A 57,671-nucleotide genomic window follows, 5' to 3' on the forward strand; every position below is an offset into this window, starting at 1 on the left:
GCCCGGCGGCGGGGTAGGGGGGCGGGGTAGGGGGGGGCGGGCTCGCGCCCGGAGTGTACGTTCGTACGCCCGGCTTGTACGCTCGCCGCATGAGTGTGGACGTCGACGTCGTGCGCGACCGGCCCGCCCCGGCCCTGCGGCGGGCCCGGGTGGCCGTGGCCGTGCTGTTCTTCACCAACGGGGCGCTGTTCGCCAACCTGCTGCCGAGATATCCGCAGATCAAGGCCGACCTGGGCCTCGGCAACACGGGGTACGGGCTCGCGGTCGCGGCCTTCCCGGTCGGCGCGATCGTGGCTGGCCTCGCGGCCGGGGCGGTCGTGAGGCGGCTCGGCTCGGCGCGGGTGGCCGTCGGCGGCACGCTCCTCACCGGCGCGGGCATCCTCGCGGCAGGCGCCGCGCCCACGGCGGCGCTGTTCGCGGCGGGACTGTTCCTCGCGGGGGCGATGGACGCGATCGTCGACGTCGCGCAGAACGCGCACGGCCTGGAGGTGCAGCGCCGCTACGGGCGCTCCATCATCAACTCCCTGCACGCCATCTGGTCCGTCGGCGCCGTCACCGGCGGCGCCATGGCCGCGGCCGCCCTCGCCCTCGGCCTCTCCCGCACCGTCCATCTCACCGTGTCCGGCGCGGTGTTCGCCGCCGCGGCCTGCGTGGCACTGCGGTACTGCCTGCCCGCGGCGGGGGACCGCACCGCCGCCGACGCCCCCAGCCCCGGCGGCGCGCGGTCGACGGAACGCCCGCCGTCGCGGCTGCGCACCTCGTACGTACTGGCCGCGCTCGTCCTCATCGCGACCGCGGGCACGCTCGTCGAGGACGCGGGCAACTCCTGGGCGGCGGTGTACCTTTCCGGCTCCCTCGGCGCCTCGGCCGCGCTCGCCGCCTCCGGGTTCATCGCGCTGGTGGGCGCGCAGTTCGTGGGACGGATCCTCGGGGACCGGCTCGTCGACCGGTACGGGCAGCGGGCCGTCGTCCGCGCGGGCGGGCTGCTCGCCGCCGGCGGCATGGGGCTCGCCCTCGCCGTGCCCACGGTGCCCGGCACCGTCCTCGGCTTCGCCGCGGCCGGATTCGGGGTCGCGACGACCGTGCCGGCGGCGATGCACGAGGCCGACGAACTGCCCGGACTCAAGCCGGGCACGGGGCTCACGGTCGTCTCGTGGCTGATGCGGCTCGGCTTCCTGGTGTCCCCTCCCGTCGTCGGCGCGGTCGCCGACGCGACGTCCCTCCGAGCCGGACTCCTCGTCGTACCGCTCGCGGGGCTCCTGGCGTTCGCGCTCGCGGGGGTGCTGCGGGGCCGGGCGTAGTCCTGCGCGGACGGCGTCTTCGTCCCCGCCCGTTCCCGTAAGCCTGCGGCGCCGTCCGATCGCGCTGCGCGCTGGTCCTCAAGCGCCGGACGGGCTCCGCTTCCCCTCCCCGCCCCTTCGCGTAAGTCTGCGGCGCCGTCCGATCGCGCTGCGCGCTGGTCCTCAAGCGCCGGACGGGCTTCCGCTTCCCCTCCCCGCCCGTTCCCGTAAGTCTGCGGCGCCGCTGAATCGCGCTGTGCGCTCGTCCTCAAGCGCCGGACGGGCTGGATTCGGCGGCGCGGGCGGGGCCGGGGGCCGGGGCACGCCTTGCGGGCCTGGGCGGGGCTCCGGTTCAGGCGGGTGCGGCGCGGGTTGCTCGCGCTGCGTGCTCGTCGTCCTCAGGTGCCGGACGGGCGAGGTGGGGCGGAGCGGGAGTGGGGCCCGGTGCTGGCGAGCCTTGCGGGCGGCCTGGGTGGGGCGGCCCCCGGTCGAGGGGTGGAGCGTGCCTTGACGGCTCACGGCCGGACCCCCGGACAAGGCCGAACTGCCCATCGCCGCTGCCGCGTTCATCGGACCGGCAACGGACTCATGCGCGACTGGGCCGTGGGCGCCGGGGGGAGGGGCGCGTGGCCCAAGCAGTCGTGGCTGGTCGGGGCACGCCGGGGAGTCGCTGATGACTCGGCCCCCGCGCCCTCCCCGCCACGTCCTCGGCGGTTCCCTGGTCGAGGGCGAACGGTCCGTGGCCGCTGTCGTGTTCGCTGGTGCCGTCTACGGGCTCGCATTGGCCCGGGGCCCTGGCGGTGGTGGTTGGTCCCGGTACGCGGGGGAGTCGCTGATGGCTCGGAACCCGCGCTCCCCGAGGCCGTCGGTCTCGCCGGGCCACGTCCCGGGCGGCTGCCTGGTCGAGGGCGAACTGTCCGTTGCCGCTGTCGTGTTCGCCGGTGCCGTCTACGGGCTCGCGTGGGCCCGGGGTGCGCCCCCGGCGGGGTGGTTGGTCGCGGTACGCGGGGGAGTCGCTGGTGGCGCCGCCCCCGCGCCCCCCGAGGCCGTCGGTCTCGCCGGGTCTTCCCGCGGCTCACCTTCGCCCGCGTGCTGCCTTCGCCTCTCTCGGTGTTGCCACGAACTGGAGCTCCAGGGTTGCCGGAGGCGGGGCGAGTCCCGGGCCGCCTGCTGTGACCCAGGCGATGAGTTCCTCCGTGCAGTCGTCGCCCATCGCGAAGCCGATCCACGTGGGCTTGCCGCCCGCCTGCCGGCCCGCCGTGGAGGGCTGTACGACGATCACGTTCGCCTGGTCGCACGGGCCGAGGCAGTCCGAGACCCGCACGGCGACCCGGCCGTCCGACTCGGCGGCGGCCGCGCGAAGGAGGTCGAGCTGCCAGTCGTGGTCGATGCCCGGGTACTTGCGCGGGTTGCCGCAGCAGCAGCCCCGGCACACCACCACCGTGCACGGCCGGGCCGCGGCCGCGCCCACCCGGAACCTGCGCGCGGACCCGGCGGCGGGGCCCGGACGGCCCGTCACGGCGCGCTCCTCACGGGCGTGCGCGGCGTGCGCGGCGCGGCGGCGGTGCGTGCGTCGGTCATCGGGGTCGTGCTCCTTCGGCGGCGGACTGCGTACCCCTGATCTCATCAGAGCCCGGCACGCGGACCGGCGGCGGGGCCGGGCCCGAGGGGCGGTCGGCGAGACACCCGTACGGCACGGGGGACAAGTCGACCGCGTGAGCGGAGAGTTGCCGTCCGCAGAACCGTTCCGCTCCGTGGGTAGGCTGCGCGCGAACGGCCACCGGGCGAGAGGGAGACGGAACTCATGGCACGTCAGAAGTGGTGGGGGCGGGGCCCAGGAGCCAGACACCTCCTGGCGGTCCTGGCGGTGCTCGCCGTGGCGGGGTGTTCGCCGACCGCCGAGGGCGGCACCGGACCGGGCGCGACCGACCCGAAGCCGTCCGCCGGCGAGAGCACCGGAAGCGACACGGGCGACACGGGCGGCACGGGCGGCACCGGCGGCGCGGGCGGTGGCGGGGGCGAGGACGCCGGCACGCTGCCGGGCGTGCCGAGCGCCGCCGAGGCGCGGAAGCTGCTCGACGGCCTGAAGGTCGCCCCGCAGGGCTCGATGAGCGGGTACAGCCGCGAGAAGTTCCCGCACTGGTCGGAGCAGGGCGACAACTGCGACACCCGCGAGGTCGTCCTGGAACGCGACGGCCAGGACGTGAAGCGGAACGACGAGTGCCGGGCCGTGTCCGGCACCTGGAACAGCGTGTACGACGACGAGACGTTCACCGACTCGTCCGACCTGGACATCGACCACATGGTGCCGCTCGCCAACGCCTGGCGCTCCGGCGCCGACGACTGGACGCAGGACCGGCGCGAGGAGTTCGCCAACGACCTCACGCACCCGCAGCTGATCGCCGTCTCCGCCTCGTCCAACCGTTCCAAGGGCGACCAGGGCCCGGACGAGTGGCAGCCCCCGGCCAAGACGTACTGGTGCGTGTACGGGCGGGCCTGGACCTCGGTGAAGTCCACGTACGAGCTGACCGTCACCGAGGCGGAGAAGAGCGAGCTCGACGAGATGCTGGGCACCTGCGCGTCATGAGCGGGCGGCAGCGGGTGACGCAGGTGAAGGCCGGGCCCGGCGGCGCCATGACCGACGAAGTCGGCGTCGTCACCGGGGAGTTGACGGTCGCGACGGAGGCGCTCGACGACGGCGGGGTCGCCGTCGCCGTGCAGTACACCGGCGCCGAGGAGTGGTACACGCTCACCGGCAGCCCCGTGCCCGCTCGGGCCGCCGCCGCGCTCGCGGACGTGCACGACGACGTGGTCGAGCGGGTGCGGCGCGGTGGGGGAGCGGTGGCGCCCGCATAGGTCAGGGGACCGGCCGCCCTGGTGAGACGTGTCTCATCGGGGCGGCCCGACTTGTCTATGCAACAAGTTGCATAGCAGGATCCGGGGCATGGCGATCGAGCACGCGATCCTCGTGTCCCTCCTGGAGAAGCCCGGCTCCGGCTACGAGCTGGCCCGGCGCTTCGAGCGGTCCATCGGCTACTTCTGGACCGCCACCCACCAGCAGATCTACCGCGTGCTCAAGCGGATGGAGACCGACGGCTGGGTCGAGGCCCGGGTCGTCCCGCAGCAGGGCCGGCCGGACAAGAAGACGTACTCCGTCGCCGACCTCGGCCGGGCCGCGCTCACCAGCTGGCTGCACGACCCGATCGAGCCCGAGACGGTACGCCACGACCTGGCCGTGAAGATCAGGGGCGCCGCCTTCGACGACCCGAGCGGACTGATCCGCGAGGTCGAACGGCACCGGCAGGCGCACGCCGACCGCCTCGCCCACTATCGCGCCGGTGAGGAACGGGACTTCGGGGGCGGGACCGACGGCGGCCCCTACGGACCCGAGGGCGCCGAGCGGGAACTCCAGCACGCCGTGCTGCGGGGCGGCATCGCGTACGAACGCATGATGATCGCCTGGCTCGACGACGTCCTCGCCACCCTCCACCGCTTCCGCGCCGAGCGCTGAACCCCGACTTCGAGTCCCACCCGCGAACCCCGCGAACCCCGCGAACCCCGCGAACCCCGCGATCCCTGCGAGCCCCGCGAAAGGCGGCAACCCCCCATGGCCGACCGGCTGTTGTTCAACCCGCACACCTACGACCCGGCGCACTTCGACCCCGAGACGCGGCGGCTCCTGCGCGCCACCGTCGACTGGTTCGAGGCGCGCGGCAAGCGCAAGCTCATCGAGGACTACCGCGACCGCGCCTGGCTCGCCGAGTTCCTCGCGTTCTCCGCGAAGGAGAAGCTGTTCGAGACGTTCCTGACGCCCGCCGCCGACGCCCGCGAGGGCGAGGGCGACAAGCGCTGGGACACCGCCCGTATCGCCGCGCTCAACGAGATCCTCGGCTTCTACGGCCTCGACTACTGGTACGCCTGGCAGGTCACCATCCTCGGCCTCGGCCCGGTGTGGCAGAGCGAGAACGCGGAGGCTCGTGCGCGTGCCGCCCAACTCCTCGCGGACGGCGAGGTGTTCGCGTTCGGCCTGTCCGAGAAGTCGCACGGCGCCGACATCTACAACACCGACATGCTGCTCACCCCCGACGGCGACGGCGGCTTCCGCGCCACCGGCTCCAAGTACTACATCGGCAACGGCAACGCCGCCGGGCTCGTCTCCGTCTTCGGCCGCCGCACCGACGTCGAGGGCCCCGACGGGTACGTGTTCTTCGCCGCCGACAGCCGCCACGAGGCGTACCACCTGGTCAAGAACGTCGTCGACTCGTCGAAGTTCGTCAGCGAGTTCCGCCTGGAGGACTACCCGGTGGCCGCCGCCGACGTCCTGCACACCGGCCGCGCCGCGTTCGACGCCGCACTGAACACCGTGAACGTCGGCAAGTTCAACCTGTGCACCGCGTCCATCGGCATCTGCGAGCACGCCATGTACGAGGCCGTGACGCACGCCCACAACCGCATCCTGTACGGCCGCCCGGTCACCGTGTTCCCGCACGTGCGCCGGGAGTTGACCGACGCGTACGTGCGGCTCGTCGGCATGAAGCTGTTCAGCGACCGGGCCGTCGACTACTTCCGCACCGCCGGGCCCGACGACCGCCGCTACCTCCTCTTCAACCCGATGACGAAGATGAAGGTCACCACCGAGGGCGAGAAGGTCATCGACCTCATGTGGGACGTCATCGCCGCCAAGGGCTTCGAGAAGGACAACTACTTCGCGCAGGCCGCCGTCGAGATCCGCAGCCTGCCGAAGCTCGAAGGCACCGTGCACGTCAACCTCGCGCTGATCCTCAAGTTCATGCGCAACCACCTGCTCGCCCCGGCCGACTACGAGCCCGTGCCGACCCGACTCGACGCCGCCGACGACGACTTCCTGTTCCGCCAGGGCCCCGCCCGCGGCCTCGGCTCGGTCCGCTTCCACGACTGGCGGCCCGCCTTCGACACGTACACGCACCTGCCGAACGTCGCCCGCTTCCGCGAACAGGCCGACGCGCTCTGCGAGTTCGTGACCACCGCCGCGCCCGACGAGGAGCAGAGCCGCGACCTCGACCTGCTGCTCGCCGTCGGCCAGCTCTTCGCGCTCGTCGTGCACGCCCAACTCGTCCTGGAACAGGCCGCCTTGACCGAGGTCGACGCCGACGTCCTGGACGAGCTGTTCGCCGTCCTCGTCCGGGACTTCTCCGCGCACGCCGTCGAGCTGCACGGCAAGGACTCCGCCACCGAGGCGCAGCAGACCTGGGCGCTCGGCGCGGTCCGCCGCCCGGCCGTCGACGCGTCCCGCTCGGCCCGCGTGTGGGACCGGGTGGAGGCACTGTCCGGGGCGTACGAGATGAACGCCTGACCCTTCGACGCGGGTGCTGGGCAGGGGAGGCGGCCCTCGCCCAGCACCCGTCGTGCGGTCAGCGGCGCGGCTTCGGGACCTTCAGGAGGTCCCAGCTCACCTTCCCCGGTATGCCGTCCGCGTCCTTGCCCTTGAACCGCAGCCGCTGCTGCCAGGCCTGGTACGACCTGCGGTCCGCGTCCGTCCACTCCGGGCTCGGCCCCACCTCGTACCGGCTGCAGCCCTCCGCCACCAGGCGCTCGCCCATCGCCTCGATCACCGGGTGCACCTGGCCGACGTGGAAGAAGCCGCTGCCGGGGAACTCGGCGTAACCGGCGGGCTGTTGGGGTTTGGGGCGCGGCTTCGGCTCGGGCTTCGGCATCGGGTCCTTGCCGCCCTCGCCGCGCAGCCGCTCCGCGATCCGCTTGCGCATGCCGTCCATGGTGAAACCACGCGGATCGATCTTGCCCGGCTGCCACTCCTTGTGCCCGATCACCGAGCGCTCCGTCCAGCCGTGCGCCCGGCAGATCGCCGCCGACACCCGCTCGATCGCCTCCTTCTGCGCGGCCGGCCACTCGTCCTTGCCGTTGCCGAGGTTGACGCACTCGAAGCCGTAGAAGTGCCGGTTGCCGTCGATGTTCGCCTCGTTGTCCGCGGGCAGCCGGGACTCGTTCACCACCGCCCGCAGCACGTCGTTGTCGCCGAGGCCCGCGTGGTTGGCGCGGCCGTTGCCGACCAGGTGCACCTCGCCCTTCTTGTCGATCACACCGTGGCACAGCGGACCCGGCAGGCCCGCCCGGCCCTCGTAGCAGAGGTTCACCGAGCCCTCCGTGCCCGACGATGCCGTGTGGTGGATCATCACCCCGTTCACCGGACCCCACGGGCCCTTCGCATTCCGGTTGTGGCGGCGCCAGTTGCGCACCTCGTGGACCGTGAGGCCCTCGGCTCGCAGGACCTCCACCAGCTTCCCCGCCGACAGCGGCTTCGCCATCACAGCCCCCCTTCGTCGACCGCCGCCTCCGCGGCCGCCGTCGTCTCCGACCTGCTCATGCCGGACGGCGCGGCGTTCTCCGCCGCGTACTCCTCGTCCCGCGCCTGCGCCTCCGCCGCGAGCTCCGCGTCGCTCGCGTGCGGAATGCTGCGGGTCGCGAGCGCGCTGAACGCGAGCCGCAGATCCACCGGCTCCTGCTCGCCCTTGACCAGCGCCAGCGGCGCGTAGTGCCGCGCGATGCCCGCCGGCCGCACGAACAGCGGCTTGCGGGCGGCGTTCACCGGCCACTCCACATCGCCGGTCGCGGTGCGCGCGGCGACCGTCCAGTAGTCGCCCGTGGCGTAGCGGCCGCCCTTCTCGAAGTACACCTCCACCCCGTCCTCCAACGGCAGCCACGTGCCTTCCTCCACCCGCACGGCCCCGCCCCGCAGCCCCGCCGTACGGCCCTTGCGGCGCACGCCCTCGCGGTGGTCCCAGCGGCGCAGGAACGGGTGCAGCTCCGGGCGCCGCCCCACGCGCGCGTCCGGCTCGCCGGAGAGCCGCACCCGGCGGCCCGGCAGGTCGAGCTCCTCCACCCGCAGCAGCGGCAGCGGCTCCAGCCGCGACACGTACGCGGTGTCCCCGAACTCGACCAGGTCGCCGACGTCCAGGTCCAGCTTGTCGTCGAGCCCGAGCGACGCCAACTCGACCCAGGTGCCGTCGAGTTCCTCCACCGGGAAGACCACCGAGCCGTTCTCCCGCGACCACTTGAACGTGGCCTCGTCCGCCGTGCCGCCCTCGTGCACCTCCACCCGGTACAGCTGGTTCTCCGGCCCCCGGTACCGGGCCTCCGGCCGGACCAGGCACGGGTCCTCGTCGGCGTGCTCCGGTCGCCGCGCCCGCGCCGCGAACCGGGCCGTCGACGCCTGCTCCCGCGCCCACTTCTCGAACGCCGAGCGCACCTCGGCCGGGTCCGCGCCGTCCGGGTCGTCGAGGTCGAGCTGCGTCGCGGGCAGTGGCAGGGCCTGCCAGACGACCTTGGCGCGGGCCGCCGTGTCCGTCAGCGTCGCCCCGAGCGCGACCTCCCGCAGCGCCGGGTCCTCGACGGCCGTCACGGCCCGCTCCCACACCTTCAGGTACATCACGTACGGGTACGTGGTCGGCAGCCGGTCGCCGGGCCGCTCCGGGTCGCGGTACGCGTCGGGCTGGTCCCAGTAGTGCCAGACCTTCGGTCCTGCGGGCGGCGCCTCGGCGTCCTCCTCGCCCTCGTCCGGGACCGCGTCGCCCGCCGTGGGCCGGTCGGCGTCGCAGAGGATGCCGTCGACGTAGTAGCGGCCGCCGTGGATCTCCAGGTCGTCGATCTCCCGGTTGTCGCCCGGGAAGTGGATGTGGAAGCCCGCGTTCTCGCGCGGCCCGCCGTGCCGCCCGATCAGGTCGGCGGCGAGCGTACGGGCCTGGTGGAGCTGGATCGCGGCCTGCTCGTTGGCGTCGGCGTCCAACTGCACACGGCCCTGCTGGGCGAGGACCGCGGAGTAGTGCCGGTCGGGCCGGAACGTCGAGCGGGAGAGGTCAGCGTGCATGAAGGGGGTCCCCCTGGTTCGGAAAGTGCGGGTCGTGAAGTCGGTGGGCGGGTGTGCGCGGGCGGGTGGGGCTTGAGCGGTGCTGCTCTTGGGCGTGAGCGGTGCTCTTGGGTGCGAGCCGTGCTCTTCGGCGTGAACGGTGCTCCCGGGCGTGAGCGGTGCTCTTGGGCCTGAGCTGTGCTCCCCGGCGTGAGCGGTGCTCCCGGCGGTGAGCCGTGCTCGCCTCCGAGAGCGGCGTCCGCACCCGAGAGCGCTGCTCGCCTCCGAGAGCAGTGCTCGCGCCCGAGAGCAATGCCCGCCCCCGAGAGCCGCGCTCGCGCCCGAGAGCAACGCCCCCAAGCGAGAGCAGCGCTCGCGCCCCAGAGCTGTGCTCACGTCACGAAGAAGATCCCGGCGTCCGTGCCCGCGGGCACGTACTCGGCGAGCCGGGCGCGCAGGCTGTCCTCCCGCTGCGGGCGGTACAGCTCGTGGAACGCGCCCAGTTCCGCCCCGTCGTCCGCGCCGCGCCGGATCTCCTCGGCGCACCGGTCGGCCAACTGCCCGTACCACGGCGTCCCGTAGCGCTCGGAGACGAACAGCGGGCGCACCCGCGCCACCTCCTCCGGAGACGGGCCCACCAGGTCGGGCCGGCAGCGGTACCGGCGCGGGGTGCGGGAGCCGGGCGGCACGTACGAGTGGCGGATGCAGCCGATGCCGCGCCGGGCCACGTGCAGGCGCCCGGTGAACACGGAGTTCTCGGCGATCTCCACGGCGTGCGTGTGCACCTCCCCGACGACCGTGGAGCGGTGCAGGTGCAGGACCGCGTGCGCGTGCCGGCAGTCCGGGGCGGACAGGGCCTCGCGGTCGCTGCCCGTGGCGTCGAGGATGCTGTCGCGGATGTGGATGTCGAGGGGGTCCTCGGACACCTCGTCGCCGATCACCTCGATCGTGCCGAGGATGCTGTCCTCGACCTGCAGGCAGGCCGTGGTGCGCTCCAGGACGATGCTGGGCTCCTCCGGCGAGTGCGGCTCGCACTCCGGCTCGAGTGACCAGCCGGGTACGAGAGTCGAGTGCCGTACGACGACCGCGCCGACCGGGCCGGTCACGTTGATGCCGCGGCCCGCGACGAGCAGCCCGTCGAGGGTGACCCGAGGCCGCTCCCCGGGTGCGCAGTCCTCCGCGAGGCCGCGGATGTTCAGCGCGTCGGGCCGGTTGCTGTACCAGTCGAGCAGCCGGATCACCGGCCGCGCACCCTCGGCCGCCCGAAGCTCGAACCGGTCGCCCGGGTCCAGGTCGAAGTCCAGCTGCTCCTGGTAGGCGCCGCTGTGCGTGATCTCCACGATGCCCTCGGGCCCGCACCGCCCGGCCCTGCGGTCGTGCTGCCAGGCCCGGTAGGCGTCCATGATCCGCTGGTACGGCTGGTCGGGGCCGACCCGGTAGAACTCCGCGTCGGGGCGCTCGGGCCGGTCCCGCTCGTACTCGCCGCCGCCCATGTCCGCGCCGAACGCGTAGTGGCAGTCGACCCACACGCCCTGGCGGGGCGCGGAGCGCGAGCCGAAGGCGATCCGGCCGAGCTCCGGGTCGACGGCGACCTGCCCGCGCTTCGGCCGGTACCGCCAGTCCGACAGGTCCGCGACGACGATGTCCGACATCGGCACCGGCCGGTCCTCGCCGTCGCGCCGGATCACGAAGCTCTTGCCGGGGCCGTAGTAGTCGGCGAGCCGGTCGTGCAGCTGGCGGCGGCGGATGAACGCCGGGACGTTGTCGAGCGTCGCGATGTGCGTCGCCGACGGCTCCGGCACCGGCTTCGTCACCAGCGGGCTGTCGTTGCCGAGGATCGAGAACGTGTACAGGTTCCGGGCCCGGTCGATGCAGTACGCGGGCGACTGCGTCAGCGCGTACGCCTTCAGCCGCCACACGAACAGCGCCACCCCGGCCGGGCTCGAACTCCCCTGACTGCGCGCGGAGTTGGCGCGGCGCACGTCCACCGTCCGGGCCGTCGACCCGAACGGGCCGCCCGCCAGGTCGAGTTCGGCGCCGTCCCGTACGTCGACCAGGCGGCCGCGCGCCGACCGGTGCGGGGCGCCGTCGGCGAGGAGCTTCACCGGCTGCTGGTGCGCGACGAGCCGGGACAGCTCGACGGCCCGCGCGGGCCAGGCCGCGACCTGCGCGGAGATCTCCTCCAACAGGTGCAGCGTGCCCTTGCGGCGCCGGTGCGCGACCGTCGCCGCCACGTCCGCGCGCGGTGCGAGCGCCTGCGCGAGCGCGGCCGGGCCCGAGCCCTTCAGGCCGGTCGTGAGCACCCGCTCGTACCCGGGCAGCGAGCGGTGGCCCACCAGGTCCCCGAGGTACGGCAGCACCCACGGCGCGGCCGTCTCCACGAACAGGTCCTCGTAGCCCTGCTCCACGCCGTCCCGGACCCGGTCCAGCTGTTCCGCCATCACCGCGAGCAGTGCCCGCAGCGGCTCTCCCTGCGCTGTGTTCTCGGCGTCCCGCAGCCGGTGCCACTGCGGAAGCAGCTCCGCGAGCCCGTCCGGTTCCCTGGACATCACACGACCTCCGGTACGAACTGGCTGTCCAGGTACATCACTTGACCTCCGTAAGAATCAGCGAGTCCGCGGCCTGCGGTGAGAGCAGCGCCAGTTGGGCGGGGCGGATCCCGCGGAACACGTACACCGTGCGGCCCTTCCGCAGGGGACGCGTGTCGGTGATGTCGGGGTTGAGGCGCAGCAGCTCGGCGAGCGGCAGGCCGTACCGTTCGCAGACCGACGACAGGGTCTCGCCGCCCTCCTCGCGCACCGTGTGCACCCGCTCGTCGTACGCCGCCGTGCGCGCCGGGACCGCGGCGCGGGGCTCGCCCGGGTCGCGGACGATGTCCAGGAGCTCCGCGGGCGTCGCGGACGCGGGGACGCCCGTGAACACATCGACGTCCACGTAGTCCACGCCCGGCACCGAGTGGGCCGTCGCCAGGACCTCCGACAGGGCGGCCGGCTGCCCCAACTCCCGCCCCTCGAAGCCGAGTCGGCGCAACAGGGCGCGGCGCAGGCGGGGCTCCACCACCGACCAGGTGTGGTCGGGTGCGACCTTCACGCGCGCGGCGAGCAACAGCAGCACCAGCTCCCGCACGTCCACCCGCACCGCGAGCCGCGGGTCCCCGTACTCCGCGAGGGAGGACCGGAGCGCCCGCAGCACGTCCGCGTCGTCGGCGATCGGCACGTCGTCCGTGCCCGCCACCGTGACGTGCAGGAGGCGCCGCCGGCCGTCGTACAGCTCGCGCGCCGAGGCCCGGCCGATCCCGGCGCGGGAGCGGGCGAAGTCCTCGTAGTCGACGGGGGAGACGAGCCGGTCGAGCGCCGCCACCGCGAGCGGCACCGTGCGGCGGGTGAGGGCGGGCCCGTCCGCGTCCGAACCGCCGCTCGCGGCAAGGGGGTTGGTGACCGCGGTGACGCCGAGCGGGCGGGTCACGGCCTGCGTGATCCGGTCCGACGCCACGTTCGCGGCCCGGCCGGTGCCGAACCGGTAGCGGGCCCGCACGTTCTCGTGCCCGCCGGGCAGCCGCGCGCCGTGCACGCCGTCCCCGAACGTCACCGTCGTACGGCCGTCCGACGTGGACCCGGTGATGTACACGCGCTCGCGCGGGCCGCGTCCGGCGAGGCTGTCCACCTCGTGCCACAGCACCCCGTCGACCCGCACCTCGAGCACCGGGGTGGCGCCCAGGGGGTTGTCGGCGGCGAGCCACGTCAGCGGCGACTGCCACAGGGCGAACGTCTGGTTCGTGCGGTCCGAGTCGCCGCTGCCGATCGGCTCGTCCCGGCTCTCGCCGTGCGTCGCCGCCACCACGTTGCCGAGGATCTTCACGGTCTCCCGGCGGTAGCGGTACGCCAGGTCCGTGGTGAGCGTGAGCCGGGTGTGCGGCCGCCCGCCCGCGGGCAGCGGGTCGGCGACGGCGTCCGCCCGGTCGATGACGACGACCTCGGTGGCCTCCACCCCGGTCGCGCCCGGCACGTCGCTGCGTTCGCCGGACACGATGAGCGTGCGGCCCGGCTGCAACCCCTCGTACAGCTCGGCGAGTTCGACCTCGTTGCCGTGCACGTCCTCGCCGAGCGGCTCGTCCGCCATCCGCAGCGGTTCGCCCGCCGCGTGCACCGTGGCGTCCCTGATGTGCGACAGGAGGACGTCGTGCTCGTCCAGCCACGGGTCGGCGAGGACCAGCTCGGTGCCGCGCCCGGTGATCCCGTACTGGGTGTACGCGGCCGTGCGCACCTCCTTGACCTGCGTCGTCACGAACGACAGCTTCGGGTCGCCGGGGATGCCGCCGTCCTTGACGTCCTTGCCCTTGCGCGGCCGCTCGACCGCCACCCAACTGCCCACCGTGATCCGGTCGTACACGGTGTCCAGCTGCAGCACGTTCCGGTTCAGCGGCTCCGGCTTCGACGCGATCACGATCTCCACGTGCGCGGGCGTACTGGCCACCGTGTACGCGACCGTCACCTCGTACTCGCCCTGCGTGAACTGCCGTGTCTCGCCCGGCCTGAGCGTGTGCGGCGCCGAACTGCCGTTGTGCAGGAGCACCTGGACCGTGCCGTCGTCGTCCGGCCGGGACACGAACAGGCCCCGCTCGGGCAGTCCGGGCAGCAGCCGGGCCGTGACGCCGGGCTCCTGCGAGTCGGTCGGGCGCCGCCCCAGCCAGCTCAGCTCCCGGTCCTGCCCGGCCCGCGCCGACAGCTGCACGCGCCCGGGGCCGAGCGGGAACTCCACGGGCTGCGCGCCGATCAGGTTCTCCGACCGCTGGTCCGAGCCCGAGCCCTCGACGTACTGGAACTCCGCCTTCTCCGGCACCTTCCCCGACGTGTCGAACACGACCCGCATCGACGTGAGGACCGCCCCGGTCAGCGGCCAGTCCGCGGTGCGCACCACCCGGCCCCGGTCGTCCTGCACCGGCTTCAGCGGCGCGGTCGCACCGAACGGCGTCGCCCGCGCCCGCATCGCCCATACGGCGCGCAGGAGTTGAGGCCCCGCCGCGGGCGCCTTCACGCCCTGCCACGCCCGCCGCAACGGCCCGCGCAGCTCGGGATGCAGCGCGGCGAGCAGCCGTACGGGATCGGCGCCCGGGGCACCGGCAGCCGTACTGCCGCGGCGAGTCGCCGCCGGGCCCCGCAGCGCCGGGAGCAGCCGGCCGAGCGCCGCAAGCGGGTCGGCGGGCTGCGCGGGGCCCGGCTTCTCCTCCTCGTCGACCGGCTGCGACGGCGCCAACTCCAGGGCCCGCTCGGCGAGTTCGGCGAGCACCGCCTCCAGCTGCCCGAACCAGGCCGCGACATCCTCGTACGCCCCGGCGAGGACCTGCGCCTCGCCGAGCCGCGCCACCGGGCCCGCCAGGCGCGCCGCGAACCGCTCCGGGGTGCCCGCCGACGGCAGGGACGCGCGGAGCGGGGCGAGGACCTGCTCCTCGAAGTCCTCGATGTACCGGCTGACCGGCCGCGGGTTCGGCACCTGAGGCGTCGGGGGTTCCTCGCCCGGCTCGCCGGGGCCCTGCGGCGCGGCGATCCAGCGCAGCGCCTCGTCGACCAGCTCCTTCAGGGTGGGCGGCGCCGAGCCGGGCAGGGCGAGCGCCGTCACGTCGTCGTCCCGGTCGACGCGCACCCGCGCCACCGGCTTCAACACCCGTACGCCGCCCGCCTGTTCGCCGAAGACGAAGAGCAGCTGGTCGCCGGTCTGCAGCTGGGTCGCCGTGCCCTCGACGAACAGTTCGGAGCGCCGCTCCAGGTCCTCGGGCGTGAGCAGGGCGGGCCTGCGGCGGCGCACCTTCAGCTCGTTCCAGTCCCAGCGGGCCGTCAGGTCCTCGGCGGTCTCGAAGGTCTGCGCGTCCTCGTCGGCCGACGCGGGCACGCTGTGGCTGCGCGCCCCGGCCGGGACGAGCACCTGCAGCGACTCGGCCCGCGGATCGCGGTCGAGGCGGTACGCGAGATGCGTCGAGGCCGCCACCCCGGGCCGCGGCCGGTGCCCGACCAGGCGGCCGAGCAGCACCAGCGAGCGGTGCTCGTTCGCGGTCCGCAGATAGGCCTCGTCGGCGATCCGCTCCGAGTGGAACGTCAGCAGGTCCCCGAGGACCGCCGTGGCGTCGAGCAGCCCGATCGCCGGGTCGTCCGGCGTCCGCACCGTGAGCCCCGCGAGCGCCGGGTACGCGGGCGAGGCCAGCCGGTCCAACTGCGCGGCCAGGAACGAGCCGTACGTCCCCACCCGGTAGTCCAGGGCCGTGCGGCCGGGCGGGTTGTGCGGGGCGACGGGGGCCCGCCGCTCGTCGTGACCGCCGGCGGCGCACGCGCCGCCGCAGGAGCAGGCGTCGCTCATCGGGCACCCCCCAAGGTGATCTCCAGAAGGCCGTTCTCCGGCCGGTCCGGGTCGTTGTCGCAGGTGGCGATCTCCAGCGGGCCGAGCCGCAGCACCCCGTCCTCCCTCTCTCCGCGCTCTTCGTGGAACAGCCGCTTCAGCCGGGTCACTTGTACGCTCCGGACGCCGGGCACCGCCGCCGCGACGGCCACGAGACGGCTGAGCCGCACCGGCTCGCCGAACGTCAGCGCGTCCGGGTGGAAGAAGCCGAGCCTGCCGTCGGGCAGCCGCCCGGCGCCGAGCACGCGGTACAGCTCGGCGAGGATCTGCCCGTGCTGATGCCCCGGCAGCGCGCACACCGTCAGCGCCACGTCGAGCGGCACCGTCCGCGCCGGACCCACCACCAGGTCGTGCCCGATCCGCCGGTACGCCTCCAGGGAGTGCGCCACCGCGTCGAGCAGCTCCGGCGACGGCGTGCCGGTGCCGTACGCGTCGACCGCGACGTGCGCCTCCTGCACGCTGCCCGTCCAGCGGATCTCCGCCGCCGCGCGCTGCACGCCGGGCAGGCCCGCCGCGAGGGCCGCGTAGTCCTCCGCCGTCACTGCCCGCAGCCGGGTCCGCCGAAGGTCGAGCGGCGCCAACTGCCGTACCTGCTCGACCGGTTCGGGCTCTGTGCCGCCCGTCGCGGGCAGCGGGTTGCGCACGCCCGCCACCGGCGGCTGCTCCGTGGCGTCCGGGTCACGGCAGACCACCAGATGGTTGACGGCCTCCGCGCCCACGTTGCCGCCCGTGCCGCCGCCGAGCCGGTACCGCAGCTCCAGGCGGGCCCCCGGCCGGGGCCGCGCGCCGTGCACCCCGTCGCCGAAGCGCAGCGCGAGCCGGCCGTCGTCCTCCAGCTCGCCCACGAAGTGCCGGTCCCGCGGCCCGGAGCCGAGCAGGTCCCGGCGCGGCTCCCACACGTGCTCCCCGTCGTGCACCCGTACGGCGGGCAGTGCGCGCCGCGGGTCCTGGTCGAGGGCGGCGCTCGCCGGGCCGCGCAGCACCGGCTCGTCCGGGTGCAGGCCCGCCGCGTACGCCGGGCCCCAACTGTGCGCGATCTCCCAGGCGATGGGCCCGTCGAGCACCGTGCCCGCCCGCGCCCGTGCCGTGAGGACTTCCAGGCGGCGCCGCTTCTGCGCCAGCAACTGGTCCTCGCGGTGCAGGAGTTCACGCAGCGCCCGCACCGGATGGCGGCGCAGCTCGAACCGCTCGACGACCTTCAGGCCGAACACCACGGTCAGCTCGTCGATCTCCGCGTCCCCGAGCCCGTCGCTGTCCCGCGCGCTCCGCCACAGCTCCACAAGGCGCTGCCGCACCCGGCCGGGGATCGCCGCGAGCCGGTCCGCCTGCCCCGCGGCCACCAGCGCCGGATCCGGGTACGGGCCGACCTGCGCGACGGGGGAGCGGGACAGACGTGGCCGGAACCGCGGCACGATCCCCGGATACACCGACTGGGCGAGCAGCGTACGGAGCGCCGCGGCCTGCGCGTACGCCGTGCCCGGCACCACCCGCTCCTCGCGCGTGCCCGCCCGCTCCAGACCGATCCCGGCCCGGGTGACGGCCGCGTCCCCGACCACGTCGAACAACTCCCGCACGTCGTCCGCGGTGATCCGCTCGCCGCAATCCGCCTTGTCCGTCAGGGAGTTGACGAGCCTGCCGGGCGCGTTGCCCGCGTCCGCGTCGGGGCAGCCGAAGCCGGGCGGCGCGCAGTCCCCGGCCACCGCCGGGTCGTGCGGGACGGTGACGGTTTCCGTGAGGCCGTCGCCGCACCAGTTCAGGGTCCGGCCGTGATCCACCAGGCAGACGTTGCCGCGTGCAAGGGTCACGTCCTCCACCGGCTCGCAGTCCCGCCCGCCGAGGGCCGTGAGCCGCAGCGGGAAGCGCAGCGCGTCCTCGGCCGCCCACGTCACCTCCAGGACCGGCTGGTCCTCGACCCGGTCGAGCCCCGGCGTGACGGACGTGAGCCGCACCACCTGCCGCCTGCCCGGGTCGGCGTCGCCCGGCGTGCCCGTCCGCGCCCCCTTGACCTCCTCCAGAATCAGCAAGTCACCGGCACACAGGTCGAGTTGACGCTCCGTGCAGGTCTCCGGGTCGCGCCACGCGTCCCGCAGCGTCGCCGCCGTCGCGCCCTTCGGCAGGGCGCACACGTCGCCGCCCCACGTCCACAGCCGGATCGCGTTGTGCGCCGCCCGCAGCCGCAGCGGCTCGTCGACGGCCACCGGCTCGAACACCTCGACCGAGCCCCGCTCGTCCAGGTCCGCCAGGTCGGCGTCGTCGATGACGGTGCCGGGCTCGGGCCGGTCGTGCGGGTCCAGGGACCGCACGTCCACCGACGCGAAGCGGTACGTGCCCGGCAGCAGCGTGTGCTCCCCGACCGTCTCCACGGCCACGTACGCGCGGGCCGACTGCCCGTCGTGCATCGCGTAGTCGATCAGCCGCACGTGCCGCCGCACGGAGACGCGCCGCCGCGCCGTGTCGAGATACGCCTCCGTCGCCACCGCGTCCTGCTGGTAGCTGATCTGGTCCCCGGTGTACGCGAGCAGCTCCACCAGCGTCATGCCCAGGTCGGCCGGGTTGCGCTCCACCCAGTCCGGGGTGGTCAGCGCGAGCCGGTCGAGGAGCAGCTTGCGGATCGTGTCGTAGTCGCGCGCCGTGTAGTCGACGACGGGCGCGTCCGGGAACCCGGGCTCTTCCTCGTACGGCTGCTCCTTGCAGTCGAACGGCGTCGGGCAGTCCGGCCGGAAGCGGAACTCGGCGCTGTGGTACCGCTGTTCGAACCCGCGGAACGGCACGTCGCCCGGCCGCCCGTACGGGTCGGTCTCGACGACCGACAGCGTGTACGGGGACGTGTCGCCCGCCTTGTCGACCGTGACGTACAGCCGGTCGTCGAGCTCCGGGTCCTCCTCCCGCTCCACGCTGATGTCCACGGCCGTGATGCCGGTGATCCGCCGGCCGCCGTCGATCCGGATGTTCTCCGCGCACAGCCCGTGCGGCGCCTTGCCGAGGAACGTGACGGTCAGGATCAGCCCGTCGTCGCTCACCTCGACCGCGTCGACGCCGTTCAGCTGCGCCGCCCTGATCCGCGCCCGACGGTTCGTCCCGGCGTGGTGGGCGCCGGCCTGCTCAGTGGTCGCGCCGGTCACGCCGCGGCCCTCCCCTCGAAGACCTCGTCCCGCACGGACCCCGTGGCCCGTACGGAGTACGCCAGACTCACCCGTACGACGTTCTCCTCACCGGACACGTCCAGGGCCTCCACCTCGATCAGTTCGCCCAGCCAGCGCTGCAGCGACGCCTGCACGGACAGCTCCAACGTGCTGGTCAGCTCGGGGCTGGTGGGCGCGAAGACCAGATCGAGCAGCCCGCAGCCGAAGTCGGGCCGCATCACCCGCTCGCCCGGGCTGGTGAACAGCACCTGCTCGATCAGATCGCGTACGTGCGCGTCGTGGTCGGCGTGCGCGGTACGCCCGCGCCGGTCGACGCGGAAGGGAAAGGCCCAGTCGCTGCGTACGCGGGTACGAGCGTCACGGGCTCGGCCTGGGGTGCTCATCGGACGCTCACCTCTCGCTGCGCACTGTGGACGACGGGCGGCCCCTGCGGCACGGACGCCGCCGTGAAGCACTGTCCCGCCGAGGTGTCGAGCAGCACCGCGACGCCGTCGACGGTCACGCCGCTCGCCCCGGCGGTCCAGCGCACCGTCACGCACGGCGACGGCACCCCGTCGACGGTGTGCGGGCAGCCGGTGACCGTGAACGGGTGCGCGGCGGTCGCCACGGGGGCGCCGTCGATGCGTACGGCCGTGTTCCCCGGCGCCGCCGTGGCCCGCCCGCCGTGCGGACAGCCGACCACCGCACCGGCGCCGAGCAGATTCCCGGATATCCCGGACACGTCTCTTCGTCCCCCGTCTCTATCGCTTCGCCGCGATGTTGAACTGGCCGTCGTTGATCACGACTTCGTCTCCCCGGAGCGTGATCTTCGCCCCGGCCCCGTTGGCGATCACCACGGTCTCCTCGGTGATCCGGATGTACGCCCCGCCCTTCGCCTGCAGCAGGATTCCCTCGTCGGGACCCGCCGGATCACTCATCACGATCTTGTGCTCGCCAGGCGTCTGCACGACCACGGGCTTCACCTGCGAGTCGGGCTGCACGAGCCGCCGCGCGTCCGCCGGCAACTCGTCCTGCTCCCCGTACCAACACCCCGTCCAGATCGGGAAACTCGGGTCCCCCTGCTCGAACTCCACCCACACCCCGGCCCCCGGCGACGGCACCACGAACTGTCCCGCCTGCGGCCCGGTGAACGGCAGACAGGGCAGCGCCCAGGTCGACGGCTCGTCGCCGAGCACGTCCGGGACCTCGACGGTGACCCGGCCGATGTGCAGCGGATCGTTGTTGTCCACGACCCGGCCGCGGAACTTGCCGAGATGACGGTTGCTGGCTGCGGGCATGTCCGGTGTGCTCCTGGTGTGTGCGGCGGTGCGTCTGGTGTGGGTCTGTTACGGCCGTACGTAGGCGCTGCGCGCCTCCAACCCCTCCCGGCTGAGGGTGAAGTTCTGCTGGAACGACCCCGGGCGGAGGACGTGCGTCACGGACTTCACGTAGTAGTCCCCGTCGTACGCCCGCCCGGACCCGCGCACGCCGACGAGCTGGCGCGGCTGCAGCAGATACCCGTGCCGGTTGACGTCGAGGGAACCGGAGCCGGAGATCACGTCGGCGGAGGTGGCCGCCCGGGCGAGGAGTTCGGCCTCGGCCTGCTCGGGCTGGTACTTGGCGGTGCCGGGCAGCCTGCGCTGCCGCAGCGCCGGCGTCGGCCGCCTGCCGAGCGGCGGCCGCAGCGGGCTGATCGACGGCTGGGGGAGCGGCGTGGACTGCCGGGTCCCCGGATCCTGCCAGCGCGCCTGCGGCTCTTCCCGCGCGGTCCCGTCGTACGCGAACGTCAGCTGGTCGACGGTCGAGTTGGCGTCCATGTTCACGTTGAGCGCGTGCTGCCGCGTGCCGACGCGGACCTCGGGGCCCCAACGGGCGGAGGACTGCCCGGGGTTGGGCCCGGGCTCAAGGTAGAACACATACCCGTTGGCCTTGGCCAGCTCGGTGATGTACTGCAGATCGGTGCCGGTCTGGTAGTGCACGCGAAGGTTCTCGCGCGGCGGCTGGGAAACCTTCTCGGCGTACACATCGGGCCGGATGCCGTACCCGGAGTACCGCCGCAGAATGCTGAGCACCCGCTGCGAGGGCGGCAGGTTCGGGTACTTGTCGGTCCGCTCCTGCAGATCCATGGCGAGCGTCAGATCCTCACCGGTGACGGTCAGCGTGGAGTGCCCCGGCTGGTTGCTGGCCCCGACCTCCTGCCGCACGATCAGCCCGTCGAAGAGCACTTCGGGCGTGCCGCGGACGGTGACGGTGACGATGAGCCGAGTCTTGGGATCGAAGAACCCTTGAGGGAGAAGGGTCTTGCTGATGATGCCGTTCTTGGTCAGGTCGAAGGCGAGCTGGAAGCCGCTCCGCTCCCCTGCGGTGGCGGTGATCTGCGCGGAGAGCAGCGCTTCCGCCACCTCGGCGGGCACGGGGCGGGCGAGCTGCGGCCCCATGTGCAGCGTGACGTGAACGGGCCCGCGCCCGACGGGGATCTCAGCCACGGCCGTCCCCTCGGGGGAAGTTACCGGCGAGCGGAATGTCGACCTGCCGCCCGGGCTCGTCGGTGAGTTCGCGCGGGTCGAGTACGGGGTTGGCGTCGGCGATCTGCCACCACTGCGCCGGGTCGCCGAAATACCGCTGCCCGAGCAGATCGGGCCGCTCACCCGTGCTGACGGTGTGCGGCTGCGTGTCCTCGGCCGCTTCCTCGATCGGCGGCAGCAACCGCCGCTTGGCGTACCGCACCTCGGTCCCGTCGGCCAGCCGATGCACACCGATCTCGGCGTCGTGGTAGCGGCTGGTGCGGGGGTACGGGTGCGCCCCGGGTATCGCGTCGAGGGCGCTCTCGTAGGGCTCGATGCCGCCGATGCTGCTGCTCATGCTGTGTCCGTCAGCCCCTTCCTGCGCCTATGTGCCCGGAGTTGAGCCCGAGCGTCCCGAGCCCGGCCGTGCGCGCGGCACCGGCGAGGCGCTCCTTCTGCGCGAGATGCGCGTAGTACAGCTCGGCACCGCGATGCCCGAGCGGCAGATCGCTGACCGTCAGCACCTTCAGCCCGATGCTGAGACTCGCTCTGATCGGGTTGAGGTTGACGTCGAACGCCGACTCGTTGATGGAGAGCTCGGTCAGCCGCACCGGCATGACGCGCTTGCTCCCCCAGGTGAAGAGGGTCAGCGGCATCTCGATCGGACTGATCTCGATGGTCCCCTTCTTCGACTGCCGGCTGGCTTCCCGGAGTTGAGCAGAGGTCGGCTGCACCAGCATCTCGAGCACCGCGAGTTGAGGGTGAATCCCGTCGGGCGCGGCGATCTCGAACTGGTCGGTGGCGTCGATCTCGGCGGTGAACTTCCAGGTCTCGGCGGCGGGGCCCTTGAGCCGCAACGCCTCGTTCCGATCGCCGGACCCGGCCCCGCCCCCGCCGGAGTCCCCGCCACTCCCGGCGGTCTGCGGGGAGAGGCTCCGCTCCAGCGTGTCCGGGTTGAACTGCAGGACGATCACGCGCTGGGGCGTGCCGAGTTCCGGGTCGATGAGGACTATTCCGGAGCGGATGGGTTTGGGGATGTCGGCGTAGCGGGTCATTGGCGCTCCTGGGCACGGGAGTTCAGCGGGACACGTCGGGCTGCGTCACTCATCGGATGCGCTCCCTGAGCCGCTCCTTGAGCGGTCCATAGTCGTGCTCGGGGAAAAGGTCGGGGAGCACGGTCATCGCATCCGTCAGGTCCTGTTTGAAAGTGCCGAGTTCCTCGTCCTGAAGGGATACGTCCGCGAACAGGTACTGCCATCCCAAAACGCCTTTGGTGATCGCCAGAGCGTCCAGGTACGCACAGTAATCCAGGTCCAGTAGCAGATCGTTCTGCTGGAAATCGTGGTACCAGAGCTCCGGGCTGGCGACATCGGGCTGGATGCGCAGCGCTACGAAATCTCCTGCTCCGCCCCAGGGTGCGTCGTCCAGCACACGATACTGGGAGTACAGAAGCTGCTCGGCCTCGGACTCCCGGTCCGCTTCGGGTGGCTCGTTCTCCATGGTGGATAGGAAGTGCCGGATACGAAACTCGCCGGAGAGCTCGATGTTGGGGTCCTCGATGCGCCAGTAGCACGCGAATTTGTTGAATCGGATGAAGCAACGCCCCAGCGTCTCGTCCAGATCGACTCCGTACCACGCGCGCGCGTTGGCCAACATGGCCTGTGCATCACCGATCTCTTCGCGGACCCGGCCCGGCTCCGAATCATAGACGTGAACCAGCGGACTCTGATTCAGTTCGTCTAGGGAGTTCCTCAGCCGCATTTCACAGTCGGTCAGACCTGGCACTTCATCTCCCCGTACATCTGATCTAGTCGCAAGAACTTACTTCGTGAAGTCAAGTCGCCTCTCCTTGTCCCGGAGCCGTATCGCGGCCAATATCTTGCCCAACTCATTCGGGTTCGGGGCCTTCGCATCGAAGCTACGGAGGTGGGTGATGAGGTCTCCAGCATCCGAGTAGGGCGCGCCGTCGATCACCGCTTTCGCCCATCGGGAGGGAGCCATCGGCCTGGGCCGCTTCTTGCCCTGCGCGGGGAAGCTGTCGCCGAGAGCTTCCTGTATGAGGGTCTTGGACTCGAACTCGTCGTTCACGCGGATGACGAAGCCGCCGAAGTGGGCGCGGGGGAGGTGCACCGGCTCGCTGTAATTTCCTTCGACCGGACCTTCCTCCCACTTCTTCTTGTTCGCGTCATCCCGCTTGTACTTGCCCCATTTCATGGAAACGCTGGACGGGAAGTTCTCGTTCGGAGCCGGGTAGAAATCCACGTTGACGAGATACCAGACCATCGACGTGTCCGAATCGCGGGCCGCCTTATTGGCGTCCCTTTCGATCTCGACCTCGAACCGAGTGTTCACGCGGGAAGGCGCCAAGATCAGGTTCGATGCGGCCGCGAGGCCGCCCAGTTTCTCTGTGATGACATGCATCTTCACGATCGCGTCCGGCCAGTCCCGCATGCCCGCCACATAGCCTGGCGGATCGTTTGGGTGGGCCTTGCCGGCCGGTTCGCCCTTCGGTGTCTTCTTCTGGAGATAGTGGGCCCTGGTCGTCTTCGGTGCCCGAACCCCGTCCGCGAACGGCGGGAGGATCGTCGGAGGCAGCTCGTCATCGCTCGCGTCGCGCTTCGCCAGGCCTTCGGCCAGATCGACCATCTGCACACGAAGACGCTCGTAGCTGTGCTGCAGCGCACGCGTGGCGACGGGCGTCGTGCGGTGCGTCTTCGGGTAGCGGGGAGACATCGCGTTCTGCATCGCCTCCACCTGACCTGCGGAGTTCATCGCATCGGACCGGGAACGCTGCTGCCGGTCCTTCTCCGCCCCGTCGGCCATCCCCGAGATTTCCGTGCCCCAGTCGTCGAAGAACTTCTTCAACAGGGCGGGCGAACTGTGCACAACAAGATCTGCACTCTTCGTCCGCCCGTTGAAGGAGAGGGTGTGAACTTCACCATTCGCCATATGGAAACGCACTCGCGGTAGTGGAGGTGCCTGGGCTTCTTCTTCTTTCTTTCTCTCCTCCTTTGCTTCCTTGGTCTTCGGCCTCCCAGGTTCGTCCTTGTTTTTTCCGCCGTTGTTGGGGCCATCCTTCTTCGCCGGCCCGTCCCCGTCCTTCTTGCCCGGCCCGTCGGCGTCCTTCTTGTTGCTGCCGTCGGAGTCGGAGTCCTTCTTGGAGTCCGGGTCAGGGCGCTTGTTGTTGGGGTCCGGGCGTTTGTCCTCGTTGCCCTTGTTCTCGTCCTTCTTCGTGCCGTCAGGCCCATCCTTCTTGGCCGGGTCCGGCTTCGGCTTCGGGGTCGGCGTGGGCTTGGTGTCCTGTTTGTCCTTGTCGGACTGCTGGTCCTTGTCCTTCGGCTTGCCGTTCCTGTCCTTCGCGGACGGGGGCGTCGGCTTGGTGGTCTTGTCGCTCGGGGCGTTCTTCTTGTCGTCGGGCTTGTCGTCCGTCTTGTCGTTCTTGGGCTTCGTCGGCTTGGGGGAGGGGGACTCCGCATCCTTGTCCTTCGGCTTGCCCGGTGCCGGTGTCGGCTTCTTGTCCTGGGGCTTGCCCGGGGCGCCCTTGTCCCTGTCCTTGTCCTTGTCCTTGGGCTTGGTCGGGCCCGGCTGGTTCTTCGGCTTCGACGGAGGTGTCTGGCCCTTCGGCTTTCCTGGGGCGTCCTTGTCCTTCGGCTTGCCGGGGCTGTCCTTGTCCTTCGGCTTTGTCGGCGGCTGGACCTTCGACGGGGGCTTCGTCGGCTGCGTCTGCGTCTGCGTCTTCGGGGGCGTCGACGAGGGCGCGTCCTTGTCGCCACCCTTGTCCCCACCCTTGTTCCCCGCCGGCGGATCCCCCGCTCCGTCCTTCCCCTTGTCGCCGCCCGGGCCCTTGTCCTTGCCCAGGCCTGCCGCCACGCCCTTCAAGCGCTGGCCGACCTTCGAGACGTACTTGCCGATTCCGCTGAGGATCAACTCGTAGGCCATTTCGAGCAGGACCACGATTCCTGCCGCGATCGCCTTCGCGAAGAGGACGCCCGCGCCGCCCTGGCGTACCGACTTCAGCCACGTGATGACCGCGCCGATCGCCTTCAGGATCTCGCCGAGTGAGCCGATCGCCGCCTGGATCGCCTCGAGGATCGCCGCTCCCCAGCCCGCGCCGGGGATCAATTTCGCCAGGACCTTGGTGATGACGATCTCGCCGATGATGAAGGGGAGTTGGGGGACGGTCGCGTCCCACACTTCCTTCGCGATCTTCTCGACCGTCCAGCCGCCCTTCATGAGCTTGTTCCAGACGGCTTCGGTCAGGCCCGTGATCTCCTTGACCTTGTCGTTGAACCACTGCTTGACCGCGTTCTTCACCTCGTTGAAGAGGTGGTTCTTCGCACCGTCGTACGCCGAGTTCTTCGCGCCGCTCAGCCAGCCGCCCGGGTCCGACAGGATGTCGACCAGGATCATCATGAACTCGCCGAACGCGGAGATGAACTTCGTCGCGAAGTCGAGGACTGCCTTCAATGCGTCCTTGCACGCCTTCAGGACGTCCAGGAGCATCTTCTTCAGCGTGTTCAGGATGTCGCTCAGCAGCTTCGCGATCGACTCCAGCAGATCCTTCATGATCTGCTTCAGCGCGTTGGCGAGCCGGGTCACGAAGGCGAGCGCCGCGTTGATCAGGTCCGTGATGAACTTCCGTATGCGGCGGGCGATTTCGATGACCGCCTCCACCAGGGACATGACGAATTCGATCAGGTCCTCGATGAACTTCTTGATCATCTCGACGATGCCCTCGCGGGCAGCGTTGATCCAGCCTTCGACCGTCTCCTTGAACTTCTGGATCGCCCCGACGATCGCATCGCGCGCGTCCTTGATGATCTTTACGATCTTGTCCCGCAGCGCGATGAACTGTTCCTTGATCCAGTCGAGCGCCTTGGACAGCCAGTTCTTGGAGTCGCTGGTCTTCTCGTCCTTCTTCTTCTCCGCGTCCTCCTCGGCCTTCTTGCCCTTGTCCTTGACGTCCTTGTCGCTGGTCTCCTTCTCCTTCTCGACGTCCTTGTCGGTGTTCTCCTCTTCCTTCTTGACGTCGTCGCGGACCTTCTTCTCCCGGTCCGTCTTCTTCGTGCCGAGCTTCTTCAGCTCGTCGTCCTGCTCCTTGGTCCAGTCGGTGCGCTGTTTGTCGACGTCGTCCAGTACGCCTTCACGCTTGGCCGTCTGGTCCTTGGTGTTGGACTTGACTTCCTTGTCGACCTGCCGTTTGTGCTTCTCCTCGGACTTGCGGGTGTCCCGGTCCTTCTTCTCCCGGCCCTTGCCCATGTCCTGACGGCCGTCGCTCAGCGCCTTCTTGAACTGCGGCTTCCGCTCGTGCTCGGCGACCTCCGAGGCCGCCTCGGGCGGTACGGCTCCGGTGTTGGCCCCGCCACCGCCGACGCGCGCCTTGCCGCCCTGCTCCTTGGGGACCTTCCCCTCCAGCCGCTCCTTCGGAGCGTCCGGGTAGACCTGGTCCTCACCCATCTTCCGGCCGGCGTCGTCCGCACCGGTCTCGGCGGCCTCCTGGCTCTTGTCGTCGGTGTTGCCGCCCTGCTCGGAGGCCTTGTCGTCGGCCTGGCCCTGCATGTCGACGCCGGGCGCAGTGCCGTTCTGCGCCTGCTTCATGGCCTCGTCCTTGGTCGGCATCCCGGCGAACTGCGCCGCCAGGTCCTCCGCCGAGATGTCGAGGCCGACCTTCTCGCCGACCCAGCCGAGGGCGTAGCCCGCCATCATCCCGACCTGGTCGAAGAAGTCGGGCTCCTCCATCTCCTCGGCCTCGATCTTGCCCTCGGGCTTCTTCTCGCCCTTGACCTCGGCCTTCTCGCCCTTGGCGTCGTCGGCGCGCGCCGCCTTGTCCTTGTTGTACTCCGCGGCCTCCTCGGAGTCCGGCTTGCCGTGCAGGGTCTTCGGCGCACCCGTCGGGCGGTCCATCGCCGGGGGCTTCGACGCGAGCTGCTTGTGCTCCTTGCCGACGTCCTTGTCCACGGCGCCGCCGACGCTGTCCATCGCCTCGACCGCCTGATGCGGCTTGAGGTTCGACGCGGCGGACAGGCCCTCCTCGGGCGAGACGCCGGACAGGTTCGGGGTCGCCTTGGCAGCCTTCTTGCCCTTCCCCCCGGCCCCCTTGGGTCCGCCGCCGCCCTTCGTGCCGCCACCGCCGCCACGGGGTGCCGCCGCCGGAGCCCGGCCGCCGCGATCGCCGCCCCCGCCCCTGGACTCCGCCTTCCCGCCGGCCGGACCGTCAGCCTTGGCCTCCGGCTGCGGCGCCTCCTCCTTGGGCTTCTCCGTACGCGGCGCCTGCGCCCGAGGGCTCGGCTTCTCCGTACGGGAGGAGGAGCGGGGCTCCGTAGTGCGGGGCGTCGTTGAACTCTGTTCCGCAGGCGGGGAGTTGGTCGTGCTGGAGGAGTTGTCCGAACCGCCCGACGCCGGCTCGGGCGACGACGACGCCCCCGTGCCGGAGCTCGTCGAACCACCGGCCCCAGCCGGACCCTCGGACTCCGCCGAACCCCCGCCCGAGCCCGACTCCGACTCGGACTCCGAGCCGGCACCCGTACCCGAGTCCGTACCCGAGTCCGTACCCGAACCGCCCCCGGACTCCTGGTCCTTCGGGCCCTTCGAGTCCTGCGGGCCCGGCGACTCCTCGGCCTTCGTCGGGCCCGCCGCGCCCTGCTCGGACGTGTCCTTGTCGCCCTCCGCGCCGGGCTTGGCGGAGTCCGCTGGGGAGTCCTTGGCGGAGGTGTCGGACCGGGACTGCGCCGAGTCCTTCTCGCCGCCCCCCGACGTCTTGTCGCCGGGCCCGGACTTGGCCGTCCCCTTCTCGTCCTTCGCGGTCTCCTTGGCGGCCTTCTCGGCCGTGTCGCCGCCCGACTCCTTCGAACGGTCCGCGGCCCCCTGCACGTTGGCCTCGGCTGCGACCGGGCCCGCCTTCGGGTCGTCGCCCAGCTTCGGGTCCTTGGACGCCACACCGGGCCCGGGCTTCGGGTCCGGCTTCTGCGCGGGGTCGAGCTCCCGCTCCGTACGACGGGACTGCTCGGCCGCCGACTCCTCGGCGCCCGGCACCGGCGGGGAGTCGTCGGTGCCCGGGTCGTCCTTCGCCGCGGCCGCCTCCCGCTCGGCGTCCTCCTCGTCCTCCTGCTCCCGTGCCGCGTGCACCTTGTCCGCCTTGGTCGGCGCGGGAGCGGGGAACGACGGGGTGGCCGGTGTCGCGCTGCCGGAGGACTCGTCCATCCGGTCCGACGTCGGCACGTTCGACACGTCGAGGTCCTGCTCGGGCAGGAAGTCCTCGGGCCTCAGCTTGATGTCCCAGGCGCTCTCCTCGCCGCCCCCGACCTCCACCTCGGAGTCGCCGCCCCGCGTCTCGGACTCCGGCTCCTCCTCGGCCTCCTGGTCCTGGGCGCGGGCGCCGTCCAACGTGCCGGAACGGCCCGGCAGTTGGCCGTCCTTGCCCGCGATCCGGGCGGAGCCCTCGTCCCGTGCCGCCGCGTCCTTCTTCGCCGCCTCGGCGGCCGCTGCGCTCTCGCGCTCCTTCGCGGCCTCCTTCTCCGCGGCCTCCCGCGCGCCCGCCTCGGCCTGACCGGCCTGCTCGGCGGCCTTCTTGTCGGCGTCCTTCGCCCCTGCCCGGTCGCCGTCCTTCTTGCCCTTGCCCTCCTGCTGGCCCTTCTGCTCGTCCTTCTTCTGGGCGTTCTTGTCAGCACCCGACTTCGCGTCGGACTTCTCACCCTGCTTCCCGCCGCCGGGCTTCTCCTCCTGCTTCCCGGCCTTCTCCCCGGCCCGGCCCTCCGACTGTCCCGCGGCCCCGCCCTTCTGCTCCGACTGCGCGGCGGGCGAAGTGGGCTGCTCCCCGTCGCCCTTGGGGCTCGACGCATCGCCGCCGGTACGCGGGTCGGACTCCTTCTCGTCCTGCGCCTTGCCGGAGTCCGCGCCCGGCGCGCCGCCCTGCGGGATGGCCCCGCCCGCATTCTCCGGCGTACTGCCCGCCGCGGACCCGGAGTCCGCGTCCGCGCCCTCCTTCTCCGGACCCGGCGCGGGCCCCGTCCGTTCGCTGCGCGCCTGCTCCTGCTCGGCCTCCTCCTGCTCCTGCGCGCGTTCCGCCCGTACGTCCTCGGCCGTGTCCTCCTCGACCGCCGGGGCGGTCAGGGCGCGCTGCCGTGCCGTGGTCTCGCTCTCGGCCTGCCCCTCCTCGTCGATCTCCACGACGAGGTCCACGACGAAGTCGTGCTCGGCGCTCGGCAGCCGGTGTTCGAGGCGGTCGAGGACCCGCTCCTGCAGCTCCTCCGACAACGGGGCAAGCACGGCCCGTACACGCTGCGCGCTGTCGTGCGGGTCGGTGCGCAGCGCGCGCAGGACGGTGTTGGCGAGCCTGTCGACGACCGTGGCCGGGTCCAGCTGCTCCAGCCGGTTCCGGTCGGCGTGCACGGTGGTGTACCGCATCCACGCCGGCGTGCCGGTCTCCCGGTCGACCTGCAGTGACTGCTCGCCGCGGGCCACGGCCTGCGCGGTGTCCTCGGCGGCGCGCTCGGCCGCCTGGTGCGGGGAGCTCACCGCGCCGAGGTCGCGGCCCGCCGTCAACGCGCCACTGGTGAACGGGTGTTGCACGGTGTGCAGCAGCTCATGCGCAAGCAGCGCGCGCCCCTGCTCCGTCCCCGGCTGGTACTTGCCCTCGCCGAAGAAGATGTCCCGGCCGACGGCCACCGCGTCCGCGCCGAGGAGGTCGGTGAGTGTGCCCGCGTCGCGGTCGGTGTGCAGGCGGACGGCGCTCAGGTCGTGGCCGAGTTGTTCCTCCAACTCGCGGCGCACGCCCGCGTCCAGGGGCTGGCCCGCGCCGCTGACGATGTTCTTCGGCTCGGGGGCACGGCTCTTCGCGGCGCGTTCCTTGCGTTTGCGGCGGCGTTCCGCGGCGGCCTGGTCGGCCGACTGGGCGTCCTGGGAGGCGGAGGTCGTCATCGGGTCACCTCCCCTTGGCCGGAGAGTCCCGAGTGCACCGCGCGCGCCAGCTCCTGGCCGAGGCGGCGCGAGGAGAGGCCGGCGGGCAGCGGCGGCAGGCCGGACAGCGCGTCCACCGAAAGGCCGCCGCCGGCCGCGAGCGGCACGCCGGACTCCCGTACGAGACGGGTCAACTCCCGTTCGAAGGACGCCGATACGCGCCCCGGGTCCACCCCCGGCCCGAAGCCGTCGAGGACCAGCTCCCCGATGTCCACCCGGATCTCGGGACGGCCGCCTGCTGCGTTCACACCCATCCGCGGACCTCCGTCGGCGTCAAGGAGCGTTCCAGTTTCAGGTACTCCGTACGGGCCGCAGCCAGCATGTGCCGCATCTGCAGCCGGTCGCCCTCCTCGGCGGCGAGGAACGCGCCGGACAGGGCGATGTTGCGGATCGAGCCGCCCGCGACGGTGAGCTGGGCGAGCAGCTGCGGGTCGATGCCCTTCGTCGGGGTCTGCGGCGGCAGCACCCGGCGCCAGATCTCCGCCCGCTCGTGTTCCGCCGGGAACGGGAAGTCGACGACGAAGCGGATGCGCCGCATGAACGCCGTGTCCAGGGCCTTCTTCATGTTGGTGGTGAGGATCGCCAGGCCCCGGTACGCCTCCATGCGCATCAGGAGGTAGCTGACCTCCAGGTTCGCGTACCGGTCGTGGCTGTCCTTGACCTCGCTGCGCTTGCCGAACAGCGCGTCGGCCTCGTCGAACAGCAGCAGCGCGCCGCCGCGTTCGGCCGCGTCGAACACCTTCCGCAGGTTCTTCTCGGTCTCGCCGATGTACTTCGACACCACCTGCGACAGGTCGATGACGAACAGGTCGAGGCCCAGCTCCTTGGCCATCACCTCCGCCGCCAGCGTCTTGCCCGTGCCCGAGCCGCCCGCGAACAGGGCCGTCACACCGAGTCCGCGCCGCAGGGTCTGCGCGAAGCCCCACTCCTGGTGCACGGTCGCCCGCTGCCGTACGTGCGCCACGATCTCCCGCAGCACACTCGTCTGCCGCTCGTGCAGCACCAGGTCGCCCCAGCCCGCCTCGGGTTCGATACGGCGGCCCAGCTCGTCCATGCCGACCCGCGCCTCGTCGAGCGCCGCCTGCCAGGCGCGCCGCGCCGGGTCCGCGTCCAGGCCGTCAGGCGTGTCGCGGCTCGCGACCGCCGCTGCCGTACGGACGACGTGCGGCGGCAGCTGGAACTGGGCGACCAGGGACCGCAGTTCGTGCTCGTCGACGTCCGCGACGCCCTCGAACGCGCCCGCCCACACGCCGAGTTGCTCCTCGTCGTCGAGGCGGGGCACGGTGACGCGCTCGCCGCGCGCCCGGTCGGTGCGGCGCGGGTCGGGGCTCGACACGACGACGGGCACGGCGGCGCCCGCCAGGAACGCGTCGGTCGCCGCGTGCTGGTCCCGGTCCAGCTCGCCCACCTCGACGAGCAGCGCGGCGGGCAGCAGGATCGCCTCCCGCTGCCACAGCCGGGCGAGCCGGTCGCGCTCGGCCGGGTCGGTCGGGATGTCGTCGGCGGCCATCGCGTACAGGCCGAGCCCCGAACGCGCCGCCGCCGCGGCCCCGATGTCGGCGCGGCTGCGCAGGTCACCGCCGACCAGCTCGACCAGCATCGGCGTGTCGGGCCGCGCCCCCGACGTCCACGCGTCGGCGAGCCGGCTCGCGGCCAGGTCGTACGAGGGCGGCAGCGCGTCCGGGACCGGGGCACGCCGCAGCTGGCCGTGCAGCCGGGCGTCCAGGTACGGCGAGTCGAGCAGGAAGTGCAGGATGCGTTCGTCGAGCCGCAGCCGGGACGTGGTCAGGCGGGTCTCGTCCTCCAGGTCGAGCAGCCGCCAGCGGCGCAGCGGCGCGACCGGCGTGAGCGCGCTCCAGTGCGGCTCCGCGAGCGCGGCGAGCGCCAGCGAGAACGTCGGATACGCCCGCTCCGGATCACCGCTCGCCGCGGCGCACCGCGCGGCCGTGGTGGGCTCCAACTCCTGTGCCGCGGCGAGGAGTACGAGGTCCCGCTCGAACGACGACAACCCGAAGCAGGTGGCGAGCGCGGTCAGCGGGGCCGACGGCGTGGCCGGCGCGGGGGAGCGGGGCAGCCCCTCGGTAGGGCTTCCCGCACGGTCGTCGGCGCGGCTTCCCGCACGGTCGTCGGCATGGCCACCGGACGCGTCGGCGGCACCGACGGTTCCCGCACCGTCCGCGGCGCCGCCCGGCGTGTCGGACCGGCCGCTCTCCGGCTCGCCCGCGCCGCCCGCGCGTGTCGCGTGCGCGTCGACGCGGGCCAGTACGCGCCGGATCTCGGCGGTCAACGGCAGCGCGCCGCCGCGTATGTCCCCGGCTCCGCCGTCCCTCGCCATGTCCTCACCCGCCTCGGAAGTCCGCACTCCGCCGCCGCCTCAGCTCTCCGCGCCCGTGTCCGTCGCCGTGCTCGAGTCCTCCGGCGCGCGGCCCGCGTCCTTCGCCGTACGGGAGGCACGGGCCGTACGCGTGCCGGAGGCGGCCTTGGCCGAACGCTTCGCCGGAGCCTTGGACTTGGCCGGTGCCTTGGCGGCAGCCTTCGCGGGCGCCCTGCCGGCGGCCTTGGCCGGCGTGTCGGCCTTCGGCGGCTGCGCCTCGGGAAGCCCGTCCTCGGGCGAGTCGCCCTCACCCGGCGCGGCGCCCGCACCGCCCACATCACCCGCTACGTCCGGCCGCTCCGGCGCTCCCGGCGCGCCGAACGGGGCGACCCGTACGGTGTGCCGCTCCACGGGACGCGCCGGCTGCGGGGTCTCCCGGCCCTCGATGAAGATCAGCGCTGCCTGGTAGACGACGGACAGCGTGTACGGCGTCTGGTGCAGCATGCCCCACAGCTTGGACGTCTCGTCGATGTCCATCACTGTCGGCGTGAACCGCACCCGCTGCACGGCCTCGGCCAGGTCACTGCCCGTCAAGTACGGGCGCTCACCGGCGAGTTCGATGACGTCGGCGGGCAGCACCGGTATCTCGTGCAGCGTCCGCACCACCGACCCGATGAGCCGCTGCCCGACGAGTTCGCTCTCCTCGCCGTACGCGCTGATCAGGAAGTGCACGTCGAGCGCGGCGGCCGGGCGCTTCAGGAGCGTGCCGTCGGAGGCCCGCGTGGGCAGGTCGTTGTTGCGGAGCGACGTGTTGGGCGTGACCTGGTACGGAAACACCGTGATCGTCGGCTCGGTCGGCGGGTCGGCCGGCGGCTTGCGCGGCTCGACCTTCACGGCCATGTCGATCTCGGGCTGCAGGTTGGCCTCGATGAGCAGGGCGAGGGCCTGGGTGACGTGGGCGATGGCGAGTGCGTTGCTCATGGGGTCGGTTCCTCGTGTCCCTCGGGCCCGGGGAAGGGCTCCCCAGCGGAATCCACCGTGCGGATGTATGCGTGGTCGTTCACTCGCGCCCCCGGGCCAGGTAGTCGGAGAGGCTCACCGTCGGCTCGCGCCGGTCCCGCGCGGTGGGCCGCCGGGTGGTCGACTCCCGTGCGGCGGCGGTGACTTCGAGCCGTCCGATCTGCACCTGCACGACCTGCTCGGCGGGTTGCCCGCGCCGTCGTGCGCCGCTCTGCCGCACCGCCTCGCGGGCCGCCGCCGTGTCGAGGCCGCTCGGCCGCAGCGCGGCGGCGGGAGCGGGCGTGGCGTGACCGTCGGCGGCGGGAAGGTTGACGCGCGCGGGCGTGTCGCGCCGCGCCTCCGAGGCGCCGTCGCCGTCCGTACGGCGTGTCGTGTCCGGTACGGGCGGCCGCAGCCGGGGCGCGGCGGCGGCCGCGGGGCGCAGGAGCGGGGCGGCGGGCTCGGCGGGCGCCGCCGGACGCGGGCCCCGCGGAGGTGCGGGCGCCGCCTCGCGTTCCGTCCGTACGACGGTCCGCTCCCGCTCGGTGAGGTGCCGCACCTCGCGCACCGCGGACCCCAACTCGCCCCCGGCAGGGGTGGGTCGAGGTGTGCTCGGCCAGAGCGGCGCCGTCTCCTCCGGCTCCGCCGTCGGCCCGCGTACCGCCTCGACGCGCTCGAACGGGCCGGCCAGGCGCGGCTGGACGCGTACGACACCCGGGCGCGGCGGAGCGGTCGGACGGTGTCGGTCGAGCAGCCGGTCGAGGAAGTCCGGGGCGCGGTCCGGGGGCGCCCCGGCTGCCCCGGCGGGATCGGTGGAGTCGGTCATGGTGCACACAGCTCCAGGTAGTAGCGGCGCCGCAGCGGGCTGAGCGCCAGGATCTCGGGCTCGCTCCACCCGTAGGCGGTGGCGAGCAGATGGACGTCGAGCAGGACGTCCCGGGCCCAGGCGTCCAGTTCGGTCCACAGGTACGAGGCGATGTCCAGCTCGGCGCGGGTGGCGGCCGCGCACGCGGGGCAGCTGATCGTGAGGTTCACGTCGGCGGCCGGGTCGGCGGCCTCCGCGGCCGAGGCGATGCGCTGCTCCAGCGTGCCGGGCAAGGCGTCGGCGGGCTCGACTGCCCCGTCCCGTACGGCCTTTGTCACGCAGGCGCGCAGCAGGGCGCGCCGCGGGTCCGGCTGCCGGGCCGCCGCCGCGAGGTCGGCGACGGTCGGCAGCCGGAACTCCACCTGCCAAGGGCCCTCGGACACGGTGAGGGTCCGGGTGGCCTGTTCCTTGGCCGGGCTGAGGGAACGGGCGAACTCCCCGGCGTCCAGCTCCAGTTCGAGGTCCTCGCCGCACGCGGCGCAGTCGAGCCGCACCTGCATGCGGTCCCCGAAGAGGGCGCGCCGCAGGGCGAACAGGTCGGCCTCGCGCTCCCCGACGGGCAGCGCGAGCAGCGCCCCGCTGTCACCCGCGAACTCCGGGCGCGCGGTGCGGTGCAGGAGCAGGGCGCGGCCGAAGCCGTCCTGTCCGAGCCCGGCCTCCCAAGTGGCCAGGAGGTCGGCGGCCTGTGTGCTCGCCATGCCCGCCCCCGTTTCCGTACCGCGTTGCCCCGACTGTGCTGGTGGCGCCGGTTCCCCCGAACCCGGGCCCGTACGTCAACTCCCGCCGGATCAGGCGGGGTTGAGGAACGAGGGCTCCTGCGGTTCGGGAACCTCGTAGTCCCGCTCCCAGCCCTCGCACTCGAGCTTCAGCGACTGGATCGCCACCGCGTTGGCGTTGGCGTCCAGCTCGCCGAGCACCTGGTACTCGCTCGGCCAGCTGCGGTACAGCTTGTGCGAGACGGCGACCTGACCGGCCTCGTTGAGGACCTGGATGACGATGTCCTTGCGGAAGTCGGCGAGCGACACCTCCGAGCCGAGCCCGGCGCCGACCTGCCACACCTTGTTGGCCCAGCGGTCGAACTCGGGGTCGTGGGTGACGCCGCGCTCCAGGGTGACGCCCTCGAACTCGGAGCGGCCCGGGGACTTGCGCGGGGTGCTGGGGTCGCCGCCGTGCCGGTGCTTGACGACCTCGGTGGTCCGCTTCAGCGGGCTGATCTTGCTGATGCCCGCGACCGTACGGCCGTCCCACAGGACGAGGAACTTGAAGTTCTTGTACGGATCGAAGCGTTGGGCGTTGACTGTGAACTCAGGCATCGGATTCCTTCTCGATCAACAGGCTCGTTCCGCGAGGCGTCAGAGCGCGAACTGCCCGGCCGTCTGCTGGAGTTTGACGATCACGAACTCGGCGGGCTTCACCGGCGCGATGCCGACCAGCACGTTCACCACACCGTTCGCGATGTCCTCGTCCGTCGTCGTGTCGTGGTCGCACTTGACGAAGTACGCCTCGCGCGGCGTGCCGCCCTTGAAGGCGCCCTGCCGGAACAGGTTGTGCAGATACGAGGAGGCGCTGAGGCGGATCTGCTGCCACAGGTTCTCGTCGTTCGGCTCGAACACCACCCACTGCAGGCCGCGGTGCAGGCTCTCCTCGACATGCAGCGCGAGCCGCCGCACCGGCACGTACTTCCACTCGCTGTCCAGCGCGTCCGCGCCCTCCAGCGTGCGCGAGCCCCAGACCAGCGGCCCGGCCATCGGGAAGGTCCGCAGGCAGTTCACGCCGAGCGGGTTGAGCAGGCCGTTCTCCCGGTCGGTGAGCTTGACCGTCAGCGAGTGCACACCCGCGAGCCGCGCCTCCGTGCCGGCCGGCGCCTTCCACACGCCGCGCTCCGCGTCCGTACGCGCGAACACGCCCGCGACCGCGCCGGACGGCGGGAAGGAGCGCAGCCGGCCGGTGAGCGGGTCGGTGAGCTGGATGTGCGGGAAGTACAGGCCCGCGTGGTTGCCGCGCACCGGCTCGAACGCGGCGAGCCCGGCGCGTGCCGTGTCGACGCTGACCCAGGTGCTGGGCGCGTCCACGAGCAGGAAGATCCGCCGTTCCCGGCAGAGCCGCTGGGCCGCCGAGACGACGGTGACCATGTCCTCGACCGAGTCGTACGCGGCGAGTTCGGGCAGCACGAGCAGGTTGACGTCGTCCGCGTCGCGCAGCGCCTGGATGCCGGTCTTGCCGGACTCGCTGCCGATCAGGTCGCGGGGCCCGGGCGGGTCGCCGTCCTCGCCGCCCTCGAGCGGGAAGACGGGCGGGTTGACGGAGGCCTCCAGGCCCAGGTCGTTGGCGCACTCGCCGACGAAGCGGACCACGTCGTCCGGGTCGGTGGAGCCCGCGACGACCTGGATGCGGTCGCCGAACGCGGTGACCTCGGCGCCGGCGAAGGCGTGCTTGCCGGGCGCGTCGGGCAGGGCCCGCAGCTTGCGCTCCAGGAGCTGGGCGAGCTCGGTGACGGTGCAGGGCGCCTCGCCGTCCGCGTCCGGGTCGTACAGCGTGAACTCGCGCTCCACCTCGCCGATCTTCACCGTCAAGTCGACGGCCAGATCGGGGAGTTCGGCGCCGAAGGGCTTGGAGACCGTGCCCGACGGGTCGGGGCGGTCCTCGCCGACGGCCTCGACGCGGACGAGGCGGGAGCCGGAGTTGATGACCGTCGGCGCGTACCGGCCGTGGGAGGCGTCCATGGACAGGCCGGTGAAGGCCTCGCGGGCGGTGCCGCGCGCGTCGTACACGCGCAGGTTGAAGGTCTCGTCCGGGCACGGCGTGTCGTAGTCGACGGCGACGCGCAGGCCGTTGCCCCACACGCCCGGCTCCTTGGCGTGCACCTCCAGGACGGGGCACTCGCTGCGGCCTTGGGTGGACTCCAGGGTGACGCAGGCCGCCTTGCCGCTGCGGGCCTTGGCGACCCGCACGATCACGGCGACGGTGCCGCCGTTGCCGAAGAACTGGTGCACGGCATAGCCGACGGCGCTCTGCGAGCTGAGCCCGCCGAAGCGGCGCTCGAACTCGGCGAAGCTGGTGATGCGCACCGGCTCGTTGAGCGGGCCGCGCCGGGTGTGTCCCACGAACGCGGTCACCGAGGTGGTGACGGTCGAGATGGTGCGGGCACTGCTGGGAAGTTCCTCGACGTAGACGCCGGGATACGTCGGCTTGGCAGCGCTCACTGCATGCGTCGGCATTCCCCCTCCTATCCCTTCTCAGGCACCGGTTGACAGGCACCAAGAGACGGCAGAGGGTCGCGACACCACGCCGCGCGCCGCCGCGTCTGGTCGGACGCGGCACCACGCGCACTTGATCAGTTTCCCCCGTCAGTGCCCGAGCGGTCGATCGGCCGGGCCAAGCATGTGTGCTTGAGACTCCTGATGCTCGAGTGCTGAACGCAGTATTAGGCGGGGGGAGTTGGCGGAACAAGGCGTCTTCAGGACACCTCGGGAGGAGGTTGTGTGAAGAGTTGCGCCGAGGGCGTTACTCCCCCAACTCCGCGGCAAATAAACGAAGTTGGTCACCCGCGCCTCGGCGTGGCGGGGTTGACGGCGCGCCCTTCCGCGGTCTGATGCACCGTCAAGGAGCGGCCCGGTGCACCCCGTTGTGCGTACGGGCCGCCCTGCCGCAGGCGGGTGGCGCCCCGCAGGCCGCGCACGGCTGCCGTGGCGCGTCGAGTTCCGGTGGCAGCGTCTCCCAGTCCGTGAAGCACTGGTCGAGCCCGGTGAGCAGCAGGACCCGGCGCACCCGTGGGATGCCGCGGACCAGGCGCACGCGGGCGTCGCGTGCCGTGCAATGGCGTCTGATGCGGACGAGCAGCCGCAGTCCGCTCGCGTCCAGAAAGGTCACCGGACGGAGGTCCACGACGACTTCTCGCCAGGGGAGTTCGACGAGCAGGCCCGTCAGGCGTGGCGCCAGTACCTGATGGGCCCATGCGTCGATCTCGCCGTACAGGACGAGCACGAGCGTCTCGCCCACTGAGCGGTGCTGGAGGCCGAAGGCCGGCTCAGAGAACTTCATGGCCCACCTGGAAGACTCAGCTCCTTATACGAGGAGTGACGAAAATGGTCCCGGCGCCGAGTGTTGCTCCGGCGCCCCTGGCTCCCTCTCGACCGGGGGAGCGCGACGTTGTCGAAGGCATCATTCCCGCTCAGGGCGTTCGTAAGCGTGTTCCGTCGGGACGGGCGCGGCTGCGGCGGCACATAAAGGCACTGTCAGCATTGACTACGGACAGTAGTTGTCGGGGAGTTGGGGTGCAGATGGCCCGAACGCCCCCCGGACGTAAGGGAGTTGACCCGCGTGGCGCGGCCCTTCCGAATTTGTGAAACACGTTCTACCGTGTGCGCCGCCGCAGCACCGCGAGAGTCTGGAGGGGCCGTGCACCTCGAATACACGCCTGAGCAACAGCGGTTGCGCACCGAGCTGCGCGCCTACTTCGCCGAGCTCGTCCCGGACCACGCGTACGCCCGCTACGAGGACCCCGCCGAGCAGAAGCAGTTCTACCGCGAGACCGTCCGCCGCCTCGGCGCCGACGGCTGGCTCGGCGTGGGCTGGCCGAAGGAGTACGGCGGCCGCGGCCTGACCCCGATGGAACAGTTCATCTTCTTCGACGAGGCCGCGCAGGCCGGCGTACCGCTGCCGCTGATGGCCCTCAACACCGTCGGGCCGACCCTCATGCAGTTCGGCACCGACGAGCAGAAGGCGTACTTCCTGCCGAAGATCCTCGCCGGCGAGATCGACTTCGCCATCGGCTACAGCGAACCCGAGGCCGGCACCGACCTCGCCGCGCTCCGGACACGGGCGGTGCGCGACGGGGACACGTACGTCGTGAACGGCCAGAAGATCTGGACCACCAACGGCGACACCGCGGACTGGGTGTGGCTCGCGGTGCGCACCACCGTGCCCGAGGAGGGCGTGCCGCAGCACAAGGGCATCACCATGCTGCTCGTGCCGACCTCCGACCCCGGCTACTCCTGCACCGTCATCAACACCCTCGCCTCGCACGACACCACCGCCAGCTACTACGAGAACGTCCGCGTGCCCGTCACCCACCGGGTCGGCGAGGAGGACAAGGGCTGGCGCCTGATCACCAATCAGCTCAACCACGAGCGGGTCACGCTGGCCGCGCACGGCACCATGGCGATCCGCGCACTGCACGACGTCCAGCGGTGGGCGGCCGGCACGAAACTCGCCGACGGGCGCCGCGTCATCGACCTCGGCTGGGTCAGGCAGCGCCTCGCCCGCACCCACGCCCGGCTCGACGCGATGAAACTCCTCAACTGGCAGATGGTCAGCGCCGTCCAGCACGGCACGCTCACCCCGCAGGACGCGTCGGCGGTCAAGGTGTACGGCTCCGAGGCGCGCAGGGACGCGTACGCGTGGCTGATGGAGGTCGTCGGTGCGGTGGGCGCGCTGAAGGAGGGGTCGGCGGGGGCGGTCCTGCACGGGGAGCTGGAGCGCGGGTACCGGTCGGCGGTGATCTTCACCTTCGGTGGGGGGAACAACGAGATCCAGCGGGAGATCATCGCCTGGATCGGGCTGGGGATGCCGCGGGTTCGGCGGTGAGGGTGCTCGGCTGCGGCGCCGTCGTGGTTGCTCGCGCAGTTCCCCGCGCCCCTGAAGGCATGCGGCTGCGCCGCGCCTTCTCGGGAGATGGTGCACGAAGTGCCCATTTCAGGGGCGCGGGGCTGTGACATCAGCGGCTCCGCCGCGGGGCGCGACCAGCCCCCACCGGACCGCAGGTGAAAGGAAACGGACGCCTAGGCGGACGCCGCCTTCCGCAAGGACTGCAGGACCGGGGCGATCAGCGGATGCGCCTCCGCCCCGTGGCGGACCGCCGCGAAGACCTTGCGCTCCGGAGGGATCCCGTCCACCGGCCGGACCGCCGCCTCCGCGAGATCCACCCCGCGCAGCGCCGACCGCGGGACCAGGGCCACGCCCGCGCCCGCCGACGCCAGCGCCACCACCGCGCGGAAGTCGTCCGAGGAGTGCTCGAACTGCGGGGAGAACCCGGCGTGTTCGCAGGCGAGGACGACCACGTCGTGGCACGGGTTGCCGGGATACGGGCCGATCCACGTGTCCTGCGCCAGATCCCCGAGCCGTACCCACTCCGCGTCCGCGAGCCGGTGCGCGACCGGCAGGACCGCGTCGAACGGCTCGGCGTACAGCGGCACCCGGGTGATCCGGTCGTCGTCCGCGCCCGGCGCGCCCCGGTACTCGACCGCCACGGCGACGTCGATGCGCCGGTCGAGCAGCATCGCCAGGCTGGCGTCGCCCTCCGTGTCCTGGACGCGGACCCGGATGCCGGGCGACGTGACCGCCAGGTGCCCGAGCGCGGGCCCGACGACCAGGCCGATGCCGGTCGCGAACGAGGCCAGCGTCACCGTGCCCGCCTCGCCCGTGCTGTATGCCGCGAGCTCCGCCTCGGCCCGCTCCAGCTGGGCGAGGACCGCGTTGGTGTGCGTCAGCAGGATCTCCCCGGCCGCGGTGAGCCGTACGCCCCGCGCACCCCGCTCGACCAGCTTGTGCCCGGTCTCCTGCTCCAGCGCCGCCAGCTGCTGCGACACCGCCGACGGCGTGAGATAGAGCGCGGCGGCCGCAGCCGTCACGGTGCCGTGGTCGGCCACGGCCCGGAGGATGTGCAGCCGCCGCGCTTCGATCATGCCGTCGATTATCCCCGGTCTCGGACCTGTCCTCGGACGTGAGCCCAGGCCTGGGCTCACGACTGGGCTCAGGCCTGGTCGGCCGCCTGCAGCTCCGCGCGGGCCGCGACGAACGCGTCGACCGCCCGGTTCACGTCCGCCGTGGAGTGCGCCGCCGACAGCTGTACGCGGATCCGCGCCTGCCCCTGCGGCACCACCGGGTACGAGAAGCCGATCACGTACACCCCGCGCTCCAGGAGCAGTTCGGCCATGCGGCCCGCGACCGCCGCGTCGCCGATCATGACGGGCGCGATGGCGTGGTCGCCGGGGAGGATGTCGAAGCCCTCCTCCGTCATGCGCGTACGGAACAGCTTCGTGTTCGCCGCGAGCCGCTCGCGCAGGTCGCCCGCCGACTCCAGGAGGTCCAGGACCTTGAGCGACGCGGCTGCGATGACCGGGGCGAGGCTGTTCGAGAAGAGGTACGGGCGGGAGCGCTGACGCAGCAGGGCGACGATCTCCGCGCGGGCCGCGACGTAGCCGCCGGACGCGCCGCCGAGGGCCTTGCCGAGGGTGCCGGTGATGATGTCGACGCGGTCCATGACGCCGTGCAGCTCGGGCGTGCCGCGGCCGCCGGGGCCGACGAAGCCGACGGCGTGCGAGTCGTCGACCATCACCATCGCGTCGTACCGCTCGGCCAGGTCGCAGATCTCCGCGAGCGGCGCCACGTAGCCGTCCATGGAGAACACGCCGTCGGTGACGATCAGCTTGCGGCGCGCGTCGGACGCGTCCTTCAACTGCCGTTCCAGATCGGCCAGATCACGGTTGGCGTAGCGGAAGCGGCGGGCCTTGGAGAGCCGGATGCCGTCGATGATCGAGGCGTGGTTGAGGGCGTCGGAGATCACCGCGTCCTCGGGGCCGAGCAGGGTCTCGAAGACGCCGCCGTTGGCGTCGAAGCAGGAGGAGTAGAGGATCGTGTCCTCCTGGCCGAGGAACGCGGACAGCCGCGCCTCCAGCTCCTTGTGCACCTCCTGCGTGCCGCAGATGAAGCGCACGGACGCCATGCCGTAGCCCCAGCGGTCCAGGGCCGCGTGGCCGGCGGCGATCACCTCGGGGTGGTCGGCGAGGCCGAGGTAGTTGTTGGCGCAGAAGTTCAGCACCTCGCCGGGTCGGCCGCCGCCGGTCACCTCGACGCTCGCGGACTGCGGGGTGCCGATGACCCGCTCGGGCTTGTGCAGCCCGGCCGCGGTGATCTCGTCGAGGGTCGCCTGCAGGTCTGCTCGTACGTTGTCGAACATGCGTGAGTCCTTATGGAGAAGGGGAGTTCGGGGCTCGGGGGAGCGAGAGGTCAGGCGGTCCAGTCGAGGATGACCTTGCCGCCACGGCCGCTCGCCGCGTCCTCGAAGGCGGCGTCGAAGTCGGTGTACGCGTACCGGCCGGTGACCACGGGGGAGAGGTCGAGGCCGCCCTCGAGCAGCACCGACATCGCGTACCAGGTCTCGAACATCTCGCGGCCGTAGATGCCCTTGACCGTGATCATCGACGTGACGATGCGGGCCCAGTCGACGGCGAACTCCTCGGCGGGCAGGCCGAGCATGGCGATCTTGCCGCCGTGGGTCATGTTGGCGAGCATGTCGCGCATCGCGGTGGGGTTGCCGGACATCTCCAGGCCCACGTCGAAGCCCTCGCGCAGGCCCAGCTCGCGCTGACCGTCGGCGATGGTCGACGTCGCCACGTTCAGGGCGAGGCTCGCGCCGACCTTGCGGGCGAGGTCCAGGCGCTCCTCGCTCACGTCGGTGACGACGACGTTGCGGGCGCCCGCGTGCTTGGCGACCGCCGCCGCCATCAGGCCGATCGGCCCCGCGCCCGTGATCAGCACGTCCTCGCCGACCAGCGGGAACGACAGGGCGGTGTGCACGGCGTTGCCGAACGGGTCGAAGATCGCCGCGATGTCGAGGTCCACGGGCACCCGGTGCACCCACACGTTGGACGCCGGCAGCACCACGTACTCGGCGAACGCGCCGTCGCGGCCCACGCCCAGGCCGACGGTCGCCCGGCACAGGTGGCGGCGCCCGGCCAGGCAGTTGCGGCAGGTCCCGCACACCAGGTGGCCCTCGCCGCTGACCCGGTCGCCGACGTCGATCCCGGTCACGTCACGGCCCGTCTCGACGACCTCGCCGACGAACTCGTGCCCGACGACGAGCGGCGCGTCGATGGTCGACTGGGCCCAGCCGTCCCAGGCGCGGATGTGCAGGTCGGTGCCGCAGATCCCGGTACGGAGCACCTTGATCAGCACGTCACCGGCGCCGACGGCCGGCTCCGGCACGTCCGCCAGCCACAGTCCCGGTTCGGCCTTTTCCTTGACCAGTGCCTTCAACGGCTCGACTCCTTCTGGGCCCCTCTCGGCACGCACGCGGGCAGGGCGGGGCGCGGCCCGGCGCGGGGAGAGTGATGGGTGGGGGCGGCGGTTCGGTTCGTGGCACCGCCGCGCCAGACTCTTCCGTACCGGGCGTCCCGGGTCCATCGAGGTTTTCTTAAGCGGTGCCGCAGGTTTCCTGTAGGCCGCTCTTGTGGGGCGGGCGGGTTTCGTCGCGGGCTGCGGGCCGGTGGGGGTTGCTCGCGCAGTTCCCCGCGCCCCTGAAGGCATGCGGCTGCGCCGCGCCTTCTCGGGGAGATGGTGCACGAAGTGCCCATCTCAGGGGCGCGGGACTGTGACATCAGCGGCTCCGCCGCGGGGCGCGACCAGCCACGACGGACCCGCACCCGGAAGACGACGACGGGCTGCACCCTCGCGCACCCCCGCCTACGCTGACGCTGACCGATAAGTGTCGATTCGCCCTACTCGCCCGACGGAGTCCCGAAGTCCCATGGTCGCCGCGCAACCCGTCATCACCCCGCCCGCCAAAGCCGCCGTCTTCCTCGTCGCCACCCTCAACCCGGGCGGCGAGCCCACCGTGCGAGAGACCCTCCAGGACCTGGCCGGACTGATCCGCTCCGTCTCGTTCCGCGAGTCCGCCGCCGGCCTCGCCTGCGTCGCCGGGATCGGCTCCGCCGCCTGGGACCGGCTCGCCGGCGGCCCGCGCCCGCGCGAACTGCACCCCTTCGAGGAGCTGCAGGGCCCGCGGCACCGCGCCCCGGCCACCCCCGGCGACCTCCTCTTCCACCTGCGCGCCCGCCGCCCCGACCTCTGCTTCGAGCTGGCCCGCCTGATCGTCGACGCGCTCGGCGACGCCGTCACCGTCGTCGACGAAGTCCACGGCTTCGGCTACTTCGACGCCCGCGACCTCCTCGGCTTCGTCGACGGCAGCGAGAACCCCACCGGCGCCGCCGCGAGCGACGCGGTCTACATCGGCGACGAGGACCCGCCCTTCCGCGGCGGCAGTTACGTCATCGTGCAGAAGTACGTGCACGACATGGCCGCCTGGAACGCCCTCAGCGTCGAGGAGCAGGAACGCGTCATCGGCCGCAGCAAGTCCGACAACGTCGAGATGCCCGACGACGTGAAGCCCGCCGACTCGCATGTCGCGCTCAACACCGTCACTGACGACGACGGCACCGAACGGAAGATCGTCCGCGAGAACATGCCGTTCGGACGGGTCGGCAGCGGCGAGTTCGGCACGTACTTCATCGGCTACGCGCGCACGCCCGACGTGACCGAGCGGATGCTGCGCAACATGTTCATCGGCGACCCGCCCGGCACCACCGACCGCATTCTCGACTTCTCGACGGCGGTCACCGGCGGCCTGTTCTTCGTGCCCAGCGCCGAACTCCTCGAGGACTTCCCCGGCCCGCCCGACACGTCCGACGCCCTGCGCACGCCCGAGCCGCTGCCCGCCGGAGCCCCGATCGCCGATCCGGGGCCGTCCGCCGTGACGATCCTGCCCACCGAGCCCGCCACGTCCGCCTCCTCCGTCGAGATCGCCCCAACCGCCGATACCGCCGCCACCGCCACCGCCACCGCCGACACCGCGGACCCGGCCGAGGCGCCGGAGCCCGAGCCCGCCGCGCACGCCGCAGCCGGCAGCGGCTCGCTCGGCATCGGCAGCCTGAAAGGAACCCCATGACGCCTCCCGTCGTCACCAACCTGCACCGCGAACTCGCCCCGATCACCCCGGCCGCCTGGGCCGAGATCGAGGAGGAGGCCCGCCGTACGTTCCGCCGCCATGTCGCGGGCCGCCGCGTCGTCGACGTACCCGACGCCGAGGGCCCGCGCCTGTCCGCCGTCGGCACCGGGCACCTCATCGACATGACCCCGCCCGCGCCCGGCGTCAACGCCCGGCTGCGCGAGTCCCGGCCGCTCGTCGAGCTGCGCGTGCCGTTCACCGTCGACCGTTCCGCCGTCGACGACGTGGACCGCGGCGCCCAGGACTCCGACTGGCAGCCCGTCAAGGACGCGGCCCGCACGATGGCGTACGTGGAGGACCGCACGATCTTCGACGGGTACTCCGCCGCCCAGATCGACGGGCTGCGCGCCTGCTCCTCCAACCCGGTGGTGAGCCTGCCGGCCGAGGCCCGCGACTACCCCGACGCGGTCAGCCGCGCCCTCACCGAACTCCGCCTCGCCGGGGTCGACGGCCCGTACCAGCTCCTGCTCGGTGCTGAGGAGTACCGGGCCGTCAGCGAGACCTCCGACCACGGCTACCCGATCGCCGCCCACCTCGCCCGGATGCTCGACGGCCCCCCGATCTGGGCGCCCGCGCTCAGCGGCGGCTTCGTCCTGTCGACCCGCGGCGGCGACTTCGAACTCCGCCTCGGCCAGGACGTCGCCATCGGCTACACCTCCCACGACGCCCACCAGATCGACCTGTACTTCCACGAGACGCTGACGTTCCTGGCGTACACGGACGAGGCGGTCGTCGTTCTGGAGGCGTGAGCGCGGCCGTCGCGCCCCGACCCCCGTACCCGGCACCGGAGTCGATCTTCACCGGCCGTCCGTGATGGAATCGCCCCCGCACGCGTACGACCAGGGGGAGGAGCCCGCGTGGGCAGGACGACCGAGCGGACCCGCGACGCGGTCGACCGGGCGCGAGCCCTCGTGCCCGCGGGGGAGGTGCTGCGCGGGGCGCACGTGGCCGGAGTGGCGGGGCGGGCGCCGAAGCCGGGCCGTTTCCGCCGCCCGCGCGTCCTGCGGGGCGAGCGGCGCACACTGTTCAGCTGGTGCCTGTGGCCGGCCAACGTGTACCTGGTGCTCTCGACCCTCACGTTCGTCCCGGACCCGCCGGGCGGACGGCGGACGGCCGGCGGCAGGCCCTTCGGCGGCGGCTGGGACAGCCTCGCCGGACAGCTCGCCCGGGGCCTGTGCCCGCGTACCAGGAACGGCGTGGACACGGTCGTGCAGATCACCGGCCGCCGCCTCCAGCTCGTGTACGTCTCGCACGCCGGGTCGTTCCGCGGCGCGCCCCGCCGTGTCGAGGCCGGGCTGTCCCTGGACGTGCGGCACGTCAGCTGGATCCGGGACCGGAGCGACGACGTCGGCGGCTGCCACGAGATCGGCTTCTCCGACGGCTCCTGGTGCTCCGTGCAGTTCCAGGGCCAGGGCTGGCGCACGATGCCCGACGCGTTTCCGTACCGGCTCAGTCACCTCGACCCGCACCCCTACGGCGGCTGATCCCCGGGCACTCCCGCCCCGCGCCCCGCACGCCTACCCTGGGTGACGAGCCGGGGAGGTGGTGCCGCCGTGCGGAACGTGAGCGCGGACCCCGGGCCGGACGTGAGCGCGGAGTCCAGGCCCGACGTGGGAGTGGGCCCCGGGCCGGACGCGGGCCGGGACCCCGGGTACTTCGGGCCCGGGAGCGTGACCTGGCACATGCACGGGGACCCGGTGATGTGGATCGCCGGCATCCGCGCCTTGTACCTGCAGGCGCTGCACCCGCGCGTCGTCCGCGGCGTGCTGCAGAACTCCGACTTCCGCCGGGACCCCTGGGGGCGGCTGCTGCGCACCGCGGACTTCGTCGGCGCCCTCAGCTACGGCACCACGCGCGACGCCGACAAGGCCGCCGCCCGTATCCGCCGCATGCACCGCCGCCTGAAGGCCACCGACCCCGACACCGGCGAGGTCTACCCCGTCGACGACCCCGAACTGCTGCTGTGGGTGCACTGCACCGAAGTCGCCAGCTACGTCGAGGTGTTGCGGCGCTCCGGGTTCCCGCTGAGCCCCGCCCTCGCCGACCGGTACATCGCCGAACAGCGAGAGAGCGCCCGCCTCGTCGGCCTCGACCCCGCCGAAGTCCCCGCGGACCGGGCCGAGTTGCGGGCCTATGTCGCACGCATGCGGCCACGGTTGTACGTCGGCGCGGAGGCGCGCGAGGTCGACGACTTCCTGCGGCGCCCGCCCGCACCCCCGCTCCTCGCCCCCGCGCGTGACCTCCTCTGGCCGCGCGTCGCGAACCTCGCGTACGCCGCACTGCCCCCGTACGCCCACGAGTTGTACGGCAGGCCGGGGCCCGCGCCGGGGGTGGTGGATCTCCGGCTGCGCGCCGCCGGTAACATCCTGCGCTGCATCCCCGCACGTCTACGCTGGCAGCTGCCGCCCCAGCACATCCTGCGGGCCATGGAGCGGCTCGGCCCCGGCAGCAGGCCCGCACCGTACAAACTCCGCGGACGGGCAGCCATACTGGACGGGCCGGGGAGGGCGATGCGAGGCGACGGGGGCGACAGCACGAGATGGCGGACACCAGGCTGATCCAGGGCCGGTACCGGCTGCTCGACCGGATCGGGCGCGGCGGCATGGGCGAGGTGTGGCGCGCCCGCGACGAGTCCCTCGACCGGCACGTCGCCGTGAAGTGCCTCAAGCCCCTCGGCCCGCAGCAGGGCGACCCCGGCATCGGCAAGGTGCTGCGTGAACGCTTCCGCCGCGAGGCCCGTGTCGCCGCGTCCCTGCAGCACCGCGGCATCACCGTCGTGCACGACTTCGGCGAGGACGACGGCGTGCTCTACCTCGTCATGGAGCTCCTCGACGGCCGCAACCTCAGCCAGCTCATGGAGGACGAGGGGCAGGGCCCGCTCGCCGTCGCGGACGTCGTCGAGGTCACCGAACAGGTCGCGCACGCCCTCGCCTACTGCCACGACCAGGGCATCATCCACCGCGACCTCAAGCCCGCCAACATCATGCGGCTCACCGACGGCACGGTGAAGATCTGCGACTTCGGCATCGCCCGCCTCGGCCACGACGCCGGCTTCACCGCGAAGCTCACCGGCACCAACATCGCCATGGGCACCCCGCACTACATGTCGCCCGAGCAGATCGGCGGCGAACCGGTCGACTACCGCAGCGACCTCTACTCCCTCGGCTGCGTCCTGTACGAGATCGCCACCGGCGCCCCGCCCTTCGACCACGGCGACGCCTGGGCCGTCCTCCTCGGCCACCGCGACACCACCCCGGAGCCGCCCCGCTCGAAACGGCCCGAACTCCCCGAGTTCCTGGAGCGGATCGTCCTCGACCTGCTCGCCAAGTCCCCCGACGACCGCCCCGGCGACGCCCGCGAGCTCGCCCACCGCATCACCGCGGCCCGCGGCGGCACCCTCGCCCCCGCCGCCCCCGCCACTCCGTCCCCCCGCGTCCCCGCGCAGGCCAAACGGGCCGAGCCCGCCGAACTGCCCGACTGGACCCGCGGCATGACCACCGGCCCCAAGGCCACCGGCGCCGTCGACCTGCGCGCCGTGCCGCTCGACGCCGCGGCCGGCCTCACCGGCGAGTGGATCTCCCGCATCGACGGCCGCCGCACCCCCGACGCGGGCCAGCCCCGCAGGCCCGAACGCTCCACCGCCCCACCGGAGTTGCTGTCGGTCCTCGCCACCCGGCACACCGCGGGCCTCAGCCTGAGCCGCCTCGGCCGCTGGGACGAGGCCGTCGAGGTGCACCGCAAGGTCGCCGCCGACCGCGAGCAGGCCCTCGGCGCCGACCACCCCGACACCCTCGCCAGCCGCTACGAAGTGGCGTTCACCCTCAGCCGCACGGGCCGCCCCACCGACGCGCTCCGCGAGTTCGAGCACGTCGCCCGTGGCCGCGAACGCGCCCTCGGCGCCGACCACCCGGACACGCTCGGCGCCCGCCAGGAGATCGCGTACGTCCTCGGCCAGCTCGGCCGGCACTTCGAGGCGCACGAGATCTACACGGCCGTGCTCGCCGGCCGTGAACGTTCCCCGCACCTCGGCCCCGACCACCCCGACACCCTGCGCTGCCGCCACAACCTCGCCTACAACCTCAGCCGCCTCGGCCGCCTCGAAGAGGCGCACGGCATGGCCGTCGAGGTCGCCGAGGCCCGCGCCCGCGTCCTCGGCCCCGCCCACCCGGACACGCTCGTGACCCGGTACGAAGTGGCGTACGCCCTGGGGCAGTTGGGCCGTTGGGGAGAGGCCCTGCAGGCGTACCGCGAGGTGGCCGAGGCGCGCGGGCAGGCGCTCGGCGCGGACCACCCGGACACGCTCGCCGCGCGCTACGAGGTCGGCATCAGCCTCGGCCGCCTGGGCCAGAGCGCCGAAGCCCTCGCCCTCTACCAGGGCCTCGCCGCCGACCGCGCCCGCGTGCACGGCGCCGACCACCCTGAGACGCTGCGCGCCCGGCACGGCATCGGCGTCAACCTGGGCCGGCTCGGCCGCTGGCCCGAGGCGCTCGACGAGGCCCGCGCGGTGTGCGCCGCCCGCGTCCGGGCCCTGGGCGCCGACCACCCGGACACCCTGGTCAGCCGCCGCGAGGTCGCCGTCGGCCACGGCTGGCTCGGCCAGTGGGAGGAGTCCCTCGGGGAGTACCGCACGATCGCCGAGTCCCGCGAACGCGTCCTCGGCCCCGGCCACCCCGAGTCCCTCGCCGCCCGCCAGGACGAGGCACTGTGCCTGGAGAGGCTCGGCCGCGGCGCGGAGGCGGCGGAGCTGTACGCGCGGATCGCACGGCAGCGGGGGTAGTACGCAGGGCGGGCATGCGGGCATGCGGGCAGGTGGGCTACGCACCCGTGGCCCGCCTCCGGCCCCCGTGCTACCCAGGAGCCATGCCCACCGCAGCGCGCTCCGCGTACGACGCCGTGATCGTCGGCGGCGGCCACAACGGTCTGGTCGCCGCCGCCTACCTCGCCCGCGCGGGCCGCCGCGTCCTCGTCCTGGAGCGCCTCGACCGCACCGGCGGCGCCGCGGTGTCGACGTACGCCTTCGACGGGGTGGACGCGCGCCTCTCCCGGTACGCGTACCTGGTCAGCCTGCTGCCGAAGAAGGTCGTACGGGACCTCGACCTGGCGTTCGCGGTGCGCAAGCGGGACGTGTCCTCGTACACGCCCGTGCGGCGCGGCGGCCGGGACACCGGGCTGCTCGTCACCGGTCAGGCCGCCCGCACCCGCGAGTCCTTCCGTCAACTCACCGGATCGGAGCGGGAGTTCGCGTCCTGGCAGCGGTTCCATGCGATGACCGCGCGGGTCGCCGAGCGGGTCTTCCCGTCCCTGACCGAGCCGCTGCCCACGCGCGCCGAGCTGCGTGAACGCGTCGACGACGCGACGGCCTGGCGGGCGCTGTTCGAAGAGCCGATCGGCACGGCGATCGAGGCGCACTTCGACGACGACCTGGTCCGCGGCGTCGTCCTCACCGACGCCCTGATCGGCACGTTCGCCGACGCCCACGACCCGTCACTGCGGCAGAACCGCTGCTTCCTCTACCACGTCGTCGGCGGCGGCACCGGCGACTGGGACGTGCCCGTCGGCGGGATGGGCGCGCTCACCGACGCCCTCGCCGACTCCGCGCGCGCCGCGGGCGCCGACCTCCGCACCGGCCACGAGGTGCTGCACATCGACGCCGACGGCACCCGCGCCGAGGTCACCCACCGCACCCCCGACGGCGCCGAGGCCACCGTCACCGCCCGGCACGTCCTCGTCAACGCGTCCCCCGACACCCTCGCCGCCCTGCTCGGCCAGACCCCGCCCGAACCTCCGGCGGAGGGCGCCCAGTTCAAGGTCAACATGCTGCTGAAGCGGCTGCCCCGGCTCCGCGACAGCGCCGTCGACCCGCACCACGCCTTCGCCGGAACCTTCCACGTCGCCGAGGGGTACGCGCAGCTGGCCGCCGCGTACGCCGAGGCGAGCGCGGGCCGGCTGCCGGCGGCGCCCCCGTCGGAGATCTACTGCCACTCGCTGACCGACCCGTCGATCCTCGGCCCCGACCTCGCCGCCGACGGCCACCACACCCTCACCCTCTTCGGCCTGCACACCCCGGCCCGCCTCTTCGCCGCCGACCACGACGCGACCCGCGCCGCGCTCCTGGAGTCGACGCTCGCCCGCCTCGACGCGTACCTCGACGAACCCCTCGCGGACTGTCTCGCCGAGGACGCGCGGGGCCGCCCCTGCGTCGAGGCGAAGACCCCGCTCGACCTGCAACGCGAACTCCGGCTGCCCGGCGGCAACATCTTCCACCGCGACCTGCCCTTCCCGTACGCACAGGAGGGGACCGGGCGCTGGGGTGTGGAGACCGTGTACGCGAACGTGCTGTTGTGTGGAGCCGGTGCGGTGCGCGGCGGGGGAGTGAGCGGCATTCCGGGACACAACGCCGCGATGGCCGTGCTCGGCCTGTGACCGGCGACTGAACGCGCCGTTCCGGTGTGAAAGGGTGGCCCGACGGCGGAACGAGCAAGGTATGCCCGCCGGGGAGGGAGAACCGTGAGCACTGGCCAGGTCCGCACGATGGTGGGTCTGATGGCGCAGGGAGCGCCCGTCGAGGTGACCAGCATGTGGTCGACCGTGGGCAAGTTGTCCCGACTCGCGCACCTCGGTGAGCAGTTCGGCTACCAGTACGCCGACGCGCGGTACGTCAGCAAGGGCACGCAGCTGCTCATGGTCCCGGACCCGTCGCCGCAGGCACGGCAGCGGGCGCAGCAGGCCTGGGCGCAGTTCCCGCAGGCCGCGGCGGGCGGCCAGCTGCCGCCGCTGCCGGCGCAGGCGCCCGAACTCCTCAAGACCCAGGTCAACTTCGACCTCACCGGCCGCCACAACGAGAAGCGGCGCGTCATGGCGGTCATCCCGATCACCGTGATCTGCCTGCTCCGCCTGATGCGGGACGGCGAGGACGCGGCGGTCTTCTGGATCCCGTTCTGGATCCTCGCGATGTGCCTGGCCGTGGGCATGGTGTTCTGGACCCGCAAGCGGCACACGACATACGAAGGGCAGCTGCGGGCGGCGGGGTACGTGCAGGTGCCCGATCCGACGGGGCGGATCCACTACGTCCCTGCGGGCAGTGGGCTCGCTGCGCAGGCGGGGCCGCCGGTTCCGCCGGTTCCGCAGCAGGGGTACGCCGCCCCGGCGCCCCAGCAGCAGTACGCGCCTGCGCCGCCGGCTCAGCAGCAGCAGTATCAGCAGGCGCCGGCGCCTGGTCAGCCGCAGTACCAGCAGGCTCCTCCTCAGCAGCAGTACCAGCAGCAGTACCCGCCTCAGGCTCAGCCTCCGGCTTATGGCCAGCAGGCTCCCTACGGCCAGCAGCCGCCTCAGCAGTACTGACGGTTCGGGGCGGGGGCGGTTCCTTTCCCCACCCCGCCCCTTCCCGAAAGCCTGCGGCGCTGTTCGTTCGGCTGTCCCGCCGTCGTGGTTGCGCGCGCAGTTCCCCGCGCCCCTTACGGGGCACCTGGCTGTGGGCAGGCGTTCCGCAGGGCGGAACGGGTGGGCACAGCCCCACCACGGTGGGAGAGCCGACGACGCACCCCGGGAGCCCTCCGGCGATTGAGGAGCGGGGGGCCGGGGGCGGAGTCACCTGGGGTGGGGTCAGGTCGACTCGCGGGTCCAGCCTGACGGGTGGATTCGTGCCGCATCCCCCGGCCGCGCCTCCTCGAACCGCACTCCCGCCTCCCCGTCCTCCACGCGAAGGCCGTCCACGTACACGCCCCGCCCCACGTACAAGCGATCCGTCACGTAGCGCCAGCGCAGCTGGAGTGGGCTGCCGCCCGTCCATGGGGCGAGGGAGGCCGTGGCGGTGTGCCAGGCGCGGCCCGAGTAGCCGGAGACCGAGCCGGACTCGTGGAGGCGGGGCTCCTGTCCGGCGCGGCGGGTCGTGAACGGCACTGCCCGCCAGCTCGCGCCCGCGTCGTCGGACACCTCCAGGTGCGCGCGGTCGGAGCCCGGCTCGGTGTCCCACCACAGCTCGCACCGCAGCCGCGCCTCGGCGGAGGTGACCGTGACGGCGGGCAACGTCAGCGTGGCCGTCGTGGAGCCCGCCATCCCCGCGTACCAGGCGGAGCCCCCGCGTGCGGGCCGTACCGGGACCGCGCGGGCGAGACGGTTCGCCGCCGCCACCCGGGGTGCGGAGCCGGAGCGCCAACTCCGCACCGGGTGAACGGAGTTGCCGAGCAGCACCAGGAACGAGTCGGTCGTCGGGTCGAGGACGAGGGACGTGCCCGTGAACCCGGTGTGCCCCGCCGTGCGCGGTGTCGCCATCGCGCCCATGTACCAGTGCTGGTAGAGCTCGAAGCCGAGCCCGTGCTCGTCGCCGGGGAAGTCCGTGTTGAAGTCGGTGAACATCAGCTCCACCGACTCCGGCGCGAGGATCCGCGCCTCGCCGTACGAGCCGCCGTTGAGCAGCGTACGGCCGAGCACGGCGAGGTCCCACGCGCAGGAGAACACGCCCGCGTGCCCGGCGACCCCGCCGAGGCTGAAGGCGTTCTCGTCGTGCACCTCGCCCCAGACCAGGCCGCGTTCGAGGCCCGACCAGGGCAGTCGCGCGTCCTCGGTCGCGGCGATCTTCGGGCGCCAGGACGCGGGCGGGTTGTAGCGGGTGCGGCGCATGCCGAGCGGCCCGGTGATCTCCTCGCGGAGCAGTACGTCGAGCCGCCGCCCGGTGATCTTCTCCAGGACCAGCTGGAGCGAGATGAGGTTGAGGTCCGAGTAGAGGTACTTCGTGCCTGGCTCGGCGATCGGCTGCTCGTCCCAGACGAGCCGCAGCTTCCCCTCGTACGTCGGCTCCTTGTACAGCGGGATCCAGGCGCGGAACCCCGAGGTGTGCGTGAGGAGTTGACGGGTGGTCACGTCCTGTTTTCCGGCCGCGCCGAACTCGGGGAGGTGCCGCGCCACCCGGTCCTCCAGGCCGAGCGCGCCTCGCTCGATCTGCTGCACGGCCAGGATGGACGTGAACAGCTTGGACACGGACGCGAGGTCGTACACGGTGTCCGCGGCCGTCGGGATCTGCTGCTCGGGCGGGAACTCCACGCCGGTGTCGGTCTGTTCCTCGTACGCGGAGTAGCGCACCGCCATCCCGATGGGCTGATGCAGCGCCACCGTGCCGCCGCGCCCGGCGAGCAGCACGGCGCCCGCGTACCACGGGTGCTTGGGGGAGGGGTCAAGGAACTTCTCGGCGTCGGCGACGAGTTGGCGCAGTTCGCCGGGGAGCAGCCCGGCGCTCTCCGCGGAGCCGTGCCGCAGCGTCGGCCGGGCCTCGCCCGGGGACGTCTCGCCGGCCGGAGCCGCCGCGGCCGGGCCCGCGGGGAACGGCGCGAGGGCGACGACCCCGCCGAGGGCGAGCAGCCCTGCCCCGAACCTTCGCCGGGACGGCCCCGGTTGAACACGTCCCGACCGTCTGTGGACCTCCGCGCCGCCGCCGTCCATGTCCCGGCCCTCCCCGTGTGAAAGAAAATTTCGGGCACTTGCTCGGCAGGTGAAACTTTCTTGCCGGGCCAGGTCGGTGTCAACCCCGCGGGGCCGTCGCCGTGCCCAACTGCCCGCCGCGCAAAGAATCTGACACCGCATCAGAAAATCTCTTCCGTCGTCCGACGGGCTGCGGCATCCTGCGCGCATGCAGACGGAGCTGAGCAAGAAACTCGGAGTCGAGCACGCCATCTTCGGCTTCACGCCGTTCCCCGCCGTGGCCGCCGCCATCAGCAGGGCCGGCGGTTTCGGCGTGCTCGGAGCAGTCCGCTACACCGCCCCCGACGACCTCAAACGCGACCTCGACTGGGTGGACGGCCACACCGACGGCAAGCCGTACGGACTGGACGTGGTGATGCCCGCCAAGAAGGTCGAAGGCGTGACGGAGGCCGACGTCGAGGCGATGATCCCGGCCGCGCACCGGGAGTTCGTCACGGCCACCCTCGCCAAGCACGGCGTGCCCGAACTCCCCGAGGGGGAGGCCTCCGGCTGGCGCATCACCGGCTGGATGGAACAGGTCGCCCGCAGCCAGCTCGACGTCGCCTTCGACTACCCGATCAAGCTCCTCGCCAACGCCCTCGGCTCGCCGCCCGCCGACGTCATCGAGCGGGCGCACGCCCACGACATCCTCGTCGCCGCCCTCGCCGGCAGCGCCAAGCACGCCCGCAAGCACGCCGACGCCGGAATCGACATCGTCGTCGCACAGGGCTACGAGGCGGGCGGGCACACCGGCGAGATCGCCTCCATGGTGCTCACGCCCGAGGCGGTCGAGGCCGTCGCCCCGCTGCCCGTGCTCGCCGCGGGCGGCATCGGCAGCGGCGAACAGATCGCCGCAGCCCTGGCGTTGGGCGCGCAGGGCGTGTGGACCGGCTCCATCTGGCTGACCACCACCGAGGCCGAGCTGCACTCCCGCAAGCTCACCGAGAAACTCCTCGCCGCCACCTCGTCCGACACGGTCCGCTCCCGCGCCCTCACCGGCAAGCCCGCGCGCCAGCTCCGCACCGAGTGGACCGACGCCTGGGACGACCCGACCGGCCCCGGCCCGCTGCCGATGCCCTTGCAGGGCCTGCTGGTCGCGGAGGCGGTGTCCCGCATCCAGAAGTACGAGGTGGACGCCCTGCTGGGCACGCCGGTCGGGCAGATCGTGGGGCGGATGAACGCGGAGCGGAGTGTGCGGGTTGTCTTCGACGAGTTGACGCGGGGTTTTGAGCGGGCGATCGACCGGGTGAATCGGATTGCCGGCCGATAAGCGTCTGCCACGCGGGGTTTCGTCGCGGGCTGCGCGCCGGTGGGGGCTGGTCGCGCAGTTCCCCGCGCCCCTGAAGGCATGCGGCTGCGCCGCGCCTTCTCGGGAGATGGCGCACGAAGTGCCCATCTCAGGGGCGCGGGGAACTGCGCGAGCAACCACGACGAACCCGCACCCGGCAACAGACAACCAGCCGCAGAAGGGATGCCGAAATGCCCGACCAGACACCCAACGGCTTCTGGGCGCAAGCAACCGCCGACCCGGACCGTGTCGTCCTGTACGCCCCGGACGGGGAGGCGTGGTCCGCGGCCCGCCTGCACGCCAAGGCCAACCAGCTCGTGCACGCCCTCCGCGAGGCGGGCCTCGAGAAGGGCGACGCCTTCGCGGTCGTGCTGCCCAACGGCGTGGAGTTCTTCACCGCCTACCTCGCCGCCGCCCAGGCCGGCTTCTACCTCGTCCCCGTCAACCACCACCTCGTCGGCCCCGAGATCGCCTGGATCGTCTCCGACTCCGGCGCCAAGGTGCTGATCGCGCACGAGCGGTTCGCCGCCGCCGCCCGCGCCGCCGCCGACGAGGCGAAGCTCCCGGACAGCCGCCGGTACGCCGTAGGAACGGTCGAGGGATTCCGTCCGTACGCTCAACTCCTCGACGGGCAGCCCGAGTTCGCGCCCGCCGACCGGACCCTCGGGTGGGTCATGAACTACACCTCGGGCACGACGGGACGGCCGCGCGGCATCCGCAGGCCGCTGTCCGGGAAGCTTCCCGAGGAGTCGCACCTCGGCGGGTTCCTCGGCATCTTCGGGATCAAGCCGTTCGACGGCAACGTCCATCTGGTGTGCTCGCCGCTCTACCACACGGCCGTGCTGCAGTTCGCGGGCGCGTCCCTGCACATCGGGCATCCGCTGGTGCTCATGGACAAGTGGACGCCGGAGGAGATGCTGCGCCTGATCGACCGGCACGGCTGCACGCACACGCACATGGTCCCCACCCAGTTCCACCGCCTGCTCGCGCTGCCGCAGGAGACGAAGGACCGGTACGACGTGTCCTCGATGCGGCACGCCATCCACGGCGCCGCGCCCTGCCCCGACCATGTGAAACGGGCGATGATCGACTGGTGGGGGCACTGCGTGGAGGAGTACTACGCGGCCAGCGAGGGCGGCGGCGCGTTCGCCACGGCCGAGGACTGGCTGAAGAAGCCCGGCACCGTCGGCAGGGCCTGGCCGATCAGCGAGCTCGCGGTCTTCGACGACGACGGCAACCGGCTGCCGCCCGGCGAGCTCGGCACCGTCTACATGAAGATGTCGACGGGCGGTTTCGCGTACCACAAGGACGAGGGCAAGACGCGGAAGAACCGCATCGGGGACTTCTTCACCGTGGGCGACCTCGGCGTGCTCGACGAGGACGGCTATCTGTTCCTGCGCGACCGCAAGATCGACATGATCATCTCCGGGGGCGTCAACATCTACCCCGCCGAGATCGAGTCGGTGCTCCTCGGGCACCCGGCCGTCGCCGACGCCGCCGCGTTCGGCATCCCGCACGACGACTGGGGCGAGGAGGTCAAGGCCGTCGTCGAGGTCGCCGACGGTCACACCGCCGGGGACGCGCTCGCCGCCGACGTCCTCGCCCACTGCGCGCGGCAGCTCGCCGGGTACAAGCGCCCCAAGTCCGTCGACTTCGTCACCGCGATGCCCCGCGACCCCAACGGCAAGCTCTACAAGCGGCGGCTGCGCGCACCCTACTGGGAGGGCCGCGAGCGCGCACTCTGAGCCGTCGGACCGCTCCGGGCGGCAGAGTCGGCGCACGGCTGAGAGCGTGTGCTCATGGCTGCTGCACATCAGGGTGCCCTGACCAAGGTGGGCACGATCGTGGTTCCGCTGCTCGCCCTCGTCGTGCTGTTCCTGA

At 72.5% G+C, this 57,671-nt stretch carries 42 protein-coding genes (1 of these 42 running past the window's edge); 16 read left to right on the plus strand and 26 right to left on the minus strand.

The window, feature by feature from the left end; translation table 11 throughout:
• Nucleotides 1–89: 89 nt before the first annotated feature.
• A complete protein-coding gene (locus tag ACIDOF_RS35295) occupies nt 90–1,301 on the plus strand; it encodes an MFS transporter (RefSeq protein WP_409010325.1) in 1,212 nt (403 codons plus the stop codon).
• A gap of 1,054 nt (nt 1,302–2,355) precedes the next feature.
• Here ACIDOF_RS35295 and ACIDOF_RS35300 read toward each other — a convergent pair.
• Complete coding sequence (locus ACIDOF_RS35300; protein ID WP_409010326.1) at nt 2,356–2,799, minus strand: (2Fe-2S) ferredoxin domain-containing protein; 444 nt, start codon at nt 2,797–2,799, stop codon at nt 2,356–2,358.
• 285 nt (nt 2,800–3,084) lie between these two features.
• Between ACIDOF_RS35300 and ACIDOF_RS35305 the strand changes: the two genes are divergently transcribed.
• The 4 genes from ACIDOF_RS35305 to ACIDOF_RS35320 all read left to right on the plus strand — a co-directional run bounded on the left by ACIDOF_RS35305 (nt 3,085) and on the right by ACIDOF_RS35320 (nt 6,612).
• Nucleotides 3,085–3,867, plus strand: coding sequence for an HNH endonuclease family protein (locus tag ACIDOF_RS35305; RefSeq protein WP_409010327.1), 783 nt, complete (start codon nt 3,085–3,087; stop codon nt 3,865–3,867).
• Nucleotides 3,864–4,136: a hypothetical protein gene (locus ACIDOF_RS35310; RefSeq protein WP_409010328.1), complete on the plus strand. Its 273-nt coding sequence runs from the start codon at nt 3,864–3,866 to the stop codon at nt 4,134–4,136. Before ACIDOF_RS35305 ends, ACIDOF_RS35310 begins: the two co-directional genes overlap by 4 nt.
• A gap of 88 nt (nt 4,137–4,224) precedes the next feature.
• Nucleotides 4,225–4,791 carry a PadR family transcriptional regulator gene (locus tag ACIDOF_RS35315; protein WP_409010329.1) on the plus strand — a complete coding sequence of 189 codons (567 nt, stop codon included), beginning with the start codon at nt 4,225–4,227 and terminating at the stop codon, nt 4,789–4,791.
• A 96-nt stretch (nt 4,792–4,887) separates the two neighbouring features.
• Nucleotides 4,888–6,612 carry an acyl-CoA dehydrogenase family protein gene (locus ACIDOF_RS35320; protein WP_409010330.1) on the plus strand — a complete coding sequence of 575 codons (1,725 nt, stop codon included), beginning with the start codon at nt 4,888–4,890 and terminating at the stop codon, nt 6,610–6,612.
• A gap of 58 nt (nt 6,613–6,670) precedes the next feature.
• On the opposite strand, the gene ACIDOF_RS35325 is transcribed toward ACIDOF_RS35320, so the two are convergent.
• The 21 genes from ACIDOF_RS35325 to ACIDOF_RS35425 all read right to left on the minus strand — a co-directional run bounded on the left by ACIDOF_RS35325 (nt 6,671) and on the right by ACIDOF_RS35425 (nt 38,307).
• Complete coding sequence (locus ACIDOF_RS35325; RefSeq protein WP_409010331.1) at nt 6,671–7,582, minus strand: peptidoglycan-binding protein; 912 nt, start codon at nt 7,580–7,582, stop codon at nt 6,671–6,673.
• On the minus strand, nt 7,582–9,141 hold the full coding sequence (locus tag ACIDOF_RS35330) for a DUF6519 domain-containing protein (RefSeq protein ID WP_409010332.1): 1,560 nt from the start codon (nt 9,139–9,141) through the stop codon (nt 7,582–7,584). The genes ACIDOF_RS35325 and ACIDOF_RS35330 overlap by 1 nt, the downstream gene beginning before the upstream one ends.
• 371 nt (nt 9,142–9,512) lie before the next feature.
• Complete coding sequence (locus tag ACIDOF_RS35335; RefSeq protein ID WP_409010333.1) at nt 9,513–11,669, minus strand: hypothetical protein; 2,157 nt, start codon at nt 11,667–11,669, stop codon at nt 9,513–9,515.
• A 37-nt stretch (nt 11,670–11,706) separates the two neighbouring features.
• Complete coding sequence (locus ACIDOF_RS35340; protein ID WP_409010334.1) at nt 11,707–15,468, minus strand: putative baseplate assembly protein; 3,762 nt, start codon at nt 15,466–15,468, stop codon at nt 11,707–11,709.
• The gene (locus ACIDOF_RS35345; RefSeq protein ID WP_409010335.1) at nt 15,465–18,629 is read right to left on the minus strand and encodes a putative baseplate assembly protein; all 3,165 of its coding nucleotides are present in this window, start codon (nt 18,627–18,629) and stop codon (nt 15,465–15,467) included. Before ACIDOF_RS35345 ends, ACIDOF_RS35340 begins: the two co-directional genes overlap by 4 nt.
• A complete protein-coding gene (locus tag ACIDOF_RS35350) occupies nt 18,626–19,033 on the minus strand; it encodes a GPW/gp25 family protein (protein WP_409010336.1) in 408 nt (135 codons plus the stop codon). The genes ACIDOF_RS35345 and ACIDOF_RS35350 overlap by 4 nt, the downstream gene beginning before the upstream one ends.
• Nucleotides 19,030–19,362 carry a hypothetical protein gene (locus ACIDOF_RS35355; RefSeq protein WP_409010374.1) on the minus strand — a complete coding sequence of 111 codons (333 nt, stop codon included), beginning with the start codon at nt 19,360–19,362 and terminating at the stop codon, nt 19,030–19,032. The genes ACIDOF_RS35350 and ACIDOF_RS35355 overlap by 4 nt, the downstream gene beginning before the upstream one ends.
• Before the next feature lie 28 nt (nt 19,363–19,390).
• Nucleotides 19,391–19,927 carry a phage baseplate assembly protein V gene (locus ACIDOF_RS35360; protein ID WP_409010337.1) on the minus strand — a complete coding sequence of 179 codons (537 nt, stop codon included), beginning with the start codon at nt 19,925–19,927 and terminating at the stop codon, nt 19,391–19,393.
• A gap of 48 nt (nt 19,928–19,975) precedes the next feature.
• On the minus strand, nt 19,976–21,115 hold the full coding sequence (locus ACIDOF_RS35365; protein WP_409010338.1) for a hypothetical protein: 1,140 nt from the start codon (nt 21,113–21,115) through the stop codon (nt 19,976–19,978).
• Entirely contained in the window at nt 21,108–21,479 is a 372-nt protein-coding gene (locus ACIDOF_RS35370) for a hypothetical protein (RefSeq protein ID WP_409010375.1), read from the minus strand. The genes ACIDOF_RS35365 and ACIDOF_RS35370 overlap by 8 nt, the downstream gene beginning before the upstream one ends.
• 22 nt (nt 21,480–21,501) lie before the next feature.
• Nucleotides 21,502–22,188: a hypothetical protein gene (locus tag ACIDOF_RS35375; RefSeq protein WP_409010339.1), complete on the minus strand. Its 687-nt coding sequence runs from the start codon at nt 22,186–22,188 to the stop codon at nt 21,502–21,504.
• Between the two features lie 49 nt (nt 22,189–22,237).
• Nucleotides 22,238–22,918: a hypothetical protein gene (locus ACIDOF_RS35380; protein WP_409010340.1), complete on the minus strand. Its 681-nt coding sequence runs from the start codon at nt 22,916–22,918 to the stop codon at nt 22,238–22,240.
• A 36-nt stretch (nt 22,919–22,954) separates the two neighbouring features.
• On the minus strand, nt 22,955–30,049 hold the full coding sequence (locus tag ACIDOF_RS35385; RefSeq protein ID WP_409010341.1) for a DUF4157 domain-containing protein: 7,095 nt from the start codon (nt 30,047–30,049) through the stop codon (nt 22,955–22,957).
• Entirely contained in the window at nt 30,046–30,342 is a 297-nt protein-coding gene (locus ACIDOF_RS35390; RefSeq protein ID WP_409010342.1) for a hypothetical protein, read from the minus strand. Before ACIDOF_RS35390 ends, ACIDOF_RS35385 begins: the two co-directional genes overlap by 4 nt.
• Nucleotides 30,333–32,423, minus strand: coding sequence for an AAA family ATPase (locus ACIDOF_RS35395; protein WP_409010343.1), 2,091 nt, complete (start codon nt 32,421–32,423; stop codon nt 30,333–30,335). The genes ACIDOF_RS35390 and ACIDOF_RS35395 overlap by 10 nt, the downstream gene beginning before the upstream one ends.
• Before the next feature lie 39 nt (nt 32,424–32,462).
• Entirely contained in the window at nt 32,463–33,383 is a 921-nt protein-coding gene (locus ACIDOF_RS35400; protein WP_409010344.1) for a DUF4255 domain-containing protein, read from the minus strand.
• Nucleotides 33,384–33,462: 79 nt separating this feature from the next.
• Nucleotides 33,463–34,227, minus strand: coding sequence for a hypothetical protein (locus ACIDOF_RS35405; protein WP_409010345.1), 765 nt, complete (start codon nt 34,225–34,227; stop codon nt 33,463–33,465).
• On the minus strand, nt 34,224–34,964 hold the full coding sequence (locus ACIDOF_RS35410; protein WP_409010346.1) for a hypothetical protein: 741 nt from the start codon (nt 34,962–34,964) through the stop codon (nt 34,224–34,226). Before ACIDOF_RS35410 ends, ACIDOF_RS35405 begins: the two co-directional genes overlap by 4 nt.
• 90 nt (nt 34,965–35,054) lie before the next feature.
• Nucleotides 35,055–35,579, minus strand: coding sequence for a phage tail protein (locus tag ACIDOF_RS35415; RefSeq protein ID WP_409010347.1), 525 nt, complete (start codon nt 35,577–35,579; stop codon nt 35,055–35,057).
• A gap of 39 nt (nt 35,580–35,618) precedes the next feature.
• The gene (locus tag ACIDOF_RS35420) at nt 35,619–37,484 is read right to left on the minus strand and encodes a phage tail sheath family protein (protein WP_409010348.1); all 1,866 of its coding nucleotides are present in this window, start codon (nt 37,482–37,484) and stop codon (nt 35,619–35,621) included.
• Between the two features lie 382 nt (nt 37,485–37,866).
• Nucleotides 37,867–38,307: an STAS domain-containing protein gene (locus tag ACIDOF_RS35425; RefSeq protein WP_409010349.1), complete on the minus strand. Its 441-nt coding sequence runs from the start codon at nt 38,305–38,307 to the stop codon at nt 37,867–37,869.
• A 357-nt stretch (nt 38,308–38,664) separates the two neighbouring features.
• On the opposite strand from ACIDOF_RS35425, the gene ACIDOF_RS35430 reads away from it, so the two are divergent.
• Entirely contained in the window at nt 38,665–39,852 is a 1,188-nt protein-coding gene (locus ACIDOF_RS35430) for an acyl-CoA dehydrogenase family protein (RefSeq protein WP_409010350.1), read from the plus strand.
• A gap of 194 nt (nt 39,853–40,046) precedes the next feature.
• Here the strand turns inward: ACIDOF_RS35430 and ACIDOF_RS35435 are convergent, their stop codons facing one another.
• The 3 genes from ACIDOF_RS35435 to tdh form a co-directional block, all read right to left on the minus strand.
• Nucleotides 40,047–40,949, minus strand: coding sequence for a LysR family transcriptional regulator (locus tag ACIDOF_RS35435; RefSeq protein WP_409010351.1), 903 nt, complete (start codon nt 40,947–40,949; stop codon nt 40,047–40,049).
• Nucleotides 40,950–41,017: 68 nt separating this feature from the next.
• The gene (locus ACIDOF_RS35440; protein ID WP_409010352.1) at nt 41,018–42,223 is read right to left on the minus strand and encodes a glycine C-acetyltransferase; all 1,206 of its coding nucleotides are present in this window, start codon (nt 42,221–42,223) and stop codon (nt 41,018–41,020) included.
• Nucleotides 42,224–42,273: 50 nt separating this feature from the next.
• Nucleotides 42,274–43,302 carry an L-threonine 3-dehydrogenase gene (gene tdh, locus ACIDOF_RS35445; RefSeq protein ID WP_409010353.1) on the minus strand — a complete coding sequence of 343 codons (1,029 nt, stop codon included), beginning with the start codon at nt 43,300–43,302 and terminating at the stop codon, nt 42,274–42,276.
• Between the two features lie 490 nt (nt 43,303–43,792).
• Between tdh and ACIDOF_RS35450 the strand changes: the two genes are divergently transcribed.
• The 7 genes from ACIDOF_RS35450 to ACIDOF_RS35480 all read left to right on the plus strand — a co-directional run bounded on the left by ACIDOF_RS35450 (nt 43,793) and on the right by ACIDOF_RS35480 (nt 52,390).
• Nucleotides 43,793–44,989: a Dyp-type peroxidase gene (locus ACIDOF_RS35450; protein ID WP_409010354.1), complete on the plus strand. Its 1,197-nt coding sequence runs from the start codon at nt 43,793–43,795 to the stop codon at nt 44,987–44,989.
• The gene (locus ACIDOF_RS35455; protein ID WP_409010355.1) at nt 44,986–45,798 is read left to right on the plus strand and encodes a family 1 encapsulin nanocompartment shell protein; all 813 of its coding nucleotides are present in this window, start codon (nt 44,986–44,988) and stop codon (nt 45,796–45,798) included. Before ACIDOF_RS35450 ends, ACIDOF_RS35455 begins: the two co-directional genes overlap by 4 nt.
• Nucleotides 45,799–45,906: 108 nt before the next feature.
• Nucleotides 45,907–46,533: a hypothetical protein gene (locus ACIDOF_RS35460; RefSeq protein ID WP_409010356.1), complete on the plus strand. Its 627-nt coding sequence runs from the start codon at nt 45,907–45,909 to the stop codon at nt 46,531–46,533.
• 198 nt (nt 46,534–46,731) lie between these two features.
• Complete coding sequence (locus ACIDOF_RS35465) at nt 46,732–47,607, plus strand: oxygenase MpaB family protein (protein ID WP_409010376.1); 876 nt, start codon at nt 46,732–46,734, stop codon at nt 47,605–47,607.
• Nucleotides 47,589–49,826, plus strand: coding sequence for a tetratricopeptide repeat protein (locus ACIDOF_RS35470; protein ID WP_409010357.1), 2,238 nt, complete (start codon nt 47,589–47,591; stop codon nt 49,824–49,826). The genes ACIDOF_RS35465 and ACIDOF_RS35470 overlap by 19 nt, the downstream gene beginning before the upstream one ends.
• An 83-nt stretch (nt 49,827–49,909) precedes the next feature.
• Nucleotides 49,910–51,472 (plus strand): phytoene desaturase family protein, encoded by a 1,563-nt coding sequence (locus tag ACIDOF_RS35475; RefSeq protein WP_409010358.1) that lies wholly within the window; start codon nt 49,910–49,912, stop codon nt 51,470–51,472.
• Between the two features lie 84 nt (nt 51,473–51,556).
• Complete coding sequence (locus tag ACIDOF_RS35480; RefSeq protein ID WP_409010359.1) at nt 51,557–52,390, plus strand: hypothetical protein; 834 nt, start codon at nt 51,557–51,559, stop codon at nt 52,388–52,390.
• A 261-nt stretch (nt 52,391–52,651) separates the two neighbouring features.
• Here ACIDOF_RS35480 and ACIDOF_RS35485 read toward each other — a convergent pair whose 3' ends face one another.
• A complete protein-coding gene (locus tag ACIDOF_RS35485) occupies nt 52,652–54,484 on the minus strand; it encodes a serine hydrolase (RefSeq protein WP_409010360.1) in 1,833 nt (610 codons plus the stop codon).
• 187 nt (nt 54,485–54,671) lie between these two features.
• Here ACIDOF_RS35485 and ACIDOF_RS35490 point away from each other — a divergent pair, with 187 nt between their 5' ends.
• The 3 genes from ACIDOF_RS35490 to ACIDOF_RS35500 form a co-directional block, all read left to right on the plus strand.
• Nucleotides 54,672–55,772, plus strand: a complete 1,101-nt coding sequence (locus ACIDOF_RS35490) for a nitronate monooxygenase (protein ID WP_409010361.1) — start codon at nt 54,672–54,674, stop codon at nt 55,770–55,772.
• 209 nt (nt 55,773–55,981) lie between these two features.
• The gene (locus ACIDOF_RS35495) at nt 55,982–57,535 is read left to right on the plus strand and encodes an acyl-CoA synthetase (protein ID WP_409010362.1); all 1,554 of its coding nucleotides are present in this window, start codon (nt 55,982–55,984) and stop codon (nt 57,533–57,535) included.
• 54 nt (nt 57,536–57,589) lie between these two features.
• Nucleotides 57,590–57,671, plus strand: partial view of a calcium:proton antiporter gene (locus ACIDOF_RS35500; protein ID WP_409010363.1) — the 5' end (the start) only. The gene runs 1,022 nt beyond the window's last position; 82 of the gene's 1,104 nt are visible here — the first part of the coding sequence; the start codon lies at nt 57,590–57,592; its stop codon lies beyond the right edge, outside the window.

Origin of the sequence: Streptomyces sp. Da 82-17 (assembly GCF_046098215.1) — a bacterium.
Lineage (GTDB): Bacteria > Actinomycetota > Actinomycetes > Streptomycetales > Streptomycetaceae > Streptomyces.

What these genes read in the sequence shown, in the direction of transcription:
- ACIDOF_RS35465 (WP_409010376.1), top strand. Translation starts at nt 46,732, where the DNA reads ATGCACGGGGACCCGGTGATGTGGATCGCCGGCATCCGCGCCTTGTAC.
- ACIDOF_RS35475 (WP_409010358.1), top strand. Translation starts at nt 49,910, where the DNA reads ATGCCCACCGCAGCGCGCTCCGCGTACGACGCCGTGATCGTCGGCGGC.
- ACIDOF_RS35315 (WP_409010329.1), top strand. Translation starts at nt 4,225, where the DNA reads ATGGCGATCGAGCACGCGATCCTCGTGTCCCTCCTGGAGAAGCCCGGC.
- ACIDOF_RS35390 (WP_409010342.1), bottom strand. Translation starts at nt 30,342, where the DNA reads ATGGGTGTGAACGCAGCAGGCGGCCGTCCCGAGATCCGGGTGGACATC.
- ACIDOF_RS35495 (WP_409010362.1), top strand. Translation starts at nt 55,982, where the DNA reads ATGCCCGACCAGACACCCAACGGCTTCTGGGCGCAAGCAACCGCCGAC.
- ACIDOF_RS35400 (WP_409010344.1), bottom strand. Translation starts at nt 33,383, where the DNA reads ATGAGCAACGCACTCGCCATCGCCCACGTCACCCAGGCCCTCGCCCTG.
- ACIDOF_RS35325 (WP_409010331.1), bottom strand. Translation starts at nt 7,582, where the DNA reads ATGGCGAAGCCGCTGTCGGCGGGGAAGCTGGTGGAGGTCCTGCGAGCC.
- ACIDOF_RS35310 (WP_409010328.1), top strand. Translation starts at nt 3,864, where the DNA reads ATGAGCGGGCGGCAGCGGGTGACGCAGGTGAAGGCCGGGCCCGGCGGC.
- ACIDOF_RS35385 (WP_409010341.1), bottom strand. Translation starts at nt 30,049, where the DNA reads ATGACGACCTCCGCCTCCCAGGACGCCCAGTCGGCCGACCAGGCCGCC.
- ACIDOF_RS35415 (WP_409010347.1), bottom strand. Translation starts at nt 35,579, where the DNA reads ATGCCTGAGTTCACAGTCAACGCCCAACGCTTCGATCCGTACAAGAAC.
- ACIDOF_RS35295 (WP_409010325.1), top strand. Translation starts at nt 90, where the DNA reads ATGAGTGTGGACGTCGACGTCGTGCGCGACCGGCCCGCCCCGGCCCTG.
- ACIDOF_RS35490 (WP_409010361.1), top strand. Translation starts at nt 54,672, where the DNA reads ATGCAGACGGAGCTGAGCAAGAAACTCGGAGTCGAGCACGCCATCTTC.
- ACIDOF_RS35305 (WP_409010327.1), top strand. Translation starts at nt 3,085, where the DNA reads ATGGCACGTCAGAAGTGGTGGGGGCGGGGCCCAGGAGCCAGACACCTC.
- ACIDOF_RS35360 (WP_409010337.1), bottom strand. Translation starts at nt 19,927, where the DNA reads ATGCCCGCAGCCAGCAACCGTCATCTCGGCAAGTTCCGCGGCCGGGTC.
- ACIDOF_RS35435 (WP_409010351.1), bottom strand. Translation starts at nt 40,949, where the DNA reads ATGATCGAAGCGCGGCGGCTGCACATCCTCCGGGCCGTGGCCGACCAC.
- ACIDOF_RS35320 (WP_409010330.1), top strand. Translation starts at nt 4,888, where the DNA reads ATGGCCGACCGGCTGTTGTTCAACCCGCACACCTACGACCCGGCGCAC.
- ACIDOF_RS35455 (WP_409010355.1), top strand. Translation starts at nt 44,986, where the DNA reads ATGACGCCTCCCGTCGTCACCAACCTGCACCGCGAACTCGCCCCGATC.
- ACIDOF_RS35350 (WP_409010336.1), bottom strand. Translation starts at nt 19,033, where the DNA reads ATGAGCACCCCAGGCCGAGCCCGTGACGCTCGTACCCGCGTACGCAGC.
- ACIDOF_RS35450 (WP_409010354.1), top strand. Translation starts at nt 43,793, where the DNA reads ATGGTCGCCGCGCAACCCGTCATCACCCCGCCCGCCAAAGCCGCCGTC.
- ACIDOF_RS35405 (WP_409010345.1), bottom strand. Translation starts at nt 34,227, where the DNA reads ATGACCGACTCCACCGATCCCGCCGGGGCAGCCGGGGCGCCCCCGGAC.
- ACIDOF_RS35335 (WP_409010333.1), bottom strand. Translation starts at nt 11,669, where the DNA reads ATGTCCAGGGAACCGGACGGGCTCGCGGAGCTGCTTCCGCAGTGGCAC.
- ACIDOF_RS35440 (WP_409010352.1), bottom strand. Translation starts at nt 42,223, where the DNA reads ATGTTCGACAACGTACGAGCAGACCTGCAGGCGACCCTCGACGAGATC.
- ACIDOF_RS35420 (WP_409010348.1), bottom strand. Translation starts at nt 37,484, where the DNA reads ATGCCGACGCATGCAGTGAGCGCTGCCAAGCCGACGTATCCCGGCGTC.
- ACIDOF_RS35410 (WP_409010346.1), bottom strand. Translation starts at nt 34,964, where the DNA reads ATGGCGAGCACACAGGCCGCCGACCTCCTGGCCACTTGGGAGGCCGGG.
- ACIDOF_RS35395 (WP_409010343.1), bottom strand. Translation starts at nt 32,423, where the DNA reads ATGGCGAGGGACGGCGGAGCCGGGGACATACGCGGCGGCGCGCTGCCG.
- ACIDOF_RS35425 (WP_409010349.1), bottom strand. Translation starts at nt 38,307, where the DNA reads ATGAAGTTCTCTGAGCCGGCCTTCGGCCTCCAGCACCGCTCAGTGGGC.
- ACIDOF_RS35375 (WP_409010339.1), bottom strand. Translation starts at nt 22,188, where the DNA reads ATGACCCGCTACGCCGACATCCCCAAACCCATCCGCTCCGGAATAGTC.
- ACIDOF_RS35340 (WP_409010334.1), bottom strand. Translation starts at nt 15,468, where the DNA reads ATGAGCGACGCCTGCTCCTGCGGCGGCGCGTGCGCCGCCGGCGGTCAC.
- ACIDOF_RS35330 (WP_409010332.1), bottom strand. Translation starts at nt 9,141, where the DNA reads ATGCACGCTGACCTCTCCCGCTCGACGTTCCGGCCCGACCGGCACTAC.
- ACIDOF_RS35470 (WP_409010357.1), top strand. Translation starts at nt 47,589, where the DNA reads ATGGCGGACACCAGGCTGATCCAGGGCCGGTACCGGCTGCTCGACCGG.
- ACIDOF_RS35485 (WP_409010360.1), bottom strand. Translation starts at nt 54,484, where the DNA reads ATGGACGGCGGCGGCGCGGAGGTCCACAGACGGTCGGGACGTGTTCAA.